Annotated in this window: 53 protein-coding genes and 1 tRNA gene (2 of these 54 only partly in view); 13 read left to right on the top strand and 41 right to left on the bottom strand. The window is 43.7% G+C overall.

Features of this window, described 5'->3' with window-relative positions:
- Together ACGTNI_RS05445 and ltaE are read right to left on the bottom strand one after the other, a co-directional pair.
- Positions 1 to 665, bottom strand: the 5' portion of a protein-coding gene (locus tag ACGTNI_RS05445) for a S8 family peptidase (protein WP_394460555.1). Its footprint begins 586 nt before the window's first position; the window shows 665 of its 1,251 coding nt (coding positions 1–665); the start codon lies at positions 663 to 665; its stop codon lies off the left edge, out of view.
- A gap of 243 nt (positions 666 to 908) precedes the next feature.
- The gene (gene ltaE, locus ACGTNI_RS05440; RefSeq protein WP_394460553.1) at positions 909 to 1,931 is read right to left on the bottom strand and encodes a low-specificity L-threonine aldolase; all 1,023 of its coding nucleotides are present in this window, start codon (positions 1,929 to 1,931) and stop codon (positions 909 to 911) included.
- 182 nt (positions 1,932 to 2,113) lie between these two features.
- Between ltaE and ACGTNI_RS05435 the strand changes: the two genes are divergently transcribed.
- Entirely contained in the window at positions 2,114 to 2,989 is an 876-nt protein-coding gene (locus ACGTNI_RS05435) for a DMT family transporter (protein ID WP_085506600.1), read from the top strand.
- A gap of 64 nt (positions 2,990 to 3,053) precedes the next feature.
- Here the strand turns inward: ACGTNI_RS05435 and ACGTNI_RS05430 are convergent, their stop codons facing one another.
- A complete protein-coding gene (locus ACGTNI_RS05430) occupies positions 3,054 to 4,814 on the bottom strand; it encodes a glycoside hydrolase family 3 protein (RefSeq protein WP_394460551.1) in 1,761 nt (586 codons plus the stop codon).
- Between the two features lie 406 nt (positions 4,815 to 5,220).
- Between ACGTNI_RS05430 and ACGTNI_RS05425 the strand changes: the two genes are divergently transcribed.
- Positions 5,221 to 5,418, top strand: a complete 198-nt coding sequence (locus ACGTNI_RS05425; RefSeq protein ID WP_062443511.1) for a cold-shock protein — start codon at positions 5,221 to 5,223, stop codon at positions 5,416 to 5,418.
- Between the two features lie 186 nt (positions 5,419 to 5,604).
- On the top strand, positions 5,605 to 7,023 hold the full coding sequence (locus ACGTNI_RS05420) for an alanine/glycine:cation symporter family protein (protein WP_394460548.1): 1,419 nt from the start codon (positions 5,605 to 5,607) through the stop codon (positions 7,021 to 7,023).
- Positions 7,024 to 7,098: 75 nt separating this feature from the next.
- Here the strand turns inward: ACGTNI_RS05420 and ACGTNI_RS05415 are convergent, their stop codons facing one another.
- The 15 genes from ACGTNI_RS05415 to ACGTNI_RS05345 form a co-directional block, all read right to left on the bottom strand.
- Positions 7,099 to 7,935, bottom strand: a complete 837-nt coding sequence (locus tag ACGTNI_RS05415; protein WP_394460546.1) for an MBL fold metallo-hydrolase — start codon at positions 7,933 to 7,935, stop codon at positions 7,099 to 7,101.
- 54 nt (positions 7,936 to 7,989) lie between these two features.
- Positions 7,990 to 8,301 carry an MGMT family protein gene (locus ACGTNI_RS05410; RefSeq protein WP_394460544.1) on the bottom strand — a complete coding sequence of 104 codons (312 nt, stop codon included), beginning with the start codon at positions 8,299 to 8,301 and terminating at the stop codon, positions 7,990 to 7,992.
- A gap of 354 nt (positions 8,302 to 8,655) precedes the next feature.
- Positions 8,656 to 9,882: a S1C family serine protease gene (locus ACGTNI_RS05405; protein WP_394460542.1), complete on the bottom strand. Its 1,227-nt coding sequence runs from the start codon at positions 9,880 to 9,882 to the stop codon at positions 8,656 to 8,658.
- Positions 9,883 to 9,951: 69 nt separating this feature from the next.
- On the bottom strand, positions 9,952 to 10,752 hold the full coding sequence (locus ACGTNI_RS05400) for an MBL fold metallo-hydrolase (protein WP_394460540.1): 801 nt from the start codon (positions 10,750 to 10,752) through the stop codon (positions 9,952 to 9,954).
- Between the two features lie 20 nt (positions 10,753 to 10,772).
- Positions 10,773 to 11,687: a two-component system regulatory protein YycI gene (locus ACGTNI_RS05395; protein ID WP_394460538.1), complete on the bottom strand. Its 915-nt coding sequence runs from the start codon at positions 11,685 to 11,687 to the stop codon at positions 10,773 to 10,775.
- Position 11,688: 1 nt separating this feature from the next.
- Positions 11,689 to 13,014, bottom strand: coding sequence for a YycH family regulatory protein (locus ACGTNI_RS05390; protein ID WP_394460536.1), 1,326 nt, complete (start codon positions 13,012 to 13,014; stop codon positions 11,689 to 11,691).
- Positions 13,011 to 14,831: a cell wall metabolism sensor histidine kinase WalK gene (gene walK, locus ACGTNI_RS05385; protein ID WP_085506608.1), complete on the bottom strand. Its 1,821-nt coding sequence runs from the start codon at positions 14,829 to 14,831 to the stop codon at positions 13,011 to 13,013. The genes ACGTNI_RS05390 and walK overlap by 4 nt, the downstream gene beginning before the upstream one ends.
- Positions 14,832 to 14,837: 6 nt before the next feature.
- On the bottom strand, positions 14,838 to 15,542 hold the full coding sequence (yycF, locus tag ACGTNI_RS05380) for a response regulator YycF (protein ID WP_062443543.1): 705 nt from the start codon (positions 15,540 to 15,542) through the stop codon (positions 14,838 to 14,840).
- A gap of 154 nt (positions 15,543 to 15,696) precedes the next feature.
- Positions 15,697 to 17,142 (bottom strand): peptidoglycan DD-metalloendopeptidase family protein, encoded by a 1,446-nt coding sequence (locus tag ACGTNI_RS05375; protein ID WP_394460534.1) that lies wholly within the window; start codon positions 17,140 to 17,142, stop codon positions 15,697 to 15,699.
- Positions 17,143 to 17,534: 392 nt separating this feature from the next.
- Positions 17,535 to 17,607 (bottom strand) — tRNA-Phe (locus tag ACGTNI_RS05370).
- A 318-nt stretch (positions 17,608 to 17,925) separates the two neighbouring features.
- On the bottom strand, positions 17,926 to 19,218 hold the full coding sequence (locus ACGTNI_RS05365) for an adenylosuccinate synthase (RefSeq protein ID WP_085506610.1): 1,293 nt from the start codon (positions 19,216 to 19,218) through the stop codon (positions 17,926 to 17,928).
- Positions 19,219 to 19,497: 279 nt separating this feature from the next.
- Positions 19,498 to 20,856: a replicative DNA helicase gene (gene dnaB, locus ACGTNI_RS05360; protein ID WP_062443552.1), complete on the bottom strand. Its 1,359-nt coding sequence runs from the start codon at positions 20,854 to 20,856 to the stop codon at positions 19,498 to 19,500.
- 37 nt (positions 20,857 to 20,893) lie between these two features.
- The gene (rplI, locus tag ACGTNI_RS05355) at positions 20,894 to 21,340 is read right to left on the bottom strand and encodes a 50S ribosomal protein L9 (RefSeq protein ID WP_085506611.1); all 447 of its coding nucleotides are present in this window, start codon (positions 21,338 to 21,340) and stop codon (positions 20,894 to 20,896) included.
- A complete protein-coding gene (locus ACGTNI_RS05350; RefSeq protein ID WP_394460531.1) occupies positions 21,337 to 23,313 on the bottom strand; it encodes a DHH family phosphoesterase in 1,977 nt (658 codons plus the stop codon). The genes rplI and ACGTNI_RS05350 overlap by 4 nt, the downstream gene beginning before the upstream one ends.
- A gap of 33 nt (positions 23,314 to 23,346) precedes the next feature.
- Positions 23,347 to 24,294 carry a YybS family protein gene (locus ACGTNI_RS05345; RefSeq protein ID WP_394460529.1) on the bottom strand — a complete coding sequence of 316 codons (948 nt, stop codon included), beginning with the start codon at positions 24,292 to 24,294 and terminating at the stop codon, positions 23,347 to 23,349.
- A 202-nt stretch (positions 24,295 to 24,496) separates the two neighbouring features.
- Here ACGTNI_RS05345 and ACGTNI_RS05340 point away from each other — a divergent pair, with 202 nt between their 5' ends.
- Positions 24,497 to 25,312, top strand: a complete 816-nt coding sequence (locus ACGTNI_RS05340; RefSeq protein ID WP_085506614.1) for a histidinol-phosphatase HisJ family protein — start codon at positions 24,497 to 24,499, stop codon at positions 25,310 to 25,312.
- A gap of 48 nt (positions 25,313 to 25,360) precedes the next feature.
- Here the strand turns inward: ACGTNI_RS05340 and serA are convergent, their stop codons facing one another.
- From serA to ACGTNI_RS05300, 8 genes are all read right to left on the bottom strand, one after another.
- Positions 25,361 to 26,947: a phosphoglycerate dehydrogenase gene (gene serA, locus ACGTNI_RS05335; protein WP_394460527.1), complete on the bottom strand. Its 1,587-nt coding sequence runs from the start codon at positions 26,945 to 26,947 to the stop codon at positions 25,361 to 25,363.
- A 986-nt stretch (positions 26,948 to 27,933) separates the two neighbouring features.
- Entirely contained in the window at positions 27,934 to 28,161 is a 228-nt protein-coding gene (gene rpsR, locus ACGTNI_RS05330; protein WP_062443568.1) for a 30S ribosomal protein S18, read from the bottom strand.
- Between the two features lie 24 nt (positions 28,162 to 28,185).
- Entirely contained in the window at positions 28,186 to 28,674 is a 489-nt protein-coding gene (gene ssb / locus ACGTNI_RS05325) for a single-stranded DNA-binding protein (protein ID WP_062443571.1), read from the bottom strand.
- Between the two features lie 12 nt (positions 28,675 to 28,686).
- Positions 28,687 to 28,977, bottom strand: a complete 291-nt coding sequence (rpsF, locus tag ACGTNI_RS05320; protein ID WP_085506616.1) for a 30S ribosomal protein S6 — start codon at positions 28,975 to 28,977, stop codon at positions 28,687 to 28,689.
- Between the two features lie 147 nt (positions 28,978 to 29,124).
- Positions 29,125 to 30,225, bottom strand: coding sequence for a redox-regulated ATPase YchF (gene ychF, locus ACGTNI_RS05315; RefSeq protein ID WP_085506617.1), 1,101 nt, complete (start codon positions 30,223 to 30,225; stop codon positions 29,125 to 29,127).
- A 189-nt stretch (positions 30,226 to 30,414) separates the two neighbouring features.
- A complete protein-coding gene (locus tag ACGTNI_RS05310; protein ID WP_394460524.1) occupies positions 30,415 to 30,615 on the bottom strand; it encodes a DUF951 domain-containing protein in 201 nt (66 codons plus the stop codon).
- A gap of 21 nt (positions 30,616 to 30,636) precedes the next feature.
- On the bottom strand, positions 30,637 to 31,518 hold the full coding sequence (locus ACGTNI_RS05305) for a mechanosensitive ion channel family protein (protein ID WP_444875585.1): 882 nt from the start codon (positions 31,516 to 31,518) through the stop codon (positions 30,637 to 30,639).
- Between the two features lie 42 nt (positions 31,519 to 31,560).
- A complete protein-coding gene (locus ACGTNI_RS05300; protein WP_062443583.1) occupies positions 31,561 to 32,583 on the bottom strand; it encodes a YkvI family membrane protein in 1,023 nt (340 codons plus the stop codon).
- Positions 32,584 to 32,676: 93 nt separating this feature from the next.
- Between ACGTNI_RS05300 and yyaC the strand changes: the two genes are divergently transcribed.
- Positions 32,677 to 33,276, top strand: a complete 600-nt coding sequence (gene yyaC / locus ACGTNI_RS05295; RefSeq protein WP_085506619.1) for a spore protease YyaC — start codon at positions 32,677 to 32,679, stop codon at positions 33,274 to 33,276.
- A 50-nt stretch (positions 33,277 to 33,326) separates the two neighbouring features.
- Here yyaC and ACGTNI_RS05290 read toward each other — a convergent pair whose 3' ends face one another.
- From ACGTNI_RS05290 to rpmH, 15 genes are all read right to left on the bottom strand, one after another.
- Positions 33,327 to 34,355 carry a phosphotransferase enzyme family protein gene (locus ACGTNI_RS05290; protein WP_394460521.1) on the bottom strand — a complete coding sequence of 343 codons (1,029 nt, stop codon included), beginning with the start codon at positions 34,353 to 34,355 and terminating at the stop codon, positions 33,327 to 33,329.
- An 86-nt stretch (positions 34,356 to 34,441) separates the two neighbouring features.
- Complete coding sequence (locus ACGTNI_RS05285) at positions 34,442 to 35,146, bottom strand: DUF554 domain-containing protein (protein ID WP_085506620.1); 705 nt, start codon at positions 35,144 to 35,146, stop codon at positions 34,442 to 34,444.
- Positions 35,147 to 35,150: 4 nt separating this feature from the next.
- Complete coding sequence (locus ACGTNI_RS05280) at positions 35,151 to 36,293, bottom strand: aminotransferase class V-fold PLP-dependent enzyme (protein ID WP_394460519.1); 1,143 nt, start codon at positions 36,291 to 36,293, stop codon at positions 35,151 to 35,153.
- A 103-nt stretch (positions 36,294 to 36,396) separates the two neighbouring features.
- On the bottom strand, positions 36,397 to 37,248 hold the full coding sequence (locus ACGTNI_RS05275; protein WP_085506622.1) for a ParB/RepB/Spo0J family partition protein: 852 nt from the start codon (positions 37,246 to 37,248) through the stop codon (positions 36,397 to 36,399).
- On the bottom strand, positions 37,229 to 38,002 hold the full coding sequence (locus ACGTNI_RS05270) for a ParA family protein (protein ID WP_085506623.1): 774 nt from the start codon (positions 38,000 to 38,002) through the stop codon (positions 37,229 to 37,231). Before ACGTNI_RS05270 ends, ACGTNI_RS05275 begins: the two co-directional genes overlap by 20 nt.
- A 233-nt stretch (positions 38,003 to 38,235) precedes the next feature.
- Positions 38,236 to 39,114 carry a nucleoid occlusion protein gene (gene noc / locus ACGTNI_RS05265; RefSeq protein WP_085506624.1) on the bottom strand — a complete coding sequence of 293 codons (879 nt, stop codon included), beginning with the start codon at positions 39,112 to 39,114 and terminating at the stop codon, positions 38,236 to 38,238.
- Positions 39,115 to 39,384: 270 nt separating this feature from the next.
- On the bottom strand, positions 39,385 to 40,074 hold the full coding sequence (locus ACGTNI_RS05260) for an LrgB family protein (RefSeq protein WP_394460516.1): 690 nt from the start codon (positions 40,072 to 40,074) through the stop codon (positions 39,385 to 39,387).
- Complete coding sequence (locus ACGTNI_RS05255) at positions 40,067 to 40,438, bottom strand: CidA/LrgA family protein (protein ID WP_085506626.1); 372 nt, start codon at positions 40,436 to 40,438, stop codon at positions 40,067 to 40,069. The genes ACGTNI_RS05260 and ACGTNI_RS05255 overlap by 8 nt, the downstream gene beginning before the upstream one ends.
- Positions 40,439 to 40,638: 200 nt before the next feature.
- On the bottom strand, positions 40,639 to 41,355 hold the full coding sequence (rsmG, locus tag ACGTNI_RS05250; RefSeq protein WP_394460513.1) for a 16S rRNA (guanine(527)-N(7))-methyltransferase RsmG: 717 nt from the start codon (positions 41,353 to 41,355) through the stop codon (positions 40,639 to 40,641).
- Positions 41,356 to 41,374: 19 nt separating this feature from the next.
- The gene (mnmG, locus tag ACGTNI_RS05245; protein WP_394460510.1) at positions 41,375 to 43,264 is read right to left on the bottom strand and encodes a tRNA uridine-5-carboxymethylaminomethyl(34) synthesis enzyme MnmG; all 1,890 of its coding nucleotides are present in this window, start codon (positions 43,262 to 43,264) and stop codon (positions 41,375 to 41,377) included.
- A gap of 25 nt (positions 43,265 to 43,289) precedes the next feature.
- On the bottom strand, positions 43,290 to 44,666 hold the full coding sequence (mnmE, locus tag ACGTNI_RS05240) for a tRNA uridine-5-carboxymethylaminomethyl(34) synthesis GTPase MnmE (protein WP_394460508.1): 1,377 nt from the start codon (positions 44,664 to 44,666) through the stop codon (positions 43,290 to 43,292).
- 295 nt (positions 44,667 to 44,961) lie between these two features.
- Positions 44,962 to 45,702: an RNA-binding cell elongation regulator Jag/EloR gene (gene jag, locus ACGTNI_RS05235; RefSeq protein WP_394460505.1), complete on the bottom strand. Its 741-nt coding sequence runs from the start codon at positions 45,700 to 45,702 to the stop codon at positions 44,962 to 44,964.
- Positions 45,699 to 46,463 (bottom strand): YidC family membrane integrase SpoIIIJ, encoded by a 765-nt coding sequence (gene spoIIIJ, locus ACGTNI_RS05230; protein ID WP_394460502.1) that lies wholly within the window; start codon positions 46,461 to 46,463, stop codon positions 45,699 to 45,701. Before spoIIIJ ends, jag begins: the two co-directional genes overlap by 4 nt.
- Positions 46,464 to 46,541: 78 nt before the next feature.
- Positions 46,542 to 46,901, bottom strand: a complete 360-nt coding sequence (gene rnpA / locus ACGTNI_RS05225; RefSeq protein ID WP_394460500.1) for a ribonuclease P protein component — start codon at positions 46,899 to 46,901, stop codon at positions 46,542 to 46,544.
- Positions 46,902 to 46,955: 54 nt separating this feature from the next.
- Positions 46,956 to 47,090 carry a 50S ribosomal protein L34 gene (gene rpmH / locus ACGTNI_RS05220; protein WP_019377820.1) on the bottom strand — a complete coding sequence of 45 codons (135 nt, stop codon included), beginning with the start codon at positions 47,088 to 47,090 and terminating at the stop codon, positions 46,956 to 46,958.
- A gap of 832 nt (positions 47,091 to 47,922) precedes the next feature.
- Here rpmH and dnaA point away from each other — a divergent pair.
- The 8 genes from dnaA to ACGTNI_RS05180 form a co-directional block, all read left to right on the top strand.
- The gene (gene dnaA, locus ACGTNI_RS05215) at positions 47,923 to 49,275 is read left to right on the top strand and encodes a chromosomal replication initiator protein DnaA (protein ID WP_394460497.1); all 1,353 of its coding nucleotides are present in this window, start codon (positions 47,923 to 47,925) and stop codon (positions 49,273 to 49,275) included.
- Positions 49,276 to 49,449: 174 nt separating this feature from the next.
- Positions 49,450 to 50,592, top strand: a complete 1,143-nt coding sequence (gene dnaN, locus ACGTNI_RS05210; RefSeq protein WP_394460495.1) for a DNA polymerase III subunit beta — start codon at positions 49,450 to 49,452, stop codon at positions 50,590 to 50,592.
- Positions 50,593 to 50,757: 165 nt separating this feature from the next.
- Positions 50,758 to 50,979: a S4 domain-containing protein YaaA gene (yaaA, locus tag ACGTNI_RS05205; RefSeq protein WP_085506635.1), complete on the top strand. Its 222-nt coding sequence runs from the start codon at positions 50,758 to 50,760 to the stop codon at positions 50,977 to 50,979.
- Between the two features lie 26 nt (positions 50,980 to 51,005).
- Positions 51,006 to 52,124 carry a DNA replication/repair protein RecF gene (gene recF / locus ACGTNI_RS05200; RefSeq protein ID WP_394460492.1) on the top strand — a complete coding sequence of 373 codons (1,119 nt, stop codon included), beginning with the start codon at positions 51,006 to 51,008 and terminating at the stop codon, positions 52,122 to 52,124.
- A gap of 9 nt (positions 52,125 to 52,133) precedes the next feature.
- On the top strand, positions 52,134 to 52,424 hold the full coding sequence (gene remB, locus ACGTNI_RS05195) for an extracellular matrix regulator RemB (RefSeq protein WP_085506637.1): 291 nt from the start codon (positions 52,134 to 52,136) through the stop codon (positions 52,422 to 52,424).
- Positions 52,425 to 52,524: 100 nt separating this feature from the next.
- Positions 52,525 to 54,435 (top strand): DNA topoisomerase (ATP-hydrolyzing) subunit B, encoded by a 1,911-nt coding sequence (gene gyrB, locus ACGTNI_RS05190; protein ID WP_394460668.1) that lies wholly within the window; start codon positions 52,525 to 52,527, stop codon positions 54,433 to 54,435.
- Between the two features lie 166 nt (positions 54,436 to 54,601).
- Complete coding sequence (gyrA, locus tag ACGTNI_RS05185) at positions 54,602 to 57,133, top strand: DNA gyrase subunit A (RefSeq protein ID WP_394460490.1); 2,532 nt, start codon at positions 54,602 to 54,604, stop codon at positions 57,131 to 57,133.
- A gap of 93 nt (positions 57,134 to 57,226) precedes the next feature.
- Positions 57,227 to 57,671, top strand: partial view of an HD-GYP domain-containing protein gene (locus ACGTNI_RS05180; RefSeq protein WP_394460488.1) — the 5' end (the start) only. 647 nt of this gene lie beyond the right edge of the window; only the first 445 of its 1,092 coding nucleotides appear in the window; the start codon lies at positions 57,227 to 57,229; its stop codon lies beyond the right edge, outside the window.

The raw sequence follows: 57,671 nt of genomic DNA, 5'->3' as shown, positions 1-57,671 counted from the left end.
ATATCATCGGAAAAGCCCATTCCTAAATCACCTAAAACTTTGTAAGCCCATAATTTCGCGTCAGGAGCGACACCATAGATACCCTCTCCGTCAGCTCCACCATCCGCTAGAACAGTACCAGCGACATGAGTCCCATGCCCATTGATATCATTACAGGAACCATCTACACGGGAAAAGAAGAGCCGGCTGAAATCTTTACATTGTTCCACGTTCCCTTCGAGGTCGACGTGGTCGGTTTTGGACCCAGTATCAAGGACAGCTACTCGGATATCGTCCCCGCCGTCCGTGGCAGTTATGGAGTCATCATTGTAAATGGCTTCCATGCCCCATGGGGTTTGATCAGAAGGGGTAGAGCTACGATCACCCGTAGCTTGCGGCTGATTCACTAAAGAAACTTTGTCCACTTTAGTAACGTTGAGGTTCTTATTCTTTTGCAATGCTTCATATTGTTGCTTCGTCACATTGGTCGAAAAGCCTTGCTTGCCGAAGTCGTGTCGGACATCATACTTTTCCTTGGCTTGATTTTTCGCCTGTTCACTCGTTGACTCGATCAATACACGCACCCAGTCATTTCCGCTTTCTTTCTCTGGAGATGCAAATGCACTGACGGCAAACAGCGTCATCATCAAGATGGTAGTCGTTAACGTAAAAAACACTTTTTTCATTAACGCATGCCTCCCATACATTTTTTGCAATAGATCGATCGTTTTTACGACAAACCTCCCCTTATTCAGAAAATTTGGTCTATTGCGTTGAATTTGATTGTAGCACAGGTTTTCAGGGGATTGATTGAGCAGGAGGAAGCAAATGAGTGGTACTATATAACTATTTTGTGGAAATTTTTCGACATTTTGTGCAAAAAAAAGAAACTGCCTGCTCCTTATGGAGAAAACAGTTTCCGTTACGAATCATTTCACCAGTTGATTAACTTTCGTCAGTACAGATTCGATGTCTTCTTTTGTAATATGATAGTTGGTAACAAAACGGACAGTATGCGTGCCAAATGGTACCGCTAAAATCCCCTCCGCTTTCAAGGCTTCCAAAAACTGTTCTGCCGTATAGCCCGCCTGCTTCGTATTGACCAGGATAATATTGGTTTCTACTTCATTTTCCACGGTCAAACCATCAAGCTCGGTGAGACCAGCAGCAAGCTTCTCCGCATGTTGATGATCTTCAACAAGCCGCTCCGTCATTTCATTCAAAGCGACTAAGCCCGGCGCTGCCACAATTCCGGACTGCCGGAGGCCGCCTCCAAGCCGCTTCCGCCACTTTCTAGCCCGCTTAATAAAATCAGCAGAACCTGCAATGATCGAACCTACAGGCGCTCCAAGCCCTTTAGACAAACAGAACTGCACGGTATCCGTTAAAGCGGCATAGCGATCAACCGAGATACCGGTCGCTGCTGCTGCGTTGAACAACCGCGCACCATCAAGATGAATCGGAACGTGGTGCTCACGTGCAATTTGGGCAATTGTTTTCATATTTTCTAAAGGCAGCACAGCGCCGCCCGCTTTGTTATGGGTGTTTTCCAGACAAATCAATCCGGTTTCCGGAAAATGAATGTCCTCACCGCGGATCGCGTCAGCCACATCGGCCGGGGACATCGCTCCCCGTTCTCCCTTGATCGTCCGCGGCTGCACACCTGCCAGGGCAGACATCGCCGCTCCTTCATAAACAAACAGATGGGCATCCTGTTCGAGAATCACTTCATCGCCTGGCTTGCAGTGCGTCAGGATGGCAATCTGATTACCCTGCGTGCCGCTTGTTACGAACAATGCCGCTTCTTTTCCCAGCATTTCCGCTGCCCGCTCCTCGAGCTTATTTACCGTCGGATCTTCTTCATATACATCATCGCCGACTTCCGCTTCATAGGCCGCTTGCCTCATCGCTTCTGTCGGTTTCGTTACTGTATCACTCCGCAAATCGATCATCGCCATTCCTCCAACTCGTTTCTTTTAGTAAAAGTGTACTAGATTACCAGATTCTTTACCAAAACGAAGCACTTTTCTGAATCATTCCTTTGGTAAGCAAGTAACTTTTCCAATGGTTAATTTTGTATTAGGATGGTTAGAGTGTGTAACAACTCTAACTATTCACCGATGGAGGAAACTTTATGAAAGATCGAAATAAAGGAATCCTGTTACTGCTTATTTCTGCGTTCGGATTTTCAGTCATGGCGGCGTTCGTCAAGCTGTCAGGCGATTTGCCGACTGTGCAGAAAACCTGGTTCAGAAACGTCATATCTGTTATGATTTCATTCGCTTTTGTCATGTATTATAGAGAAAGCTTGTTTGGGAAAAAGGAAAACCAGAAGTACCTGCTTCTGCGGTCTGCGATGGGTACACTTGGCATGGTGCTGTTTTTTTATTCAATCGATGAACTCGTGCTATCCGATGCGGACATGCTGAATAAATTAAGCCCGTTTTTGACGATTATTTTCTCTGCCATTTTCCTGAAAGAGCGGGTCCAACTGTTCCAAATGGTGGCAATCATCATTGCATTCGTCGGAACGCTATTTATCATCAAGCCGCAATTTTCGGTTGATATCGTGCCTTATTTAGGCGGGATACTTGGGGCCGTGTTTGCCGCCGGAGCGTATACGATGCTCAGACTGCTCGGTAATAGAGAAAAATTCTATACGGTTGTCTTCTATTTTTCCTTTTTCACTACGATGTCCCTGCTGCCCTTTGTGATCATTTTCTGGGAGCCAATGACCATGCAGCAGTTGATCTATCTGCTGTTAGCAGGCGTATTTGCGACGATGGGCCAATTCGGCATTACGGTTGCCTATAAGTTTGCACCAGCCAAGGAAATTTCGATATTCTTCTATTCTACCGTAGTCTTTTCCACGCTGATCAGTATCGTCGTCATCAAACAGGTGCCCGACTTCATGAGTATCATAGGCTACATCGTTATCTTTGGGGCATTGTTCTATATGTTCATCAAAAACAATCAGCTCGACAAGAAATATCAGGAGAAACAAAGCTAAAACGGCGGTCCTCAGGGAGGACACGCCGTTTTTTTATTAGAGGTACTACATTCCACTTGTTGAATTATTCATAAGATAAGCCCGATCCCATTGGGTATAATCCTTCAATATTCACCGGCAGCTTACCGCCAGGATTTTCGCCAAAGATGACATCTACAGCACCTGTCCAGGCTGTAGGGTTCGCTGTACCCCAGCGATCCAGTGCATAAGAAGCCAGATAGGCATCTACTTCCGGAAATTCTTTTATATCATAAGGGAGACCAAGTGAAACGACGGCCACTGGCTTACCAGTCTCACGCAGCTCTTTTACCAAATTCACTTGCCCTTCTGGCAGGACGCTTGCAGAATAAGTAGGAACGATGATCCGGTCGGCATCCTCTGCCAACTCTATAGCCTGTCCTATTTCTGTCTCGCCTGGATCAGCACTGGAGGCATTCCAAGTGGTAACGTCTCCTTCAGACTTCTCCCTGACCTTTTCTCCTATTTGATTAATATAGGTAGTTCCGGCAACCAAAGTTATCTCTTGGGATTGATTATCAAAAGGGAGCACGCCCTCATTTTTTAATAGTGTCATCGAGTTGATTGCTATGTCAGATGCTGCCTCTTTATGAGCAGGTGTCTGGGTTATTTCCAAAGCTTCTTCAGGGTCTACCGTACGTTCTTCAAACAGGTTGTATTTAAACTTCTTAGCCAAAATCCGCTCCAGCGATTCATGCACCCGCTTCTTTGTGATTTCACCTGTCTGATAAGCTCCATAAAGTGCTTCGAAGGTTTCCAGCTGGTCCTCCTGGTTTCCAGTCGCCATGATGATATCGGCTCCGGCATTGATGGCAAGAACAGCAGCGTTTCCTGCTCCCCAATTATCATCAATAGCTTTCATGCTCATCGCGTCTGTTACAATCAACCCGTCAAAGCCCATCTCGTCCCTTAAAAGATCTGTTAGGACTTTTTTGGATAGCGTAGCAGGAAGCTCTGGATCGATAGCATCAATAATGACATGGGCGGTCATAATGGAATCCGTCCCAGCATCTATCGCTGCCTGGAAAGGAGGCAAATGGACTTTATCCAAGGTATCACGATCATATGTGACTTGTGCTATCCCATAATGGGAATCGACACTGGTGTCCCCATGTCCCGGGAAATGCTTGGCAGAAGCCATGACCCCTTCTTTCTGGTTTCCAATCACTTGCGCAGCGGTCATATCCGCTACCAGGTCTGTATCTTCTCCAAAGGAACGCACGCCAATTACCGGATTCTCCGGATTGGTGTTTACATCAGCAACGGGGGAATAGTTCCAATTGAACCCCATCGCTCTTGCTTCTTTTCCCGTGATACTGGACACCAGCTCGGCATATTCCAGGCTGTCCGTCGCTCCAATTCCCATTTGTCTTGGAAATGTAGTGGCATCTTGAGGTACGCGTTGAGACGCACCATATTCCAGGTCAGCAGAAATGATCAAAGGAATCGCCTTTTCTGTTCCCGCGGCCCATTCCTGCAACTGATTGTTGTAGGCGGCCTGGTGTTCAGCTGTTCGTCCACCATACACGATGACGGAACCCGCTTTATACTCCTGAATTGCCTGTTTGGTAAACTCATTTGGCATACCTGATCCGTTGTCGAAAGTAGAAGGCATTACCAGCTGGCCGATTTTCTCCCGATCCGTCATTTGAGCGATCATCCGCTTAATCATTCCTTTTTGTGCCTTTTCTGATTGTGGATCTGGATGTTGGAATTGCTCTTTCTGACTTGTCTTAGCAGTAGCGGCAGGAAGCAAAAGTGAAAAAACAAGCATAAAACAACTGAGTGAAGCTAGTATTTTTTTCAATTTTAAGACCTCCATTCTATTAGTAAAGACAATTTTCCAGCGGTAATGCTCCCCTCCTTCATGAGTTATTAAGGCTAAGAATACCAACCCCGCAGCATAGACGTCTATACCAGCATGCGAAAAATGTTAAATTCATACAATCATCGCATTGCGAATTCCCTAACGACACTTGGAAAACTATGACTAATGGATGAATCAGGCTAATAACGCCTCGAAAAATGTCGGAATCGCACTTATACAAAAGTTTTTTGGCGGATTACTTGCTTTTCCTAAGCCCAGATGCTATGCTTAGAGCACTTATTATTGTTCGGATATGAGTGAAAGAAGAAAAATGTTTTCGTCTTGAATGAATATGAAGAGCAAGAAGAGTAATACAAAGTGGCATAGCCACACAGGAGGAATTACCATGGTAGAAGGTACAGTAAAATGGTTTAACGCAGAAAAAGGTTTCGGTTTCATCGAAGTAGAAGGACAAGACGATGTATTCGTTCACTTCTCTGCTATTCAAGGCGAAGGCTTCAAAACTCTAGAAGAAGGCCAAGCAGTAACTTTTGATATCGAAGAAGGTCAACGTGGACCTCAAGCTGCTAACGTTCAAAAATAATTGACGTTACAAAAAGGACTCCTATATGGGGTCCTTTTTTTGTGTCTTAATCCCTCTCCGTCCCGACTATCATCCTCTTCCTTCCAGGTCCACCCTCCTATATTACTGGTAAATTTGTTACGCTTTACCAATCAAGAAATCGGGTAAGCAAGTATTAATTACCGACAACCTGGAAGGAGCTTACCTATGGAAAACCTGATGTCCTTGATCGAAACAGGGGTAGCTGATATCTCTAACTTCCTCTGGACGTACGTATTAGCTATTATTCTCATTATCGGCGGTATCTTTTTAACCGTTCAGCTCAAGTTTTTCCAATTCCGTTTTTTCGGCCATGTACTCCAGCGTACAGTTGGCCAGATTTTCAAGAAAAATAAACACGAAGGCACCATCACGCCGTTTCAGGCATTCACCTCAGCCCTTGCTTCCACGGCAGGAGCGACCAATATCGTCGGGGTGCCTCTTGCCATTGCCATGGGCGGACCGGGTGCACTATTCTGGATGTGGATGGTCGCTTTGATCGGCATGGCTACCCGCTATTCTGAAATTCTCCTCGGCCTGAAATACCGCGAATTGAATAAAGAAGGGGTCTGGGTCGGCGGACCACAATATTACATCAAAAAGGGACTTGGCTGGAACAAAATCGCGGCCTTATTCGCCTTTTTCCTCATGATTGAAATTATCCCAAGTGTCATGGTCCAGTCCAATTCCATTACCACCCAAGTCGAAGGAGCTTTTGGCTGGCCCGCATGGATCACCGGAATAGCCATCACCATCCTGATTGGTATCATTGTTTTTGGCGGCATCAAACGAATCGGTAAAGTGACCGATAAACTCGTTCCATTCATGGTGATTTCCTATTTACTTATCTGTTTTATCGTCATTTTTGCCAATATCGAAACGATCCCAAGTGTTTTCGGATTGATTTTCGCCCATGCCTTTACTCCTATTTCCGCTGCCGGTGGTTTTGCCGGGGCTGGAATTGCTCAGGCGCTTCGCTGGGGGATTGCCCGTGGTCTTTACTCCAATGAAGCCGGGCTAGGAACGGGACCCGTTGCCCATGCTGCCGCCCAGACGGATCATCCGAGTAAACAGGCACTGTGGGGCATTTTCAGTGTTTTCGTCGATACCATCGTCATTTGCACTGTAACTGGCCTCACCGTGCTCACCTCTGGCGCCTGGAAAGAGATCGGTGCTGATAACTCCGCCAACATGGTCAACGTAGCCTTCGGGGATGTATTCGGCGAGCAGTTCGGCGGAGCTTTTGTCGCTCTTTTCCTATTGTTCTTTGTATTCACAACGGTAAGTGTCGTCATTTTCTTCGGAGAAAAACAGGCGGAGTACCTGTTTGGGCTGAAGTTTTCAAAAGGCATGCGGATCGTTTATGTGATCTCCATCTACCTCGGGGCAATCGGAGGCCTGCAGTTCGTATGGCAGTTCCTTGATTTACTGCTGGCTGCTGTCGTCGTTTTCAACATTATCCCTGTATTGTTCATGTATAAAGATATCAAGGCGATCACGGAGGATTATATCGAGCGAATCTACCGTGGCAAAGGCGGTAAGCCAACCATAAAATTATTCACTGATGAAGCCAAGGAGTCAGAATAACTTAAACTACGAATTTGATTTGCGCTTTTTAAAAAATCATTCTAATTATAAAAAGCCGGGGCGCTACGTCCCGGCTTATTTATCGTCATTATCCACAAACCTCCCATGGTCAGGGATGGCAATCGTATCAAATTCGCGATTCAGTTTTGCTAAATTCTCGGTCAATTCTTCCCCGGCCATTGGATAACCATGACCAGTGACTGCCAAATTCGGCTTCAAAGCTTCAAGTTTCCGAACCGACTCCCAGGCGGTATCCCAGTCTGTTGTCAGGTAACGCGGCGGCCCGCTGATTTCCTGTTCCTGGGTCAGCACTTTAAATAAATATTCCTGTTTCACGGTAATAAAAGCATCTCCGACAATCAGTGAACGGTCCGACTCCCGGAAGAAAGAGACATGCCCCTGTGTGTGGCCCGGGGTATGGACCCATTGCCAGCCCGGCATATGCGGGACACTGCCATCGGCAGGAAGTGGATGCACATGTGAGCCAAGGTCGATTCCCTCATTCGGAAACATGCGGGACATTTTAGCTACCATTCCGCCCTCGACACTTGTATCAGGCTCCGGGTAATCCATTTCACCAGTGAGATAAGGCATCTCCAGCTCATGAGCATATACTGGTACATCCCAATGCTCCACCAGCTCTTCTACCGCCCCCACGTGATCAAAGTGACCGTGCGTAAGAATAATTGCTTTCGGCTTGTTATTTTCACCATATAACTCCTGAGCCGTCGCTAATATGTCATCTGCCGATTTCGGCATGCCGGCATCTACAAGCACCCAATCGTGCGGATGAACAGGACTTCCCACAAAGCAAACGTTGACCACTTGGATAGGTAGACAATGTATATCCGGCGTTAAAGGCTGTTCAATACCACTGGAAATCGATGTAACAGGTATCAATCGATCCTTCATAAAATTACCTCCTTCACTCCTTATTAATTATTGTCTTCCTAAAAATTGTTTTTATTAAACTTCTGGATGGTGTTGGTACTGTTCTAAATTAACCCGACCCGCTTCTGTTACTGGCACGTCTTCACTCTCCAGAGAGAGGCGCTGGACTTCACTCCCGGCTTCATCACGAATGACGATTTTCCCTTGTGCATTGACAACACGATGCCAGGGCAGCTTGTACTTTCGACTCATGGAGTGAAGAATACGCGCGACTTGTCTCGCTCCGCGCGGGCTCCCTGCCAGCCTTGCGATTTGCCCATAAGTCATAACTTTCCCTGGGGGAATCGTCGAAACGATTTTCACGACATCTTGCGTAAAGGATTCCATGAAATTCTCCTTTTAATAAGTGGATATAGGAAAATGTTTAATACTATCCTACACAAATTCATATAAAAACTCATCCACAAGTGGAAAAATTTTAATTTTTCTGAGAGTTACTAACAATTATCCACAAACTTATTAACAATCCTTGTTAATTTTAACTTATTCACATAAAACCCCCAACACAAAACAGGTTATGCACAGAACTTATTCACATATTCACAGGTCATACCAGTTATTTAGTATAGGAATTCATGTTCGCTACTATATATATATCATTTATCCTCATGTTACTAACAAGTTGTGGATAATATCATAGAAAAAACTGCCTCTTTTTTAAAAGAGACAGTTTAACTTGCTTTAAAAATCTTCTTGTGAGACGAGTGTGACTGTCGTTTCCTGTTGCTCCCCATTCCGGTAGAACGCAACCGTCATTTCATCGCCTACTTTTTTGTCATGATACAGGTGCTGACGCAACTCGATGATATTCTGGATCGGTTCTCCATCCAGCTCCGTGATAACATCTAATTGCTCCAATCCCGCTTTAGAAGCTGGGGACATTGGTTCTACGGTACGGATATAAACGCCGCTGTCTACATCTTCCGGAAGGTTCAAGGTATCCGAGCGTTCTCCTCTTGGTACATCGGAAATTGAATATGCCTCTACTCCAAGGAATGGACGAGTCACTTGCCCTTCGTTTTCTAATTCATCAATGATCGGTTTCGCTTCATCAATCGGAATGGCAAAACCGATACCTTCCACAGCAGAACGGGCAATTTTCATGGAATTGATACCAATCAACTGGCCTTCAATATTGATCAGGGCCCCTCCACTATTACCAGGATTGATCGCTGCATCCGTCTGAATGACATCCGCCTGCCAATCCGCTTCCCCGTCACCATTAAAATCCTGTGGAATTGCGCGCTGCTTGCCACTGATAATCCCCTTTGTGACAGACCCGGAGAATTGCAAACCTAATGGACTTCCAATCGCGATTGCCGGCTCGCCGACCTTGATATTTTCCGACTTGCCGATTGGAATAGCTTTTTCCACTTCCCCAGAAGGCATCTTTAGAACCGCTAAGTCTGTAAATAAATCACTGCCGACGATTTCTGCTGTAATTCTGCTCTCATTAGCAAGAGCGACTTCGACTTTATCGGCTCCCTGGATTACATGGTGGTTTGTGACAACATAGGCTGTGTCACCATCCACTTTATAGATGACTCCGGAACCAGTGCCTGCTTCCCCTTCTTCCTGCTCCTGCCAAAAATTAGATCGTGATTGCAAATTGACCACCCCGACGACAGCTGGCGCGACGTCTTCTACAATTTCTGTGACTTGGGTAGTGACATCTACTTCAACACTTTGCGTGTTGCCCGAAATGTTCTGATCTTCATCGACAATTCGGTTTTCATCTTCTGCGCCTGACAAATCATAAGGAAGCAAATCTGACTGGATCAATGCCGGCATCGCTAATATCATTAAGACAGCGCCCAAGATGATTCCCACGACAGCTGGCATCGCCCAGTTTTTTTTCTTCTTTGGCTGATGACGCGTCTGTGAAGAATGGTCGTCATAATAACCCATCGGCTCACCCATTCCTTTCTATTTGTATTGGAATACCTTAGTAAAACCTGGCTTGTTTCCAGGAACTGCTTATGATCCCACTACATATAAAGGTGTCGGCTGATTTGGATCCGTGTCATGAAGTTCGATACGAGAATCCAGTTCAAATCCTCTTTCTGTCAGCAAATTGCTGACAGACATGCGAGCAAGATCTTTCATATTGTTATCTTGACTTAAATGGGCTAAATAAATACGCTTTGTTCGATCAGTTATGATATCGGTCAATGCAAGTGCACAATCTTCATTGGATACATGACCAGAATCGCCAAGGATTCTCCGTTTGACATTCCATGGATATCTTCCGATCCGAAGCATGTCTACATCATGATTCGCCTCAAAAATATAGGCATCAGAACCTTCAACGATTTTTTTGATTCGTTCTGACACATATCCTAAATCGGTCACAAGTGAAACTTTTTTTCCGTTGTGCCGGAACGTATAAAACATCGGATCTGCAGCATCATGGGAAACACCAAACGATTCTATGTCCAGATCCCCAAAAGACTTTACTTCTTCCATTCCAAAATGAAATTTTTGATCAAGCGTCAATTTACCAAGGGATCCTTCCATTGCATGCCACGTTTTTTCATTGGCGTAAATCGGCAGATTATACTTTCGTGCAATGATTCCCAATCCCTTGATATGATCACTATGTTCATGAGTAACCAGAATTTTGGTCAATTCTTTGGGATTGATTCCGACATCTGTCATCGCCTGGTCGATTTTTTTTCCGCTGAGGCCGGCATCAACTAAAATTTTCTCATGCTCTGTTTCTATATAAAAAGCGTTTCCTGTACTTCCAGAAGCAAGTACACTAAACTTCAAGGTCATAGATCGACCCTCCAACTATATTATTCATTCGTATCATCACTTTCGCTACTTTCACCCGGAGTTGGGTTTTCTTTTACTTCTTCCTCTTTCAAAGGAATGGAAGCTTCAACCGTTTCCATTGTATCTAAAATAAACTCGTCCTCTTCTATATCCAATACTTTTCCCTCGGTTGCATTGACAAAATATATCTCTTCATTGTTAACAGTGATTTTCCATGTCGGTGCAAATACTTGAATACCGGTCGGATCTTCCTTATTCGTCTTCGTCTTAGAATGATAACCGACAACCATATCCGTAATTTTGTCACCTGATACTATATCCCCATTATCATATAACTGATAGACAGCTGAAATCGGCTGCACAAGTTCCGTTTTTTCATTTTCCGATTCAATATTGCCAAGTATGGTTTGATAATAACCAGTTATACTTCCATCTTCAACCAAAAACATCAATAAGCCACTTTCGTTAAAATAAATCGTCCGGTTATTATTTTTCTGGAAAAATAGCAGAACATCATGTTCTTCGTTTTTCCCCCAATAAGCATACTGGTCCCCATAGATAATGTAGTCATCCACCTTATCCATGATCTCTTCACTACTATCATCATCTTCTATGGATATAGGGTCATTAAATTGAACATATAATAGATTATCATTATCAAAATCGGGGCGACTGATGCCTTCAATGCTGTCAATGGCAGCCATATCTTCTTCTGAAAATTCAGCACGGCTTCCGTTAATGAATGCGATATCTTCCTGCTCCTCAGGGATTTCGGAATAATCTATATTCTCTAAAGCAAGCTGTTCTTCTGCTGGCGTGCTTTCTTCAATTTGTTCTAAGTTTTCATCTTGCTTTCCTAAAAATTGCTGCAGTAAAAACAGGTCGAGAATTAGAAAGCTCAGGATGAACAGTGTTTTGATTTGCCCCCATTGCATTCTAATTCCCTCCTTTCAAGACCGAAAAATTCTCATCATCAGGGTCCACGTTATACCAATTGCCATTATATTTAATAAACCAGCTCGGCATCATTGTATAGACATCGTCATATTCATTGTCAGAAGGAACCATGCTATAGCCAATCCGGATGTCTTCAATCATGCGTGCGTTAAACTGTTTAGAACTCTCCAACTCGGCGAGAATATTTTCGCCCGAGGCCAGTGTAACATTACCGCCTTCCTCCTGGTTTGTATCATAGGTGACAGCAATATGGATCAACGGTCTTTGGTAGATATATAATTCTTCCTGACGATACTTAACCATGATTTCCGACAAATTACTTTTATCAAGGATCGGGTAACCATTGTAATTCATTTGATAGGATACCTGCTGGTCAGATATGTCACTTAAATGATAGTCACCTGTCCAGCCTTCATGAGCGTTAATAAAGGACAGGCTTTCGCTTATAACCTCATCTGTGTCCAAAGGAAGACCTTCTTTGGTCAATGCCTTTTCCAACTTCACGCTCTTTTCATCCGGGGCTATTCTCAGCTCACTATCAAAGTCTGAAAAGATCTCAGTCCCATCACTTTTGATACTGCTTTTTACCCGCGATACGTCATCGAACAGAGTGTTCAATAAAGGTTCTGTACCGACGGGACTGACAGAAATATCATGGCGTGCCAGCACGACCTCCTTCTTTGGAATATATAGACGGGTTTCTTCTCTCTGATAAGACAGCATCTCTACTTTATTATCAAGGGATTGATGTTCCTGAACCATCGTCTGATAGGCATCTGTAGACTGCACTTGTGCCCGGACTGTATGTTCACCATCAGCTGAAATAAACAAAACCTCGGTGATCGCTTCATTGCTTTCATCTAAAATAAATAAGATATGTTTAAAGTTACCGGTCGGTATACTAACCTTTTCGTCGTCACTGACTTTAAACAAATTCGGTATCATCTTTGTAGGGATTTCCGTAGGTAAGACGAATTCTGTCATATCATGGTTGTCCGGGAATCCGGTCTCACTTGTTTCAAAATTATACAGATTAAAATTTTGGGTTTGTCTGTATAATTGTTGTTTACTTGCAGGGCTTTTATAGCTGTAGTCACCTGAAAGGGTATGGAATATTATATTTTTCGGAACAATTACCTCACTGGTTGTCAGTGTCTGTCCATTCTCAATTTTTGTGTTCTCGATAATCGGATCATCATCCTGGGTTTCATGATTCGGCTGATAATTCCATAATGCGACAGTTAAAAACAAACTGAACATAATCAGTATAAACAAAATGATCGTCTTCAAGGTTTCAAAATTCATGCATTACCCCTCCGCTTCTTTTTTACAAGCGGCAATGTAAAGTGGATGGTCGTACCTTTATTTTCTTTGCTTTCCGCCCAGATCTGACCATGATGGGCTTCAATCATTTCCCGGGCAATAGCAAGTCCTAGACCGGTTCCTCCCAGTTTACGGGTACGGGCTTTATCAACACGATAGAATCTGTCAAAGATTTTATCGACCTTTTCAGCTGGAATGCCCATCCCTTCATCCGATACACTGACTTGAATTTTATTGTGAGCTGTTTTGGTATAAAAACGAATGGTTCCGCCTTCCGGTGAATACTTAATGGCGTTCGAGATAATATTATCCATGACCTGGGTTATTTTATCTTTGTCCATCCATACATAGACTTTTTCGTTCGGAAGGTTTCTTTCAAATTTAATCCCTTCCGGTTCATTCATTTCAAAGCGATCGATAATATGATGGTAGAAACCGTTAAATTCGACACGATCCTTGATTAATTCATGGCCTTGGTTGTCCATCTTCGACAATTGAAGCAGATCATTGACAAGGCGGATCATACGCTCGGTTTCATTTTGAGTAACGTCGAGAAACCTGGGTGCAATCTCTTTATCCTGCCATGCACCGTCGGTAAGTGCTTCCAAGTAACTTCTCATCGTAGTCAACGGAGTGCGCAATTCATGAGACACATTGGAAACGAATTCCCGGCGTTCCCGTTCTACTTTTTCCTGCTCGGTTACATCACTGATAACTGTAATAAACCCATTCATATTCTGACGTTCATCGAGCACATAAGAAAAATTGGCTTTAAGGACCATGTATTGCTCGTCCGTGCTCATGTCTATCAGCATCGAGCCAGCATCCTGCACTTCAGATATATCTGTAATCTGATCATTGATATCCAATACATCAATCAGGGACTGTCCCTGGACGTCTTCAAAGCTTCGACCGATCAACTGGGAAGCCGGTTTATTCATCAGCGTGATCGCTCCCAGCCTGTCTGTGGCGATGACACCATCCGACATATTAGCCAATACGGAACTAAGCTTCCTCCGTTCCCCCTCTGTGGTGGCTTGAGCAAGCTGAATTTTGTCATTCAAATCATTAAATGTTATAGCTAATTGACCGATCTCATCCGATCCATAGACATTTACTTTCTGAGAGAAATCACCGGCCGCCATTTTCTTAGCCTGCTTTCTCATTTCCGTAATCGGTTTGGTGATCGTCCGGGCTACTAATATTCCCAATAAAGCAGTGATGGTAAGGGAAATTAAGGTTCCGTTGGCAAAAATGCCATTGATCTCACGCATTTGTTTGTATATTTCATTCATTTCAGCTTCAAGATATATAGCGCCGACCGTTTCCCCATCTACCATAATAGGAAACGTTCGAACAAGTATCCGGTCATTTTCTTCACTAACAACGATCTTTTCTCTGGACTCCCCTAACAGCAACGTGCTTTGGATGTTAGAATCCCGTGTTTTCTTTCCGATATTATCCTGCTGTCCATATCCATAAGTGGCCAAAATCCGGCTGTTATTATCCACCACGTACAATTCGGAAATATCACTTACTTCGAAATCACCGATAATGGACTGCACATCTGTTTCCAGGGTGTCATCTTCCTCGGTCCGCTCTTCATCAAAAGACTGGGTAAGGCTGTAGGTCAGCCATTGGATCCGGTCGTTAATCGAACTTTTAAAGTTGTCTTCTAAGTTCTGCTCCAGGTTTTGTGCAAAATATGCTCCAATTACCTGAATCCCTAAGAGTAGAAGCAGAATGTAAACAAGTATGATCTTCAGGCGGACCGATTGGAAAAAGCCAACTTTATTCATAGAAAACTACTCCTGCTCTGGATTACGTAAATAATACCCTACGCCACGTCGTGTAACGATCCATGTCGGATTACTTGGGCTCTCCTCGATTTTTTCCCGCAGCCTTCTCACGGTAACGTCAACCGTACGTACATCCCCATAATAATCATAACCCCATACAGTCTCCAGCAAATGTTCCCGCGTCATTACCTGCCCAATATGTTTCGCCAGATAATGAAGCAATTCAAATTCACGGTGGGTCAACTCAATATAGTCCCCATCTCTTGTAACCGTATAAGCATCCGGGTGGATGACCAGACGGCCGATTTTAATATCCTTCGACTGGGTTGCCGGGTCTTCCGGTTCCTGGAAACGGCGGCGCAAGTTCGCTTTCACTCTGGCAATCAGTTCCCGATTATTAAATGGCTTCGTCACATAATCATCCGCTCCAAGCTCAAGTCCCAGCACCTTATCAATTTCTGAATCTTTTGCTGTCAGCATGATTATCGGCATATTGTGTTTTTTACGGACTTCCCGGCAGACTTCGTTTCCGTCTTTATTCGGAAGCATAATATCAAGCAGAATCAAATCCGGATTCTCTGCATCTGCGAGTTCGATCGCTTCATCGCCATCATGGGCACAGACTACCGTATACCCTTCTTTTTCCAAGTTGAATTTCAAGATATCTGCAATTGGTTTTTCATCATCTACTACTAATATTTTTTGACTCATTGAATTCACATCCCTTTTCCATCCAAGTTTAGTTGATGCGTCTAGTTTATTTTACCTCATTTTCATGCAATTGTCTTTTTAAGGCAAACACTTACTCATACAATAACATAGCCGCGCTGCAAATACTTGCGCGCGGCTATGATTTCCTCTTGGTTTATTTAGATACATATTTCAAAGGGTCTACAGGTGAGCCATTTTTATGCACTTCAAAGTGCAGGTGCTCACCCGTGGAATTCCCGGTATTTCCCATTACGCCTATTTTGTCACCGGCAGCTACCTTGTCACCGACACTTACGCTGATGGAGCTTAAGTGAGAGTATGTCGTCTTATACCCATTTTTATGATCGATTTCGACTTTATTCCCATACCCTCCACTATTGAACTGGGCATAGGTGACTTCGCCGCCATCAGCAGCTTTGATTGTCTTGTCGCTGACTCCGGCGATATCAATGCCGTTATGGGCTTTTCCCCAGCGTTGTCCCATCTTACTGGTGATGGTTCCCCCTACTGCCGGCCAGGTAAACTTGCCGTCTCCTGTAGCAGGTTTCTCTTTTGTACCTTTGAGGATGATCTCTTTCTTCGGTTCTTCTACTGTTTTTTCATCCAGTTTCTCTGTTTCGGTTGTTTCTCCATTCACCTTCGTAACGGCATAATGGATTTCTGTCGTACCATCAGAGCCCTTCTGCTCTACTTTTGTTTCGCCTTTATAAAGCTCATCTGTATTCTTAGTTTCTGTCTCATATGCGATTTTCGCTTCCTTGATTTCTTCTTCTTTCACGATAACGTCCACATAAGACTCCATTTCAGTTACGGTAACTTTGTCATCTTCTTTAAGATCATCGTTGTTTTCAATCTCATCGTTAAGCTTGAAAAATTCATCTTCCGTCATATCATATTTTTCAATGATTTCACTGATGGTTTCTCCGTCCTTCACCGTGTGGTCTTTTTCAACTTCTTTTCCAGACTTCAGTAGATCCACCGCTTCTTCTACCGTGGAAACTTCTTCAGGATCTATTGTATTCTTGTTAAAAGACACATCTTCTGATAACGATACATCTACTACAGCTGGACCATCGGATTGTTTTTCAATAATTTCTTCTTTTTCCATGTTTAACTCTGCTTTATCCAGGGAAGATTCATCTGTGTATTCCAATTTCAACTGATGGACGACATCTTCCGCAGCTTCCTTGTCGGGTAGGTTAGCGACTGTTTCACCGTCTATTTCTACCGTGTACACTTCTGCTTGTACATCAAGTTCATTCTCAATTTCGTCTGTCACTTGATCATTATCATTGGACGGTTCAAATAACTTTTCTTCCACAAAATTAATTTCATCCGATGTGGTAAGATTCATATTTTCATATTTTTCTTGCGCTTCATCGATACGATCATCGATGACTTGTTCAACCATTTCCTTATCATCAACAGCACCTATGTAGTCTTCTCCTACATACACATGATAAACAGTGGAGAGTTCACCTTCCGCCTGGACCGCAGGATGGACTAAAACCACCGTACTGAACAGGAAGGTAAGCATTAATTTTTTCCAAAAACCCGTATTTCCTGACGACTGTTTCCCTCTGAAAAGTGTTTCCCTCACTACGAAAATCCTCCCAAGTCATCTTTATCTCTATCTCTAATTTGCTTAATAATTTTGTCACTTCATCAATCTATCATAAGGTAGAAGGTTGTCGAAACAGGAAACCCGCATTTGTAATACACTTATAATATCCATGGCAGATACCGGTAACATTAGCAAAATACGCTTTATTTGACAGTTTTTTTAAATACAGTGATATCAAGGGTTGAGGAGCAATTGTCCGAATATTTTTTCAATATCATTACAACTTTATTTCAACACGTTAGAACTACTTGGCTTGTCGGAAATTTTGCGAAATCCTTAGTATTTCTTATACTTTAATCCTTTTTAATCAATTTCAATTTTTAAAGTGCAAAAAAGAGGCCTGAACGTTTCAGACCTCTTCTTCGCAGTGGCTTGGGACGGAATCGAACCGCCGACACACGGATTTTCAGTCCGTTGCTCTACCGACTGAGCTACCAAGCCATAATAGTAATTAAATTATTAGTTTCTCTTTGATCACATATCTGTGTTCTTCGTACAACTCGTTTGGATGGGGTTCTGGTCACGCTTATGGCGATGTTACGGCTTCATACCACGCAGTAATATGCAGTAGTGACTTATGAGTGACAAAACTCGCTTGCTTTCGACAACGTGGTTAATCGTATCATAATAATAGATAAAGTGGCAATAGTTTTTTTAGAAATTTGTTAAAAGAAAAAGAAGTGCTATAACCATAAAAAGAGAGAGTCGGGAAATCGAATGAAGTGACTTCCTGACTCTCTTCTCTATTTCCTAACACGATCAATCTGCGCTGTATACGCTGCGAACGACATTGGTCTGGGAACGATCTGGGCCTACGGAGAAAATCGACAATGGAATCCCGGTAAGCTGCGAGATACGTTCCACATAATGGCGGGCATTTGCCGGAAGCTCATGGAGACTTTTCACGCCTGTAATGTCCTCTGTCCATCCTGGCATTTCTTCATATACGGGTTCACATTCTGCAAGCACCTTCAAACTTGCCGGGAACTCTTCTATGATTTCGCCCTTGTATCGGTAAGCGGTACAAATTTTCAATGTCTCTATTCCAGTCAATACATCAATCGAATTCAAGGACAAATCGGTTAGTCCACTGACACGGCGGGCATGACGTACGACCACACTGTCAAACCAGCCGACACGGCGTGGACGACCGGTTGTTGTACCGTATTCACGGCCGACTTCCCGGATTTGTTCACCGATTTCATCGTCAAGCTCAGTCGGGAATGGACCATCACCGACACGAGTAGTATAGGCCTTAGATACGCCGACCACATGCTTGATTTTTGTAGGTCCAACGCCAGAACCAATGGTAACTCCGCCCGCAATCGGGTTGGATGAAGTAACAAATGGATAGGTACCCTGATCGATATCGAGCATGACTCCCTGTGCCCCTTCAAAAAGGACACGACGTCCCTCATCAAGATTGTCATTCAAGACAACAGATGTATCGCACACATATTTCTTGATTTGCTGACCATATTCGTAGTATTCCTCTAAGATATCTTCCACGTGCATCGCTTCTGTATCGTATAGTTTCTCAAAATGGCGATTTTTCTCTTCCAGGTTAAGCGCAAGCTTTTCATGAAAAGCATCCTTGTCCATCAAATCGGCGATACGGATACCGACACGTGCTGCTTTATCCATGTAGGCAGGGCCGATACCTTTTTTAGTTGTACCAATCTTGTTGGCGCCTTTTTCTTCTTCCTGCAATTCGTCAAGCTTTAAATGGTACGGTAGAATAACATGGGCACGGTTGCTGATACGCAGATTGGCTGTCGATACACCTTTATCATGTAAATATTCCAGTTCTTCTATGAGTGCCTTTGGATCGATTACCATTCCATTGCCAAGCACACATATTTTATCATCAAAGAATATCCCGGATGGGATCAAGTGTAACTTATAAGTGACACCATCAAATTTTATTGTATGTCCTGCATTGTTTCCGCCTTGATAACGGGCTACAACTTCGGCATTTTGGGATAGAAAGTCCGTGATTTTACCTTTTCCTTCATCTCCCCACTGGGTTCCTACTACAACTACTGAAGACATAAGGCACCTCCGCCATTGATTATAGTTCATGTGATAATTTTTTTAGACACTCGTAAGTGTACCAATAGAAAAAGCATCCGTCAATCCAATAACCGAACATTAAAATTGCATCGGATATATTCGTTCGTGATTTTCCCATTGATAAACCAGGCATTCGACACTAGTCCGACCACTGGATATTCTTACCTCTATTTTATTAGTCGTATCGTCTGTTTTCTTGACGAAAAAATTCTGGGCAATATGTAAAAAAGGTAAGCACTGGTTGTGCTCACCTTTTCATCAGGCTGGTGGTATATCGCTTTCCTGGTAACGGTGATCGAGGTCGACGAACTTGTTGTATTGTTTTACAAAGGCAAGTTCGACCGTTCCGACCGGGCCGTTACGCTGCTTGGCAAGGATGATTTCGATATTATTATTCTCGGATTCTTGTTCATAGTAATCTTCCCGATATAGGAAGCCGACGATATCGGCATCCTGCTCGATACTTCCAGATTCCCGGAGGTCAGACATCATCGGACGCTTGTCCTGACGGGATTCCACACCCCGGGATAGCTGGGATAATGCGATCAATGGTACATTCAATTCCCGGGCTAACCCTTTTAAGGAACGGGAGATCTCGGAAACTTCCTGCTGCCTGTTTTCTTTGGAGTTGGCACTTCCCTGAATCAGCTGCAAGTAGTCGATCAGAATCATACCGAGCCCATTCTCCTGCTTTAAACGTCGGCATTTGGAACGAATATCACTGACACGGATTCCGGGTGTATCGTCAATATAGATACCAGCGTTAGAGAGACTTCCCATCGCCATCGTCAGCTTTCCCCAGTCTTCCGCTTCAAGACTGCCTGTGCGGAGCCTCTGGGCGTCGATATTGCCTTCCGCGCATAGCATACGGGAGACAAGCTGATCAGCCCCCATCTCTAGGCTGAAAATAGCGACATTTTCATCGGTGTTAATCGCGACATTCTGAGCAATATTCAATGCGAATGCAGTCTTACCCATCGAAGGACGGGCGGCGACAATGATTAAATCATTACGCTGGAAGCCAGAGGTGATTTTATCCAAATCACGATATCCTGTCGGAATACCGGTAACACCTTCTGAATTGTTGTGAAGCTGTTCAATATTGTCATAAACGTCAATCAAAACGTCTTTAATGTTCTTGAAGGCTCCGGAGTTTTTCCGCTGGGAAACATCCAGGATATTCTTCTCGGCATCATTCAGGACGCTATCGACATCTTCTTCGTCAGAATAACCGGTAGTAACGATATCGGTGGCTGTCTTGATCAGCCGCCTTAAGATAGCTTTTTCATCGACAATACGGGCATAGTATTCGATATTAGCAGCTGTCGGAACGGAATTGGCCAGGTCACTTAGATAAGAGACGCCACCGACTTCCTCCAGTACCTTGGCATTGGATAATGCCGTAGTTACAGTAACAAGGTCAATCGGTTCTCCTCGGTCCGATAGTGTTAACATCACTTCAAAAACACGCTGATGGCTGGCCCGGTAAAAGTCATCAGGCAATAGTTTCTCTGCTGCGGTCGACATAGCTTCAGGCTCTAAAAAGATCGCACCGAGAACCGCCTGCTCGGCTTCAATATTATGAGGCGGGGTGCGATCATTCCAAAATTCACTCACTTGCTGTTCCTCCCCTTTAGAAGAAAAAAGGATGGCATTATTGCTCTTCCACATGCACCTTGATCGTTCCTGTTACTTCCGGATGAAGTTTTACAGGTACGTTCGTGTAGCCGAGGGTGCGAATTGGATTATCAAGCTCAATCTTACGTTTATCAATTTTGATTTTGTGGGTTTTTTTCAGTTCATCGGCAATTTGCTTGCTTGTGATTGAACCAAATAGACGGCCGCCATCACCGGATTTCGCTGTCAGTTTCACTTCAAGTCCGGCCAGTGTTTCTTTCAGCTTTTCAGCTTCTTCTAATTCTTGCTGTTCTAGTTGTTTTTCTTTATTTTTCTTAGCTTTGAGTTCTTTCATGTTACCTGGTGTCGCTTCTTTAGCCAGGTTATTTTTCAGCAGATAGTTACGCGCGTAACCATCGGATACATTTTTAACTTCGCCTTTTTTCCCTTTACCTTTGACATCTTCTAAGAAAATGACCTTCATTCTGATGTTCCTCCTTCAAAGTATTCATCAATGATATCTTGTAACAATGCCTTTGCATCGTTTATGGTTGTATCTTCTAATTGGGTGGCGGCGTTCGTCAAATGCCCACCCCCGCTCATACGTTCCATGACCACCTGAACATTGACATCCCCAAGTGAACGCGCACTGATTCCGATGCGTCCATCTTTTCGTTCAGATATTACGAAGGAAGCTACCACTCCACTCATCGTGAGCAGCGTGTCAGCGGCCTGGGCGATCAGTACAGGTCCGTAGGTCTCCCCTTCATTTCCTGTGGCTATAGCAACGCCATCCCGATAAATTTCGGCACGTTCAATCAATTGACTGCGCCGTACATAAACGTTCAAATCCTCTTTCATGAACTTTTGAACAAGGATGGTATCCGCCCCTTTGGAACGTAAATAAGAAGCAGCATCGAACGTTCTGGATCCTGTACGCAGGGTAAAGCTTTTCGTATCGACAATGATACCAGAAAGAAGTGCTGTCGCTTCCAGCATCGAAAGCTTCAGCTTCTTCGGCTGGTATTCTAATAATTCCGTGACCAATTCTGCCGTGGATGATGCATAAGGTTCCATATAGACTAGTGTCGGATCGGATATAAACTCTTCAGCACGACGGTGGTGATCGATCACTACGACGTGCTCTGTCTTGCTTAACAGCTTTTCTTCCACCACCATGGAGGGCTTATGCGTATCAACAACGACCAGCAGCGTTTCGGTATTGACCATATCCAAAGCATCTTCCCGTGAAATGAAATGAGACCATAGTTCGTCGTCTTCTCTCACTTCATCGATCATTTTATCAACGCCTGTATCGATTTCATCTTCATCCATGACGATAAAACCTTCTTTTTCATTAGCCTGGGCGATTTTCAGAATACCAATAGCGGCTCCGACAGCATCCATATCCGGAGCTTTATGACCCATAATTAAAACACGGTCGCTTTCCTTAACCAACTCTTTCAACGCATGAGAAATGACTCTTGCACGTACACGTGTGCGTTTTTCCATTGGATTCGTTTTTCCGCCATAGAAGCGGACTTTCCCGGTATCATCTTTAATGGCAACCTGATCGCCGCCCCTGCCGAGTGCAAGGTCAAGACTGGACTGTGCCAGCTCCCCAAGTTCCGGAAGGCTGACAGGTCCCACACCGATGCCATAACTCAAAGTTAATGGGACGTTCTGGTTGGATATCAGCTCACGGACTTCATCTAATATTTCAAATTTCGATTTCTCTAACTGATTGAGGATTTCCTGATTCATGACGGCCAGGAAGCGTTCCTGCGAAGTTCTTTTCAAATAAATCCCATATTCGTTTGACCATTTATTCAAAATGGACGTCACTTGGGAGTTGAGATGACTCTTGGCTGTATCATCCATGCCCTGGGTGATTTCCTCATAGTTATCCAGGAAAATAATCGACAGTACCGTCTGTTCATTGTGATATAAATGCTGGATTTCTGACTGTTTGGTCCGGTCAAACAGGTATAAAAGCCGTTCGTCTTTTTTGATGAAAGTCTGGAACTCGTAATCACCAATTTGGATCCAGGCTTCATTTTTATCCTCTTTGATACAAGTAACCAACTCCTCGGATAAATCCTGCAATGATTGACCCACCAATGTTTCTTCATCCCCGGAAAAATCATTCATATAGGGATTTGTCCACTCGACGCGGTAGTCTTCACTAAACAGCACAATCCCGATCGGCATCTCTAATAACGCTTCCTCTCCGACTTTTTTGACCCGGTAGGAAAGCGTAGTAATATATTCCTCGGTTTCGTGAAGCATCGTCTGTTCGGCACGCACTGTATAATAGATAGATGCCGTAAGCAGTAATGTCATCAACAGACCGAGCGTCCATTCGTAATACCAAATGAAAGCAAGCAGGACGATGGACAACAAATAAATGATCCAAAAGTGTCTGCTTATCTTTGGTTTTTTAGCAAATTTCGTCATGAATGTCAGCTCCTACAATCAATATCCACGCATTCATTTTTTGTTTTCTTTGAGACGGCTCCGTAACGAAAATCCTAAATCAATTATACCTAAGATTCTTACAAGATAAAGCAGAACTGTCGGTAAAAGGATCGTTAAAATGATAGACAATACAGGGACTGCTTTTGACAGCTTTTTCACATGGGTATAGTAAAAGATAAACGCAAATCCCTGAAGCGCAATCAGTAAACCGGTCACAATGAAAACGTTAATAGCAGCAAGGTAAATCGTGCTGTTTGGATCGGTATTGATCCAGGTAAAGATCATACCAAAAAAGTAATACCATAAAATGGACGTTGGCAGCTTAAAATCTCTGAATTTAGCGAACTTCAAATCAGCCCTGTCCAGCCTGTTGATGATTTTGTAGCTGAGCAGCTGACTGATGAAAGCCATCACAAGCCCCATGATAGCAAACAGACTCGGAATGATATCCGGGAATTGCTTGAATTGTTCCTGCAGCGCCTGAATTTGTTCCTCTGTAGCTTCATTGTCGCCAGTGATGGTCTCCATCATTCCCTCAGTCATGGCAAATGATTCATCCATCATCGTATTGATTTCATCAATCCAATTGACTCCGAATAATAACTGGGTTACCAAAAACACAGCAACGAGACCTAACAGAAAGCCGACCGAACCGATTGCCAGGGTTTCATAGGAAGTACGCCGTTTATACAGGGATATCCCGATAAACAGCCCCCCGACCCCCGCCAGCAAGGTTAGCGGCAAAGAATAAATCGTCGCAGTCAGCAACGAAAGTATAATAGCAGCGAGCAGCATGAAGATACCTGGTTTGCCGCCGTGCCGATAACTATATAGAATAAAAGGAACGGGCAGTGTAAAAAATACCACGATTCCAAGAAACGGGACAAAAACGTTTATCAATAACAATATCAGATAAACACCTGTCATTAAAGCCCCGTCTGTAATTTGTTTCGACCCCATCATTTCCCCTGACACTCCATTCTTTCTCTATAACAGATATATGCTTCGATTAATGCCTGTGTACCTCCTACCATTCTAACATGTTTCTTCTTGTTACAATAAGCAATTACATATATTGACTGCACGGATTCTCCGAATGGCTTTGCCGGGATGTTAATAGTTTGATAAGATAAGTCCTATACCAAATCCGAGGAGGCAAATGATGCGGACCGATTATCATGTACATATGCACGAAACAGGCGAATTTTCCACCGATTATTTAAAAGAGTACCTGACTAAGGCAAAAAAAGAGGGAATCGAAGAGCTGGGGATCTCAGAACATGCCTATTTCTTCAAGGAAACGAAGGACATCATTTCCAATCCATGGATCGATAACCGCCGCGGTCTTGATTTCAAAGATTATCAGGCTTTATTCGATGAAGCAGAAAAAGAAGGCTTACCTGTAAAAATGGGGATAGAAATGGATTATACGCCAGGGAAAGAAGCAGAGATGAAAGCCTTTATCGATGCACACCCGTTCGATTACGTCATTGGTTCTGTCCACTGGATCGGTGATTGGGGAATTGATCTGGCAACATTTCGTGATGAATATGAAAAACGAGATATCAAAGAAGCTTACCGGCAATATTTTGACCAGGTCGTTACCCTGGCCGAATCGAAACTGTTTGATTTTGTCGGCCATATCGACTTAATCAAAATCTTTTCTTATTGGCCGGATGATAAAGAATTTCTACATGAGCAATATGACCGTGCTGTAAAAGCACTTGCAGATTCCGGCACTTGTATTGAAATCAGCACTGCCGGTTTAAGAAAGCCGGTAGGAGAGATCTACCCGGACCCGGTGCTCTTGAAAAAGTGCTATGAAGCAGGCGTAGGAATCGTATTGTGTTCTGACGCCCATAAGCCCGACCATATCGGATATGCCTATGATCAGTCAGTGGAACTTGCGCGCTCCGTCGGTTATGATAAGGTGCACGTATTTTCCCACCGCTCTTCGAAAACTGTTCCATTAGATTAAAAAACAATCCCCACAGCTCGAGCATATTGCTCAGCTGTGGGGATATTTTTATAACTGTAAACTATGAACCTGACGGACTTCTTCCATCTGACTGATCTTTTCCGTGCAAGCTTCTTCTAATGGTTTATCGACCGTCAATACCATTACCGCATGTCCACCAAGGTCTGTACGTCCCACCTGCATAGTGGCGATGTTGATTTGATCTTCCGCTAGTAAGTTACCTACTTTCCCGATTGCCCCTGGCTTATCGTGGTGACGGATGACAACCAGGTTACCAGCTGGCAGGACATCGACAGAGTATTGGTCGAGCTTGACGATTCGTGGCCCAAGCCCGTTCAGCAATGTTCCGGATACCGAGCGTGTCTCCTCATTCGTTTGGATTTCTACTGTAATAAGATTCGTGAAACCTCGGGAATGGGTTGTTTTTTGTTCGTTAATGATGATTCCACGTTCATCAGCAGCCATAAAAGCATTAACTTCATTGATTCGAGAACCTAAATGCAGACGCAGGATTCCTTTGATAGTGTTACGGGTCAACGGGTTGGTTTCATGATCGACCAACTCACCTGCATAATAAATATTGACCTTTTCTAAAACTCCTTTGGTTAAACGAGAAATAAATTGGCCAAGTTTTTCTGATAGTGTGAAGTAAGGAGAAAGCTGCTCCATCACTTCTTCAGAAACAGACGCGATATTCACCGGATTACGAGCATTACCCTCACGAAGGATATGAACGATATCTTTACTGACATCAACTGCAACATTTTCCTGGGCCTCAATTGTGCTGGCACCTAAATGGGGAGTAGCAATGACTTCATCCAATTCCAGCAGTCTATGACCAATTGCAGGTTCTTCTTCAAATACGTCCAAAGCAGCACCGGCAATCTGTTTTTCAACAATTGCATCATAGAGAGCATCTTCATCAATAATTCCACCCCGGGAACAGTTGATAATTCTCGCTGAAGGCTTCATCAGCTGGAAGGCTTCCCGATTAATCATATGTCTTGTTTCTTCCATCAAAGGTGTATGCAGCGTAATAAAGTCAGCTTTTTTCAGCACATCTTCTACGCTGCCGTAATCGACACCCATTTTTTCAGCTTTCTCTTTTGTGAGAAATGGATCATAGGCAATGACATTCATCCGCTGGCCTTTCGCACGACGTGCTACTTCTGCTCCAATCCGGCCAAGACCGATGATACCAAGAGTCTTATCTTTCAATTCAACACCAATCATCGCTTTTCGTTCCCATTTATCTTTACGTAACAGGTTATAAGCCTGAGGGATATTCCGTGCCAATGACATGAGCATTGCTATCGTATGCTCTGCAGCAGAAATGGTATTGCCATCTGGGGCATTGACGACGATAACTCCATGTTCGGTCGCTGCATCCAAATCGATATTATCGACCCCGACGCCTGCACGTCCGATCACTTTCAAATTTGGTGCTGCTTCGACAATTTCCCGGGAAATACGCGTTTGACTGCGGACAATCAATGCCTCCACAGTACTCACTTTTTCCAGCAATTCCTCATGTTCCATACCAGGTGTGTTGATGACCTCAATATCTTCTGCATTTTTCAAGGGGGTGAGGCCCTCTTCGCTAAGGGGGTCACAAATCAAGACACGAAAACTCATTACCCTGTCTCCTTTCTACTCTATACCGGATTTCCTTCAGTAATTTCCATCACTAAAGTGAATAATATTTTCTATCCTAACAAACCCTCCCTATTTGTCAATCTATTCAAACAATTCCTCCTGCTTTCTAAGCGCTTTCATCGTTTCTGTTGCAACCTTTTACTTTTTTTAAGAGGCTTATTCAACAATAGGGCCGAATTGTGGAAGACTCAGTTTCAAAATAGTGAGGGTTCTTTACTATAATAGCGTCAGGGGTGGCTGGGAAACTACTCGCTTTCCAGCTTCATCGCCTAGACACTCGCGACATAAGCAATCCATCAACGGGAAGCAAGACCACTTCCCTTTTGCTGTTCTGCTTATGCGTGTCGTGTCTCCCAAGGCGATTACGCATTCATTTCTTTCCTGCGGGGGAACCGGCAAGCCTCCTCGGTCGTTTTCACTCCCTGTGGGGTCTCGCATGGCTCCTTCTCCCGTGGGAGTCTCGCAGTTTCCCAACCACCCCATTCGAAGAATGGGAGAAACGAACCCTCGCATAGCTGAAGCGATCTTCCATGATCACCGAATAATATGGCTCTAGGTTGAAGGTTACATCCCGCTTTTATAAGTAGCTCTCCCTATTATTGAAAGGCTGCATATCAATGTTTCCGTTTTTCCCATAAACGAAAGGAGGTCCGGGAAATTGCGAGACTCCTCGAAAATGCTACGCATTTCCTTCGTGCGGTGTCTATTCAAGAAGCTTATTCAAAGTCCAATGGGAAGATAGTACATGGTGAGATCCCGCAGGGCTTTAAGCCCGAGGAAGCTCACCGTACGCCCATGGAAAGCGAGTAATTTCCTGGACCTCCTAACCGTTACTATCGTAACAGAAACAATTTATCTCGAAACTGAGTCTTCAAGAAAAGGGAGCTTATATGTAAGATCAATAATGAGATTGAAAAAAACCTCTGACGGAAGGATGGATCCTTCGGTCAGAGGTTTTGTCAGGCTTACTCGGTTACGTATGGCAATAGAGCCATTGTACGAGCACGCTTGATTGCTTTAGTCAATTTACGTTGATACTTAGCAGAAGTTCCAGTTACACGGCGAGGAAGAATTTTTCCACGCTCGGAAACGAAACGTCTTAGCAAGTCAACATCTTTATAGTCAATGTGTGTAATTCCGTTCGCTGTAAAGAAACACACTTTTCTGCGCTTTGCGCGACCGCGACGTGCCATGTGATATTCCCTCCTTACTTGATTTTAGAATGGTAGATCATCGTCTGATATATCTATTGGTTCCCCACTGTCTGCAAATGGGTCTTCATTTCGATTGTTGTTATTGTTATTTTGGTTTGCACCAAAATCGTTTTGACGAGGATTCTGATTTTGCTGGAATCCACCTGAACCTTGTCCTCCCCCTTGGGAAGAACCTTTGCTTTCCAGGAACTGCACACTGTCTGCCACAACTTCTGTAACAAATACGCGCTTTCCTTCCTGGTTGTCAAAACTCCGGGATTGCAATCTTCCATCGACACCTACGAGGCTTCCTTTGTTCATGAAGTTCGCGAGGTTCTCGGCAGCGCGTCTCCAAACGACACAGTTGATGAAGTCAGCGTCCCGATCACCCTGCTGATTGGAAAAAGGACGATTGACCGCGATGGTGAAGTTGGCAACTGCCACCCCGTTTGGTGTATAGCGTAGGTCCGGATCCCTCGTTAATCTGCCGACTAATACGACACGATTTAACATCAGAATCACTCCTTATTGGTCATCTTCGCGTACAGCAATATGACGGATAATATCATCAGAGAACTTCGCCTGGCGATCGAACTCATTGATAGCGTCACGATCACCTTTGAAGTTGATCGTTACATAGATACCGTCACGGTAGTCGTTGATTTCATAAGCAAGACGACGCTTGCCTAGCTCTTCAACTTTTTCAACCTCCGCACCATTATCAGTAAGGATGCCGTTAAAACGCTCAACTAGTGAACTTTTAGCTTCCTCCTCGATGTTTGGGCGGATGATGTACATGATTTCATAATTTCTCATCCGTTTTCACCTCCTTGTGGACTTAGCGGCTCCTTTTCTATAAAAAGGAGCAAGGAGTAATTTATCGTTAATTACTCACAATGTTGTATTATACCAAACGATTATACAAAAAACAACAGTATTTAACGTGGGAAACGGAATCTACGCTTATACATTAAAACGGAAGTGGATGACATCGCCATCTTTCACGAGATAATCTTTTCCTTCGAGACGGACTTTTCCTTTGTCACGGGCAGCACCCATGGATCCTGCTTCAACCAGATCATCATACGATACGGTCTCTGCACGGATGAATCCCCGCTCAAAATCAGTATGAATGATTCCGGCAGCCTGCGGGGCTTTCATTCCTAATGTAAATGTCCACGCCCGTACCTCCTGCTCGCCAGCTGTGAAATAAGTTGCCAGGCCAAGCAGGTTGTAGGTGGCTTTGATCAACTGGTCCAAACCGGACTCAGCAATTCCTAGATCATCGAGGAATTCCTGTTTTTCTTCGCCATCAAGTTCAGCAATCTCGGATTCTATTTTGGCACACACCACAATGACTTCGGCATTTTCATTAGCGGCATATTCGCGGATTTTTTCTACTTGAGGGTTGTCCGCATCGGTACCGATTTCGTCTTCACTGACATTGGCGACATAAAGAATAGGCTTTATCGTCAGCAAATGAAGGCCCTTCACGATTTTTAGCTGCTCATCTGTAAACTCGACAGCACGTGCCGGCTGCTCTTCTTCAAAAGCATCTTTCAATTTTGATAGCACATCATATTCTGCTACCGCTTCTTTATCTTTTTGGCGAGCCATCTTGGCAACACGGTCCATGCGCTTTGTAACGGTTTCTAAATCTGCGAGGATCAGTTCCAGGTTGATTGTTTCAATATCACTGATCGGGTCGACCTGACCGGATACGTGGGTGATATTTTCATCTTGGAATGCTCGGACGACATGACAGATAGCGTCTACCTGGCGGATATGAGAAAGAAATTGGTTCCCCAGTCCTTCCCCCTTACTCGCCCCTTTGACAATACCTGCGATATCAGTGAATTCAAAAGCAGTCGGTATGGTTTTTTTCGGTTTGACAAGCTCTGTCAGTTTATCAAGACGAGCGTCAGGGACCTCCACGATACCGACATTCGGATCTATAGTACAAAACGGGTAGTTGGCAGACTCTGCGCCTGCTTGTGTAATTGCGTTAAACAAAGTCGATTTGCCTACGTTGGGCAAGCCGACGATTCCAGCTGTTAATGCCATAAAAGACTTTCACTCCTTAAGGATTTACATACATGTACGTTAGTCATACCAATTATAAGTTACTGATTCACTAAAACACAAGTGCCAGAAAAATAGAAAACAAGGGCATCCGGAGCCCCTGTTTTTGAAAAGTCATACGTAGAAAATGTAATTTTTCACGGCGATTCTATCGGCTTTTAATATTTTTGATCATTCGGTTTCCGCACGTTCCAATAAACGCTTCAGCTTCGTTTCAAAGCGTCGGCGAGGAATTAACACACTATGGTCACAGCCCATGCACTTAATGCGAATGTCCGCCCCCATACGGATGATTTTCCAGCGGTTCTCCCCGCATGGATGAGGTTTTTTCATTTCTACTACGTCATTCAATTGGAAATCTTTCTTAGCCATGAGCTTTCTTCCTCCATTCCATTAAACATTCTTCTGTGATTCTTGTTCATGCCTAGAATACATGACAAGTCGAGGGAAAGGAATCTCGATTCCTTTTTCATCCAGTCGGTTTTTAACTTCTTTTCTAATTGCACGACCAATCGCCCAATGTTCCATTGGATAGGTTTCAGCAATTATCCGTATCTGCACATCTGAGGCAGCTAAATTATGAACACCTAACAATTCTGGTACCGAAACCAACATCTCATATTTTTCCGGTAACTCTTCTAAAAGCTCAGCAATCACTTTTTCTGCTTGATCGATATCTTCCTCATAAGCAATGCTTACATCCACCACAGCAATACTATTATGGATGGAATAGTTAGTTACTTGTGTAATTGCTCCATTAGGAATGATATGAAGCTCACCTGTCCAGCTTTTTATCTTGGAAGTACGCAGCCCAATCTCTTCGACAAAGCCCTCAATACCGGAAATTCTAACGAAATCACCGACAGAAAATTGATCTTCAAAAATGATGAAGAAGCCGGTGATGATATCCCGTACCAGGTTTTGTGCACCGAAACCGATGGCAAGACCGGCAACCCCGGCACCTGCAAGTAATGCACCGATATTGAATCCGAATGTTTCCAGAATCATCATCAGGGCGTATAAATAAACAATATAGGTCAATGTATTTTCAACGAGTTTGACGAGGGTCGCTTCCCGCCTGCGCGGAATGCTGAAGGGCCCTCTTCTTTTTTCACTGAAATATTTAAGGACGACTTTTTTGGCAACTTTTATAATAGTTAAGGACACGACTACAATCATAATAATCCGCAGCAAACCTTTTGCCATTGCTATCCAGACATCTGGCTGCATGATATAGTCCTGTAGTGCATTCCATTGCTCAGTAAAGAATTCCACAACGACCCTCCTGCCTAGAGATACTTTTGTTATTTTACATAATCATGTATCCATTTTATAGCGATTCACGATTGGATACAACAAAAGTGATGACAGGACATATAAATTCAGAATTCCATACAAGGGATACAGATATTCTATCAAGGTTGAAAAGCCGAAAGAGGTGAATGGGAGCATGAATGCGACTGCCATCATCGCAAGCATCCATAACGGCACGTCCAATAGGCGCCGAAATCGTGTAATTAAACCGAAGACTCCCGAGGCAGCAGTTGTAAAAATAGCAATCCATAATAAAGCAGACATAAATAACAGCATTTCAAACGGATAGCCTTTTAAAATGGCAAACAACGGAATTTCGTATAGCAGGATTTCTTCCGATATTTGAATGAGACTATTATTATAAAGATAAGAAATCGAACCAAGTACAACACCGCTTCCGATACTGGCCACCCATATTTCATTTTTTTGTTCCATCTGATTGCCGATCGCTCCAAGTACAGCTATAAGCGGCAGAATATTCAATGCTGTGAACGGAAAGGCCGCCATCCAGTTACTCGTTTCATGAAGATGAGAGAACAAAGTCAATTCCTGGTCAAGCGTAAACAATAAGAGTACAAGAAACAACCCGATAATCAGTAGCGGGAGGATGATACTATTAATGGATACAATACCTTTGACATCCCAAATAAATATTAAAATAAGCGGAATGACGATGGCGAGTACCCCGAAACGGTAGGAATAGTGGAAGGCCTGCCAGGTAGCTCCACTTCCTGCCAGCATAACGACCGTCGTAGTAAATAAATAGAAAACGATCATCCAGTCATAGATTCCTGTCAGATGCTTGCCGACGATCACCCGGAGCACGGGTAAATAATGACTCGATTTCTTCTCATAACTGATGGATAAAATGACATAGCAGCAAATCGTAAATAAAACCGTGAACAGAATGATAGCCAGTCCACTTTCATGCCCGAAAAACTGCCACAGTTCCCGCCCCGAAGCATACCCTGCACCTATCATTGTTCCGATGATTAAGAACATCCACTTGCCGCCTGATTTCAACATAAAGTCGCTCCTCCACTTTTTCGTTTTTTGTGTATGTATAGAAAAGTTAAAAACTTTATATACTAATACCAATATGTATTTGGAGGAGAAGCTATGAATCTTCGGGACAGGTTTTTACATAAAGAAACGCGCTATCTCTACTCGGATCCTTTCGTTGTGCCGGAAATGAGTGAACGCCTCCTGGATTTGCTCCCCCAGGACAGGGAAATCGTCGTCGTATGTATCGGAACGGACCGTTCCACGGGCGATTCATTTGGTCCGGTTGCCGGTTCGATGATCAGGGATAATAACCCTAAACATTTTTCTGTCTATGGAACATTACCTGAACCTGTGCATGCGTTGAATTTAAAAGATACGCTTGATGCTATCCGTGCCAAATATACCAGGCCATTCATCATTGCTGTCGATGCCTGCCTCGGAAAAACTTCTTCCATTGGAATTCTTTCTGTCTCGAAAGGATCGCTGGCTCCAGGAGCTGCCATGAAAAAAGATCTTCCAAAAGTGGGGGATGTCTCCATCAGTGGGATTGTAAATGTCGGTGGCTTCATGGAATACTTCGTCCTGCAAAACACCAGACTTCATACCGTCATTGAAATGGCATCACAGGTCTCCCAGGTCTTCCACCGTGTCGATTTAGAATTACAGCTGCGCTCCTCTAAAAACTCTGTTTTTCGTAATACATCCACCAACTAAACGGCAAAAGCATTCGGATTATAAAAACCGGGTGCTTCTTTCCTATGTGCTCAGTCAGTTTCAAGCGGAAGCTGCTCCACAATGGCTTTATACGGGAGGACAGCTATTTCTTCACCTCGAATAAGCCGGTCCCTTATCTGTGCCACTAATTGCTTTTGATCAGGGGATACAGTAGACATATCCCATTTTTTATGCAGCACCGTATACAATTCCAAATCACGCAACCGTAAAAACATTGGGATTCTCTCTATCCATTCAGGATCAATCGCGCTCTCTTTTTGATATCCCTTCAAAAAATGGTAAAAGAACTCCTCCCCAAATTTGGAACGGACCTCTAAGCTTTCGTTCCTATGTTTCCACCAGACTGAATAATAAAGAGGAATTGCAATATCACTTACATAAAAATGGTACGTACTATCATCAAAATCAAAGACATGGATCTCGCCCTCATGATAGAAAAAGTTCCCGGGATGGACGTCCGAATGAATGAGTCCAAAGGAATCGTAGGATTGTGGCAATCTTTTTATTTGATCGACCAGCATTTCACCCTGACTAATGATTTCCCCATCCTTTTTCTCGTCTAAATAGCTAGGGAAATCAAATAAATCGTCTTCTTCCCACTTACTTCTTCTGCCTTTCTGGAGATTGAAATCCCTGGTAACACGATGCATGTTCCCAATTGTTTCTCCCCAGACGGCGAACAACTCCGGTCCAAACAAATCCTCATCTACCTTTACCAGTCTTCCTGGAGCCTTATCAAATAAGCAGGCAAAAAAAGAAGTCTCCCCAGCCTTTATTTTTTCTACCAGTTTCCCGGAATTCGATTTGTGGGCGAGGGAAACGTTCACATTGTGGCGCTGCAGATAGTTGACCCACTGCAACTCTCCTTCTAATTCATATTGATCTCTATGGGAAGAGTGGGTTAATCGTAAAATATAGGGGGTTTCCCCCTTGTAGACTTCAAAGACATAGTTTTCAAATCCACCAAGATCTTTATAAGCTGCAGAATCTATGTCATATCTATTAAATGCTTCCTGCAATATGTCATCGGAAAATAACTCATCCACCCATTGCTCCATCTTTCCACCTCTTCTATTCTTCTTTGCCCAGTTATTATTTATATTCGTATTACGCTTTCCAATACCTTTTTCAGGAAAAGAAAAATTTAAAAGAGTTTAGAAATATACAGGATGAAGCCGACGGTAAGTAAGGCCGGGAGCAGGTTTGCCACACGTATTTTCGTCAAATTCAATAGATTTAAACCGATAGCCACAATCATCAGCCCTCCGGTCGCGGTCATTTCAACAATGAACGCATCCAGCATGCTTTGCGGGATCCAGTGCGTAATCTGAGTAGCGGATAGGGCGATTCCACCCTGGTATAATAGGACAGGGATAACGGAAAATACCACTCCAAATCCGAGTGTGGTCGTCAAGACTAAGGCAACGAAGCCATCAATAATCGCTTTTGTGATCAATACTTCATGATCCCCCCTGAGTCCGCCGTCCAACGCGCCGATTACCGACATCGCACCGATCACGAAAATTAAGGAAGCTGTGATGAATCCCTGGGCTACCGTAGATTTTGAGTCTGGTTTAGCGACCTTGCTTTCGATCCACTTGCCGACATTTTCTAACTTTGTTTCCAGGTGTGTGCCTTCGCCGATGATTGCTCCTGTCAGCAGGCTTAATAGCACCACCACTATATTCTCCGTCTGGAAACCCATTTGCAGGCCTATCAGAATGACGGCCAGCCCAATTCCATGCATGATTGTTTCTTTATATCGCTCCGGGATTTTCGTGAAAAATAATCCAAGTACTGTACCCGCTATGATACAAACGCCATTTATTATTGTACCGTATAAAACCATATTGCTACATCTCCATATATCCGTTTCTTATTTCATCAATTGCCTGGATAAACCGATCAATTTCTTCTTCTGTGTTATAAGGGCCGATGCTTGCCCGGACAGCTCCCTGGTCGGAAGTGGCATAAAAATCGTGGGAAGTCGGACTGCAGTGCAACCCTGCACGTACGGCAATCTGATAGTGGGAATCTAGAATCATAGCAATTTCCTGGGAAAATATATCCCCGATATTGAAGGCTACCACCGGCATGCGCTTAACGTCAGGTCCTGGTCCATAGACGATGACATCCTCTATTGCCGCCAACCCTTCCATCAGCCTTATAGTCAAGTATGTTTCACGTGAAACACGGTTAATCTCATCCAGTTCCTGTAATGCCGCCTTCCATCCGGCGATTCCAGGTGTATTCAATGTTCCACTCTCATATTTTTCCGGCCAGCGATCCGGCTGGGTAGGGAGATCGGAAAAGCTTCCTGTTCCCCCATAGACCAGCGGTTCTAATTTTATTTCACCTTCGACAAGCAAAGCCCCAGTCCCCTGGGGACCAAGCAGCCGCTTATGGCCAGGGAACGCCAACATGTCGATACCAAGCTCTTTCATATGTATCGGAAAATGTCCCGCCGTCTGGGAAGCATCCACCAGCACTTTGCTATCTGTCTCGTTTATGATTTCCATCATCGACTTTAAGGGTGCAATTTCGCCTGTGATATTGGACGCATGGGAAATGACGACCAACTTCGTTTCCGGACGGATAACAGCCTTCAAATCCTCAGCCAATTCTTCTCCATTCCCTTGAAGGTAGGTAACTTCAATCTTCTTCTTCTCTATCAAATACTCTAACGGACGGCGGACAGAATTATGTTCAAACCGCGTCGTGATGACGTGATCTCCTTTAGAAAATGGAAAGCCCGCTATCGCCTGGTTCAAAGCCCCTGTCGCATTGGAGAAAAATAACACTTTTTTCGGATTGCTTGCCCCGAATCGCTCGGCCAGCAGTTTCCGTGTGGTTTGGATGACTTTGGCAGCACGGTCCGCTAACGCATGGTTACCGCGCCCCGGATTCGCACCATAGTCGTTTACAGCTTCCACCATTGCCTCCGCTACGTTTGTGGGCTTTGGGAAGGAAGACGCTGCCTGATCCAGATAAATCATTTGTCTACCTCCTGTTTGTAAAACTAGCTTGTTGCTAAGTCTTTATATTCTTTAACTGCTAAAAAGACCTGGTTTCGTGAGGCGTCCACCAGGTCTTCCCCCTTTATTCTGTTTCCAGCATCCCCAATATCCTGTTCAAATCATCATCAGAGAAAAATTCTATTTCAATTTTACCTTTTCGTTTCCCTCGATGAATCGTCACGCCTGTTCCAAAATGATTTCTTAAAGCTTCTTCCTGTTCTTGCAGGAAGACATCTTTCTTTTGGTTACTGCGATTTACTTCTTTCTTCTTTTGTGTTTGGTCATTCAATTGGGTGATCAGCAGTTCTACTTGTCTGACGTTCATGTATTCCTTCTGAATCTTCTCTGCAACGGGAAGCAATTTATCTTTATCCTTCAAACCTAGTAAGGCTCTGCCATGCCCCATCGACAATTTTCCTTCATTGATCCAGTTGATAATCGGCTCCGGCAATGTCAAAAGCCTCACCAAATTGGCAATATGGGAGCGGCTTTTACCCAGCCGTTTGGCCAGGGTTTCCTGAGTAATCCCCAGTTCATGAATCAGTTGCTTATAAGCCTGTGCTTCTTCAACCGGTGATAAATCTTCTCGTTGTAGATTCTCCAATAATGCCAGCTCCATCATCTGTTCATCTGTTAACTCTCTCACTACAGCAGGTACCGCTTCCAATCCAGCTGCATCCGCAGCCCGATACCGCCTTTCACCTACAACGATTTCATAGCCTTTGATGCTCTTACGAACAATTAAAGGCTGGAGGATCCCATGTGCTTCGATTGATTCCTTCAGTTCCTGAATTGCTTTAGGATGAAAGGATTTACGAGGCTGATACGGATTGGGGCGGCACTGTTTTACTGGTATCTGTTTGACGCTTTCCTCTTTCGTGTTTTCAAAATCAGTAAAAATGGCGTTGAGACCCTTACCTAACCCTTTCGCCATTAGCAATCACTTCCTTTGCCAATTCTAAATATACTTCAGCACCGCGTGATTTCGGATCATAAAGAATGATAGGCTGGCCATGACTTGGCGCTTCACTTAAACGTACGTTTCTAGGAATGACCGAACGATACACCTTTTCCTGGAAGTACTTTTTGACTTCTTCGATCACCTGAATGCCAAGATTAGTGCGCGCATCAAGCATGGTCAGTAAAACTCCATCAATCATCAAGTCTTTATTCAAGTGCTTTTGAACTAATCGGATCGTATTCAATAATTGGCTCAGTCCTTCCAACGCGTAATATTCGCATTGGACCGGGATGATGACAGCATCCGAGGCAGTCAATGAATTTATCGTCAACAGCCCCAGGGAAGGAGGGCAGTCGATTATGATGTAATCATAATCCTCTTTCACTTCCTCTAATGCCTGCTTCAGCCTTACCTCCCGCGATATAGTCGGCACCAGTTCAATTTCTGCACCGGCCAGCTGGATGGTCGCAGGAATGATATCAAGGTTTTCGACTAATGTAGAAGTGCGAATTTGTTTAGCTCCTTGATCTTCAATCAATATATTATAAATGCACTGGTCGACATCCCCTTTATTGACCCCTACACCGCTTGTCGCGTTGCCTTGGGGATCGATATCGACGAGCAGTACCTTATGGTTCAAATATGCCAGGCATGCACTAAGATTGACTGCTGTAGTAGTCTTGCCTACCCCGCCCTTTTGATTGGCGATGGCGATTGTTCTCCCCATGATGTCACCTACCTACTTCTCCATAAAATATATCAAACAGTCGAGGCTCGATTCCAACATCGCGCCCGTTTGTGAGCGTTCATAAAGTGTACACTACTATTCTATCACTTTTTTCTATATTCTGACTTTTATTTTTAAAAAAGGCGGGAAGCGATCATTTTCCTTACTGTTTCAAATGGCGCCAGGGGCCTATTAAAAATTCCCACCTTCTTACGAAGATGGGAATGAAGGAGTTATTTTTGATTTTTCTTAGGTATTTTTATGGTGATCTGGTAATAATCATCGTGATCCTGCTCATCTGTTTCGAGATTGATTCCGGTATCATTCACCATATTGAGTGATTGCCGAATCGTGTTCATGGCAATACGAATGTCTTTATTGACACCTTTCATCCGTGGTTTTTTCTTTGGCTTTTTATCTTCTGTTTCTTTTTTGATCCGTTCTTCTGTTTGTTTGACATTGAGCTGCTTTTCGATGATTTCATGAAGTATCTTTTCCTGAAGCTCAGGATCTTTCACTGCAATCAATGCGCGGGCATGCCGTTCTGTAATTTCTTTATCCATGATTGCCTGCTGTACAGCCTCCGGGAGCTTAAGCAGACGCATTTTATTAGCAATCGTCGATTGGCTTTTTCCAAGGCGCTGTGCCAGGGCCTCTTGTGTCAGCTCATGGATTTCAATCAGACGAGCATAGGCAGCCGCTTCTTCAATGACGGATAACTCTTCCCGCTGAAGATTTTCTATCAAAGCCACAGATGCCGTTTCTGCATCATTCATTTCTCTAAGAATAGCCGGTACTTCTTCCCAGCCAAGAGACTGCACGGCTCTCCAACGTCTTTCCCCGGCAATCAATTCGTAATCTTCTTCGTCAAGACGACGAACGACAATCGGCTGGATCATGCCATGTGTATGGATGGTCTGTGCCAGTTCCGCTATTTTTTCCGCATTAAAAACAGCCCGTGGCTGATAGCGGTTCGGCTGGACACGGTTGACGGGAATATGGATAACTTCATCCTTATTGTAATCTTTTTCGTCTAAAGCCTCTGCTTCGGATTCCTCGTCAGAATCCGGTTTGTCTCCCAGGCCAAATAAGCGACTGAAAGGATGTAACATGTTCAGACACCACCTTTTTTTGCGAGAAGCACACTCTATATTTGGTTCGTTCCACGTGAAACAATGACTGAGTATAGAAAAAAGCGCTGCAGAATCGGAAGACTGCTGCGCACGAGTATGCCTTGTACTTTCTTTCCCTATTTTATCATAAATATCTATTTAAAAGTATCACCGCGAATGATAATTTACAAATTTTATAGTTTGATAGAAATCAATCTAAACATAAAAAGCTTGCGTTCTACTTGTTCTTCCATTTCCCTCCACTGCTTATCAAAGCAGCAATACGGTAAGGCCCGGGGCGATAATAGAAACGAACACAGCGCTCAGCACCATGGCAATAGTACTGATAGAACCTTCCAAGTCGTCGCGTTCCATGGATGTCGCCGTACCGATGGCATGGGAAGCGCTGCCCATACCCACTCCTCGCCCAATATAATGGTTAAGACGGAAATAGCGCCAAACGAACGGATGGATCAATACGCCTCCGATGCCTGCAATCATGACAAATACTGCGGCCAAAGGCATGGCTCCGCCGCTCGTGTCTGCGATGGCCATGGCGACTGGAGTGGTAACGGATTTTGGAACGATCGAGTTGATAATAAGTTCACTGAACCCCGCCCACTTGCTGAGGAAGAGTCCAGAAGTGATTCCTACGACAGCACCGATGAACGTTCCAGTCACTACCGGAAGCAGCATTTTTTTTAACATATCCCGGTACTGATAGAGCGGGTATGCTAACCCCACTACCGCAGGACCGAGCAGGTGGTCGATCCACTGCCCGCCAATCATGTAGGTTTCATAGGGTATTTGAAAGATGAGCAGAATCACGATCGTCACTACCGTGGACAAAATGATCGGTGCGGTGTAGATATGACGACACTTTTTATAAAAGGTGACGGATCCCCAATAGATGAGTATTGTCGAAACGATGACGGTGAGACCAATAATAAAATCATTCATAGAACCTCTCCATTCTTCGGGTCATTTTTTGAGCGACCGCTCCAGAAAGCCCCATAACGAGCGCCGTGCTGAACATGCCGATGCCAATCAAAAGTATGCCTTTCCCTTTGAAGATGTATGCATAGCTGATGATGCCGACAGTTGCCGGAATGAAGAAGAATGGAAGATGGGTGATCATGAACCCCGCCCCTTTTTGTACCCATTGTTCCGATACTAATTTTAAGGACAGGAGTGCGAACAGGAGGACGAGCCCTATGACACTGCCCGGGATAAACAGGTGTAGCACCTTCTGGATTGCTGTCCCCACCCAGTAAAGGAAATATAGACCGATGAGTTGTACGATGATAGTAACTGCTTTATTCATGATAAACCCTTCTTTTTTATATTTATTCGCTCAGTATATCATCAGGTGGATGTATCCACTATTCCAGACGCTTTTCTTGATATATCTTCCGGTTAAACCTTTTCAACAATTACGTTTAATAGAAAAAACCGCACCTTAATAGGTACGGTAGCCATAAACCCTATTTGATTTGGAAAAGCAGGTTCTTCTGCTTAAACCTGTTATTGAATCGGCGTTTTGTTAGGCACGCCAGCTTTTCTCGGATATTTTTTAGGAGTTTTACGACGTTTTTCTATTAAAGCAATATTCCGCTCACTATTTTCTTCCGGAAGTTCAAAGGTATGAACCTCGGCTACTTCGCCACCGACAGTCCGGATTGCAAGTTGAGCATCTTCGAGTTCCTCTGACAAATTCGGACCTTTCATCGCCATGAACAGTCCGCCTTTTTGGGTCAGGGGCAGGCATAATTCACTCAATACGGACATTCTTGCAACGGCGCGGGCCATGACCAGATCGTAACTTTCCCGGAATTTACTGTTCTTCCCGAAATTTTCGGCCCGATCATGATAAAAAGCGACATCACTTAATTCTAATTCATGGGCTAAGTGATTCAAAAAGGTGATTCGTTTCTGTAAGGAATCTACAATCGTCACTTTCAATTGCGGAAAAACGATTTTCAGAGGAAGGCTGGGGAAACCGGCCCCAGCTCCCACATCACAAATGTTCAACGGCTTCGTGAAGTCATGATAAAAGGCGGCAGTAATGGAATCATAAAAATGTTTCAAGTAGACGCCTTCTTCATCGGTAATCGCCGTCAGGTTCATTTTTTCATTCCATTCGACGAGAATTTCAAAATACTTACGGAATTGCTCCTGCTGCCGTTCCGATAGTTCAATTCCTTGTTCCTTCAGCTTGCTTAGAAAGGTATGCTTATCCATTGGTCCATCCTTTCTTCATTTATTCATTGGATACGCGTGCTATTTTTCCTTGTTCGATATAGACGAGCAAAATCGAAACATCGGATGGGTTGACACCGGAAATCCGGGAAGCCTGTCCGACGGAAAGTGGACGAACCTCTTTCAACTTTTCACGTGCTTCGGTCGCCAGGCCATTAATGGCATCGTAATCAATGTTATCTGGTATTTTCTTATCATCCATTTTCTTCATGCGTTCGATTTGCTGCAATGCTTTCGCTATATAGCCAGAATACTTCGTCTGTATTTCGACCTGCTCCTTAACATCAGCAGGCAATTCTTTATCTGGAGCTGTCAATGTTTCAATCATCTCATAGTTCATTTCCGGACGGCGCAGCAGATCAGAAGCACGGACCGCTTCTTTTAACGGTGTACCTCCAGCTTGTTCAATAATTCGCTGAACTTGCTCATCGGGTTTGATGATGACACCGTCTAAACGTTTGCGCTCTTCCTGGATCAGTCGCTTCTTTTCCTGGAACTTCGCATAACGTTCTTCCGTAATCATACCCAGTTCATAACCAGTATCGGTTAGACGAAGATCCGCGTTATCATGGCGAAGCATGAGACGGAATTCGGCACGGGAAGTTAATAGCCGGTATGGTTCGTTGGTTCCTTTTGTTACCAAATCATCTATCAGGACTCCAATATATGCCTGGGAACGGTCAAGAATCAATGGATCAATATCCAGCGCTTTCGCTGCTGCATTGATACCTGCCATAATTCCCTGTCCGGCAGCTTCTTCATACCCGGAAGTACCATTGATCTGACCAGCCGTGAACAAACCTTTGATTTTTTTCGTCTCAAGGGTCGGCCATAGCTGTGTCGGTACGACAGAATCATATTCAATCGCATATCCTGCACGCATGATTTCCGCTTTTTCAAGACCTGGCACCGTTTCAATCATTTTCTTCTGGATAAACTCCGGAAGTGAAGTCGATAACCCCTGGACATACACCTCTTCGGTATTCCTTCCCTCAGGCTCAAGGAAAATCTGATGACGCGGTTTGTCATGGAAACGGACGACTTTGTCTTCAATGGAAGGACAATAACGCGGCCCTGTCCCTTTGATCATCCCGGAATACATCGGGGAAAGAGTAAGGTTTTCATCAATGATCTGATGGGTGTATTCATTGGTATACGTGAGCCAGCATGGAATTTGATCCATGATGTATTCGGTCGTTTCATAAGAAAAGGCCCGTGGTTCTTCATCGCCAGGCTGGATTTCCGTCTTGGAATAATCAATCGTATGGCTATTGACACGCATAGGCGTCCCTGTTTTGAAACGAACCATTTCAATTCCCAGCTCTTCCAGATGTTCTGATAGAGAAACAGTTGGGCGCTGGTTATTCGGACCACTTTCGTATTCCAAGTCTCCAATGATTACTTTCCCGCGCATAAATGTTCCAGTCGTGACAACGACTGTATCTGCAGAATAAGCTGCTTTCGTTTCTGTAACGACACCCTTGATTTCTCCATCCTCGACTACGAGACGCTCTACCATCCCCTGGCGCAACGTCAGGTTTTCCTGATTCTCTAAAATTTGTTTCATTTCCTGTATATATAATGGTTTGTCCGCTTGTGCACGCAAAGCACGGACAGCGGGACCTTTTCTTGTGTTCAGCATCCGCATTTGAATATGCGTTTTATCGATTACTTTACCCATAACACCGCCGAGCGCGTCAATTTCGCGGACGACGACACCTTTAGCCGGTCCGCCAATCGACGGGTTACACGGCATAAAAGCAACCAAATCCAGGTTCAAGGTAAGCATCAGCGTCTTTGCTCCTCGTTTTGCAGAAGCTAGTGCCGCTTCACACCCGGCATGACCTGCACCAATAACGATCACATCATAATGTCCAGCATCGTAAGTCATTGGTTGTTGTCTCTCCTTTAAATAATTATTTTCCTAAACAGAATTGGGAAAACAGCTGATCGATCAAGCTTTCATGGACCGTATCCCCAACGATTTCTCCGAGAATTTCCCACGTCCGCGTCACATCTATTTGTACGACATCAATCGGCATACCCATTTCCATGCCATTCAACGCATCTTCAAGCGCCTGTCTCGCCTGTTTCAAGAGTTGCACATGGCGGACATTCGACACGTATGTCATATCTCCTGTATCCAATTCACCTTCAAAGAACACTTGTGAAATCGCCTGTTCCAATTCATCGATCCCTTTTTCATGCAGGAGAGCGGTCGTGATGACCGGATGCTCCTGTGCCAGCTGCTGGACTTTGTCCATGTCCAGACGCTGTTCGAGATCGGTTTTATTAACGATGACGATCACATCTAAATCCCTGACCGCTTCAAAAAGTTTCTCATCTTCTTCTGTCAGTTCATCCCCATAGTTTAACACAAGCAGGATCAGGTCCGCTTCTTTCAAAACCTGACGGGACTTTTCGACACCAATCCGTTCGACAATATCTTCCGTCTCACGAATACCAGCCGTATCGACAAGACGAAGCGGTACACCACGTACATTGACATATTCCTCAATCACATCACGAGTGGTCCCTGGTATCTCCGTGACAATTGCTTTATTTTCATGGACGAGCGCATTCATCAGCGACGATTTCCCGACATTCGGCCGGCCGATGATTGCGGTCGCCAGTCCTTCGCGAAGAATTTTCCCTTGCTGAGCGGTCTGAAGCAGCTTTTTCACTTCTAAGAGGACCTCTTGCGTTTTTTCTTCCATGAGGTTATGTGACATCTCTTCGACATCATCATATTCCGGATAATCAATATTCACTTCCACATGGGCAAGTGTTTCTAATAATTGCTGGCGCAGACTTTGGATCAGCTTCGACAGCCGGCCGTCCATCTGCTTCAAGGCGACATTCAGTGCCCGGTCTGTTTTGGCACGGATCAGATCCATAACCGCTTCTGCCTGGGAAAGGTCAATACGACCATTTAAAAATGCACGCTTTGTGAATTCACCTGGCTCGGCAAGACGCGCTCCTTTGGTTAGTACTATTTCAAGAACACGATTAACAGAAACCAGTCCGCCGTGACAGTTAATTTCTACGACATCTTCTCTAGTAAAAGTCTTCGGCGCCCGCATGATCGAAACCATTACCTCTTCAGCGACCTCACCGGTTTCCGGGTCGATGATTTTCCCGTAGTGCATCGTATGGGATTCAACCTTGGTCAAATCCTTCCCCTGAAATAAATCATTAGAAATTGAAAGGGCATCAGGTCCGCTCAACCGGACGATGGCAATCGCTCCTTCACCCATCGGCGTCGAAATCGCCGTAATCGTATCTGTTTCCAATCCGCCCACCTCCTTCTTTCTCTGTTAACATCTATATTAAAAGCTGTATAAATCAGTTATCCACAGAACATAAAATTTCTATTGTCACTAACTTATTAGATTACCATATCTCCCTATGTTTTGAAAAGATATCAACAACTCTATAATAAAAGAAACACTACTCCGATTATCCACATGTGCATAACTATAGTTTCGGTAACACCTCTATTCCTTATACTGACCGCACTGGAAAACCAGACTGCTTTCCCAAAACAAAAAAATATCCGCCAGCAATGCTGACGGAAAACTTTTATCTTTATTTTGAAGGTCGAATCACAACATACCGCTTCGGTTCATTCCCGGCAGAATAGGTTTCAACTTTTCGATTATTCTGCAGGGCGGTATGGATGATTTTCCGTTCATAAGAGGGCATCGGTTCCAGCTTGACATCCTGATTGGAGTTCAACGCTTTTTCGGACAATCTGCTCGCTAGTGTTTCCAGCGTAGCTTTCCGGCGATCCCGATAGCCTTCTGCATCCAGTACTGCTGTATAGTACTGATTCGTATAACGATTGATCGTCAAATGCAGCAGGTACTGCAACGCGTTCAATGTCTGACCGCGCTTGCCGATCAATAATGCAATCTTATCGCCAATCAGCTCAAAATGAACTTCACGGCCATTAACGGTAGTTTTCACTTCCACGGGAGCACCCATATCTGAAGCAATCGCTTTGATGTATCGTTCTGCTTCTTCAATAGGGTCATGGGCGGACAGTTCAGGTTCAGATGTTTCTGGTTCTGCTTGTCCATTAATGTTTATTTCTGGTGCTGTTTTCTGTTCTTTTTGTTCTATATTTACTTCTGGTTCAGGAGTCTCTTCTTTTACATCCACCTTTGATACTTTTACAATCGAAGGCTTGCTGCCAAAACCAAGAAATCCTTTTTTACCTTCATCAATAATTTCGACTTCGACAAGGTCCCTTGATGTTTGTAACTGCTCTAACGCTGATTGGACCGCTTCCTCAACTGTTTGTCCAGTAGCAGTTATTTGCTTCACTTAGTTTTTCCTCCCGTTTCTTGTTCTTTCATCATCGGTTTACGGATGAAAAGCGTCTGTGCGATCATAAACAAGTTACCGACTACCCAGTACAGGGCCAGTGCTGATGGGAAAAAGAATGCAAATGTACCAATCATGATCGGCATCAGGTAAAGCATCATCGTCATTTGTGGATTTTGCATGGCAGTTGAACCAGACATCATCAGCTTTTGCTGAAGGAATGTGGTCCCCGCTGTTACAAGCGCCAAAATATAACTTGGTTCGCCAAGCTGCATCCACAAAAAGCTATGGGTCGCTACCTCAGATGTACGCATGATTGCGTGGTAAAAACCAATCAAAATCGGCATTTGGACAATCAATGGTAAACACCCGGCTAACGGATTAACACCATGTTTTTGGAAAAGCTGCATTGTTTCCTGCTGCAGTTTTTGCTGTGTCTGTGCGTCTTTTGAGCTGTATTTCTCACGCAATTCCTGTAATTCCGGCTGGATATCCTGCATCGCTTTTGAACTCTTCAATTGCTTGACGTTAAGCGGCAGCAAAACCAGACGGATAATAATGGTGATAATGATGATCGACAGACCATAACTCTCACCAGTAATATCGGCAAAAAACTCAATCGATTGTGATAGCGGCCAAACTACATATTCATTCCAGAAACCTTCACTCTCAGCTGTGATGTTCTGATTGACCTCAGTACACCCAGAGAGGATGGTAAGTATTCCAGTCATGGCTAACAGCCACAAGACCTTTTTACGCAACGTCCCTTCCTCCTTACTCCCTGACTCATTTACTTTTCTATTTAACATTTTAGCATTTTCATATCAGACAATTCTATATTATATCTTAGACTTCTTTTCTTTCGATAATAACCTCGATTTCGACAAAACATGGGTAAGACTCTTTTTCATCTGGTGAAAATCCATATCTTTCGTCGGTTTACGGGCGATGATAACCAAATCATATCTGGGATCAATCGTATCTTCAAGCTCATGGAAGGCTTGTCTTAAGTATCGCTTGATCTGGTTCCTGAGAACCGCAACGCCAATACGTTTGCTCACAGACAAGCCGATCCGAAAGTGTTCCTGTTTTTCTTTTTTCAAGTAATAGAGAACCAATTGCCGATTGGCAAACGATTTTCCATTTTTGAAAACCTGCTGGAATTCTTCATTTTTTTTGATTCGGTATTCTTTCTTCATGAGCTTATTCCTCCATAATAACGAGAAAAAAGACCACTGACTTCATTCAGTGGCCTATGCAGATAGAACTTTTCTTCCTTTACGACGACGACGAGCTAGAACTTTACGTCCGTTTTTCGTGCTCATGCGCGTGCGGAAACCATGTACCTTTTTACGCTTACGGTTATTTGGTTGAAATGTACGTTTCATTATATAGACACCTCCTGGTGAAAATTAAAAATTAAAATTTCGAAATGCTAAAAGGCAGTCTAAACAATTATAAATAAACCATAACAAAAATGTCAACTCTATATTTATTTTCTTTCCAAGATTAAATGGATCGAACTTTCCTCCGCTGCTAAAATCTTTTCTCAGCATTCAGCATCCAGGCGTTATATAACAGGCTGTATCATAACAACTCACCAACTCTATTTTACAAGGTATTTCAAATGCTATACAATCTACTTTTGTAATTAATCCACAGGCAATGTTAATATAATTTTCGACGCATTCTGACTATCCACAGCAAATATTGACAAGCTAATCACAAAATATAGTGTTGTGGATATTTTCTGTCTACAAGCTGTTGTGATTGTGGATAAACATTCAAAAACCGTTGCAACACAAGGATTTATCTGGTATCATATTTGTGTTTTAACCTTGGGAAAAAGTTCTCTGGATAAAATGTTCTCCACAGACTGTGGATAAACTGTGGATAGCTGTACACATGCTTGTTTTTAAAGTTATTCACAGACTTGTGGAAAATGAAAATAAGCTGTCGGAAATTGGAGCGTGAACTGTTTTTTTCATCCACACCAACTAAATATACTTTTCCTGAATAGGATTGTACAAACATTATACACCACTGCCTTTCGAGCTCTTTCTTTCGTTCGAAAAAGAGAACGGAAGGTTTTTTGCACTTTTTAGAACGTCCATCTTAGTTATTGGAAGTGTATAAGAAAAGCGAGCTTTCATAGGGCATCTGACGAAAAGCTAAGTTTTTCTAATTTCATGTGTTACTGGAGGAAAGGGGTGAGACGATTTGGAAAATATTCATGAACTCTGGGACAGCACCTTAGAGAAAATGAAGGAGAAAATCAGCAAGCCAAGCTTTGAGACCTGGTTAAAGGCTACAAAAGCAGATTCATTACAGGAAAACACCTTAACCATAGTAGCTCCCAATGAATTTGCACGCGACTGGCTTGAGAACCAATATTCCAAATTGATCAGTGAAACAGTTTTTGAAGTTACCGGGGCGGAATTGAATACAAGATTCATCATTCCTGAGAATAAAGAACAGTCGATAGAGGATGTTAAACTGGCTGCAAAAAAAATACCGGACGTGAAACAAAACGGGGAAGAATCTCCGCAAAGTATGCTCAATTCTAAATATACGTTCGATACATTTGTAATCGGATCTGGTAATCGTTTTGCACACGCGGCTTCGTTGGCAGTGGCGGAAGCACCGGCCAAAGCCTATAACCCATTGTTTATTTATGGAGGAGTAGGTCTCGGTAAGACTCACTTGATGCACGCAATCGGTCATTATGTATTGGATCATAATCCAAACGCAAAAGTAGTCTATCTATCTTCTGAAAAGTTCACCAACGAATTCATTAATTCGATTCGTGATAATAAAGCCGTCAATTTTCGAAATAAATATCGAAGTGTCGACGTGCTTTTAATCGATGATATTCAATTCCTGGCGGGGAAAGAACAGACCCAGGAGGAATTTTTCCATACATTCAATACCTTACATGAAGAGAGTAAACAGATTGTCATTAGCAGTGACCGTCCTCCAAAGGAGATCCCGACTCTGGAAGACAGACTTCGGTCCCGATTCGAATGGGGTCTGATTACGGATATTACTCCACCGGATTTGGAAACACGGATTGCTATTCTCCGCAAAAAAGCTAAAGCAGAAGGGCTCGATATCCCGAATGAAGTAATGCTTTATATCGCCAATCAAATTGATACCAATATTCGCGAACTTGAAGGTGCTCTTATACGTGTTGTTGCTTATTCTTCCTTAATTAATCGCGATATCAATGCCTCATTGGCAGCAGAAGCATTGAAAGATATTATTCCGAGCTCCCAGCCGAAAGTGATTACCATTGAAGCTATTCAGGAAATGGTAGGAGAAAAATACAATGTCCGTTTAGAAGATTTTGCTGCAAAGAAACGTACCAAACAAGTAGCTTTTCCTCGTCAGATTGCTATGTTCTTATCCCGCGAACTTACTGATTTTTCTTTACCAAAGATTGGAGAGGAATTTGGGGGAAGAGACCATACCACAGTCATCCATGCGCATGAAAAAATTTCAAAGATGCTGGCTGAAGATCAGAATTTGCAGCGTGAACTCGATGAATTGAAAGAACGACTGAAATCTCACTGACGTTAATATGTGTATAACTTGTTCAAGATCATCAACAGTCTATCCACATGTGGGTAGACTTTGTTTCCTTCAGTTTTACCCGGGTTATCCACATATACACAGCGCCTATTACTACTGCTACGATTTTTTTATTAAAAATAAATATATATAATGACTCATTAGGAGGATTTTTAAATGAAATTCATCATCCAACGCGAACAATTGATGGAAAGCGTTCAAAATGTCATGAAGGCAATTTCTTCCCGGACAACGATTCCGATTCTTACAGGAATGAAATTAGAAGCAAGTGACCAAGGTGTAAAGCTGACTGGCAGTGATTCTGATATTTCGATTGAATCATTTATTCCTGCTGAAGAAGATGGAATTGTCTATGTAGAACAAATTGAACCAGGAAGCATTGTATTACAGGCCAAATACTTTCCGGATATTGTTAGAAAGCTTCCCCAAAACACAGTGGAAATCGAAACTGATGATCACCGAAATGTAACAATCCGGTCTGGAAGTGCTGAATTTCACTTGAATGGTCAAGATGCCGAAGAATATCCACAGCTACCGCAACTGCATACAGAGGACAGCTTCGAACTACCGATCGATCTATTGAAAAATTTGATTCGTCAGACTGTATTTGCTGTCTCCACTTCTGAAACACGTCCCATACTCACTGGTGTCAATGTCAAAATAGAAGATGGAATATTACATTTTACAGCTACTGACAGCCACCGTCTGGCTTCAAGAAAACTTCCGCTTGAAAATCAGGAAACGGAAATTTCTTTCAACAATGTCGTTATTCCTGGAAAAAGTTTGACAGAATTGAATAAGATTCTGGCAGATTCTGATCAGACGATTGAAATCAGTGTGACAGATAACCAAATTCTGTTCCGTACGAAACATCTTTATTTCTTATCCCGCTTGCTGGATGGAAATTATCCAGAGACATCCCGTCTAATTCCAGATGAAAGTAAGACCGTAGTGACGATTGATGCCAAAGAATTGCTGCAGTCGATTGACCGTGCTTCATTATTGGCAAGAGAAAATCGGAACAATGTCGTAAGACTAATTACCAAAGGCGGAGAACAAATCGAAATCAACGGCAACTCACCGGAAGTAGGGAATGTTGTCGAAGAAGTTGCTGCCGAATCAATTGAAGGAGAAGAATTGAAGATTTCTTTCAGTGCTAAGTATATGATGGATGCTTTGAAAGCAGTCGGAAGTGACCAGGTAAAAGTGGAATTTACTGGTGCGATGCGCCCATTCCTGATCCGGGCTATCGACAACGACCAAGTACTACAGCTGATCCTGCCTGTCCGTACTTATTAATTTATCTCAAAAGAGCCGACGTCCCACCAACGTCTGGCTCTTTTTTAGCTACGGATAACATTGAAATGGGAGAGCACGTTTTTATAAGTAGGCTCATCCTTTTCTTTACTGCTTTTTTTTAGTAAAATAGAAAGATAGGCAAACTACTTGGTTAGGGTGAGAATAATGGACGATAAAATAGAAATTTCCACTGATTATATCCAGCTGGGACAATTTCTCAAATTGGCAGATATTGTCGAATCTGGCGGGATGGTCAAAGTCTTTCTTTCGGAATATGAGGTATATGTCAACAATGAACTAGAAAATCGCCGCGGCAAAAAATTATACGCAGGTGACGTAGTGGAAATTCCCGGAGTGGGGAGCTTCGAAGTCGTACGTGAAAGTTGAACCGGTCCGGTTGAAAGGAAATTCAGATGTATATTAAAGATATCAAGCTGAGATCATTCCGTAACTATGATCGTATCCAACTGGAATTCGACGATAAGGTCAACGTCATTATCGGAGAGAATGCCCAGGGAAAAACGAATCTTATGGAAGCCATCTACCTGCTAGCATTTACCAAGTCCCATCGTACGCCAAGAGATAAGGAACTTATCCAATGGGACGAAGAGTATGCTAAAATAGAAGGTAGTATATATAAACGTAACCGCCGATTTCCATTAGAAATCATCCTTTCGAAAAAAGGGAAAAAAGCAAAGCTGAATCATTTGGAACAGAAACGCCTCAGCGACTATATCGGGGCGTTGAATGTCGTTATGTTTGCACCTGAGGACCTGAACCTTGTCAAAGGGAGTCCTCAGGTGCGTCGTAGGTTTATTGACATGGAAATAGGCCAGATCCAGCCTGCTTACATTTACCATTTAGGTCAGTATCAGAAGGTGTTAAAGCAGCGCAATCACCTGTTAAAAGACTTGCAGCGTCATCGCCAGACCGACAAAACGATGTTGTATGTTCTGACTGATCAGTTGATTGAGCATGCAAGCACCTTGCTCGAACGGCGTTTCAGATTTTTGAAACTGCTTAGAAACTGGGCTGGTCCGATCCATGAAAGTATCAGCAGACAGCTGGAAAAGCTGGAAGTTCTTTATGATGCCAGTGTAGAAGTATCAGAAGCTATGGATTTGGAAACAATTAGTAATAGATATCAAGAAAAGTTTTCCAATATTGAAGATAAGGAAATAGACCGCGGGACTACACTGGCCGGCCCTCATCGTGATGACCTTATTTTTCATGTGAATGGAAAAGACGTACAAACCTATGGTTCTCAGGGGCAGCAGCGGACAACTGCTTTATCTTTGAAACTGGCAGAAATCGAACTGATTCATAGTGAAGTAGGAGAATATCCGATATTGCTTCTCGATGATGTCCTTAGTGAACTGGACGACTTCCGGCAGTCCCATTTGCTCCATACGATTCAAGGGAAGGTCCAGACATTTGTATCGACGACCAGTATCGATGGGATCGAGCATCACGTCTTGAAAGAGGCAGAAATTTTTCGAGTCAAAAACGGTACAATCGAAATCCAGAAATGAGGTGGAACGTTGTTCATTCATATCGGTGACGATCAAGTAATTCGTTCGAAAGATGTGGTGGCAATCATTGATCACAACTTGATTTCTTCCTCATCCATCATTGAAGAAATGATTTACAACCAGAGGAAAGAAAAAAATGTCGAAGAAATGCAGACACAGGAAGCCAAGGCGATCGTTATCACCGAGGACCGGATCTATTTCAGTCCCTTGTCTGTTATGACATTGAAAAAACGTGCCAATATGATGGCCACTTTAAATAAATTAGAAGATTTCTCTGAAATCATCGAAGAAGAAGTATAGTAGGATGATTGAAGGCGCAGCATTTAGAGAGATATTTTTCCAGGATGGTAACGAAAACTTCTGGAGGGAATGTAGGTGAAAAACCGTGAGTGAAGAAGCAATGAAAAATCGCGAATCTTATGATGAGAATCAGATACAGGTATTAGAAGGTTTAGAAGCAGTCCGTAAACGTCCGGGTATGTATATCGGTTCAACCAATGAAAAAGGACTTCATCACCTGGTATGGGAAATCGTCGATAACAGTATCGATGAAGCAATGGCCGGTTATTGTGATAAAATCCAGGTCATTATCGAAGAAGACAACAGCATTACGGTTACAGACAATGGCCGTGGAATTCCTGTCGGTATGCACGAGAAAGCGGGACGTCCGGCCGTAGAAGTCATCATGACGGTCCTTCATGCGGGCGGTAAGTTCGGGGGCGGCGGATATAAAGTATCCGGCGGGCTCCATGGTGTAGGTGCCTCTGTCGTCAACGCCCTTTCCACTTACTTGGAAGTGTTCGTCCACCGGGATAGCAAGGTTCATTACCAAAAGTTTGAGCGCGGTGTTCCAGTCGGAGACTTGAAAGTGATTGATGACACAGAGATTACAGGGACACGAATCCATTTCAAGCCGGATCCGGAAATCTTCTCAGAAACGGAAGAGTACAATTATGATACGCTGGCCTATCGTATACGTGAGCTTGCCTACCTGAATAAAGGGTTGACCATTTCTATCCAGGACAAGCGTGTCGAAGAACCAGAAGAGAAAGATTTTCATTATGAGGGCGGAATCGTCTCATATGTTGAGCATATGAACCGGACGCGCGAAGTCGTTCATGAGCCGTTCTATGCAGAAGCAGAGCAGGATGAAATTGCAGTGGAAATAGCACTTCAATACAATGATGGCTTTGCCAGCAATATTTACTCTTTTACTAACAACATTCATACCTATGAAGGCGGGACACACGAATCCGGGTTTAAGACGGGATTGACGCGTGTCATCAATGATTATGCCCGCAAAAACAATATGTTCAAAGAGAATGATCCTAATCTGACTGGTGAAGATGTGCGGGAAGGATTGACGGCGATCGTTTCAATCAAGCACCCTGATCCGCAGTTTGAAGGTCAGACAAAGACGAAACTTGGAAACAGTGAAGCTCGTACGGTGACCGATCACTTATTCTCTGAAACTTTTTCTAAGTTCCTTTATGAAAACCCGGCAATGGCCAAAGTGATCGTAGAAAAAGGTCTGATGGCTTCACGGGCCCGGATGGCAGCTAAAAAAGCCAGAGAACTGACACGTCGTAAAAATGCTTTGGAAGTATCTAACCTTCCAGGTAAGCTGGCTGACTGTTCCTCCCGTGACCCGAATATCAGTGAACTATATATCGTTGAGGGTGACTCGGCCGGCGGTTCAGCAAAACAAGGGCGAGACCGTCACTTTCAGGCGATTCTGCCATTACGAGGAAAAATTATCAATGTCGAAAAAGCTCGATTGGATAAGATTTTGTCTAACAATGAAGTACGTGCCATGATTACAGCCCTTGGTACAGGAATCGGGGAAGAATTTGACCTAGCAAAAGCACGTTACCATAAGGTTGTCATCATGACGGATGCCGATGTCGATGGTGCACATATCCGTACGCTATTGCTGACGTTCTTCTATCGATATATGCGTCCATTGATTGAAAGCGGGTATGTTTATATCGCTCAGCCGCCGTTATATAAAGTTACACAAGGAAAAGCTATCTATTACACTTATACAGACAAGCAGCTGGATGAATTGCTCGGTCAACTTTCTAATTCTCCTAAACCTAGCTATCAACGTTACAAGGGTCTTGGCGAAATGAATCCAGAACAGCTCTGGGAGACGACCATGGACCCGGAAACAAGGACGTTGAAGCAAGTGAATATGGAAGACGCCATCGAAGCGGATGAAACGTTTGATATCCTGATGGGAGACAAAGTAGAACCACGTCGTAATTTTATTCAAGATAATGCTCAATACGTCAAAAACCTCGATGTTTAATCAATCGAGACTTTGAAATAGGAAATATTTTTGATAAATCATTCACAAGGAACATTCCCTTTTCAGATAACAGTAAAGTTTGTAATCTGATAGATAGAAATGCATGAAGACTGCAGTTTTATAGCTGTGGTCTTCCTTCCTCACATGTGATAGGAGGTAATTATTCATGGTGGATCAACCCAATCGTCCACGAGTCCAAGAAGTCAATATCAGTCAGGAGATGCGGACTTCGTTTCTAGACTATGCCATGAGTGTCATCGTAGCCAGGGCGTTGCCGGACGTAAGAGATGGATTGAAGCCTGTTCATCGAAGGATATTATATGCAATGCATGACCTTGGTATGCATTCCGATAAGGCTTATAAAAAATCCGCCCGTATCGTCGGTGAGGTCATCGGTAAGTATCACCCCCATGGCGACTCAGCTGTTTACGACACGATGGTACGGATGGCGCAGGATTTTAACTATCGTTATATGCTAGTCGACGGGCATGGAAACTTCGGTTCTGTCGATGGTGATGCGGCGGCTGCGATGCGTTATACAGAAGCACGTATGTCGAAAATATCCATGGAAATATTACGTGATATCAACAAAGATACCATCGATTATACCGATAACTACGACGGCGCAGAAAAAGAGCCAGTTGTACTGCCAGCTCGTTTCCCGAACCTGCTGGTAAACGGCACATCAGGGATTGCAGTTGGTATGGCCACAAATATACCGCCGCATCAGCTTGGTGAAGTTATTGATGGCGTCTTGGCGTTAAGTGAGGATCCAGACATCACCATCCAGGAACTGATGGAGAACCATATCTATGGACCGGATCTTCCTACTGCCGGCCAAATCCTCGGTCTAAGTGGTATTCGTAAAGCTTATGAAACCGGTAAAGGCTCGATTACTATCCGGGCAAAAGTTGAAATTGAAGAGCAGTCAAACGGGAAAGCCCGCTTGATTGTGACCGAATTGCCATATCAAGTGAACAAAGCCCGCCTCGTAGAAAAAATTGCTGAGCTTGCCAGAGATAAGAAAATTGATGGAATCACGGACCTTCGTGACGAATCCGATCGAAACGGCATGCGGGTAGTGATTGAACTTCGTAAAGATGTCAATCCGAATGTAATGCTTAATAACCTCTATAAACAAACGGCTTTACAGACTTCTTTCGGTATCAATATGCTGGCTTTAGTTGACGGTCATCCGAAAGTATTGAACTTGAAGCAAGTACTGGAGCATTACCTGGAGCATCAAAAAGTAGTCATTAGACGCCGTACGGCCTATGAACTTAGAAAAGCAGAAGCACGGGCACATATTTTGGAAGGTTTGCGCGTGGCCCTTGATCACCTTGATGAAGTTATCACGTTGATTCGTGAATCGAAGACAACAGAGATAGCCCGTGAAGGCCTGATGACCCGGTTTGAATTGTCAGAGAAGCAGGCTCAGGCTATCTTAGATATGCGTCTCCAGCGTTTGACTGGTTTAGAGCGTGAAAAAATTGAGGATGAATATCAGGAGCTCGTAAAATTGATTGCCGAGCTTCGCGCGATTCTGGCAGACGAAGAAAAGGTATTGGAAATTATCCGCGAAGAATTGATCGAAGTTAAAGAACGTTTCAATGATTCTCGCCGGACAGAAATCGTTATTGGCGGAACAGACTTCATTGAAGATGAAGATTTGATCCCGGAAGAAACGATCATCGTGACATTGACTCACCAGGGTTATATCAAACGCCTTCCAGCTTCTACTTATCGCACCCAGCGCAGGGGCGGACGAGGCGTGCAGGGTATGGGCACACACGAAGACGATTTTGTCGAACATCTGCTGTCCACATCCACCCATAACACCTTGTTGTTCTTCTCGAATAAAGGCAAGGTTTATAAGGCAAAAGGCTATGAAGTCCCTGAATTTGGACGGACTGCCAAAGGGATTCCGATCATCAATATGCTCGAAGTCGAGCGGGATGAATGGATCAATGCGGTCATTGCCGTCGAGGAATTTGTCGATGACTGGTATTTCTTCTTTACGACACGGAAAGGGATTTCCAAACGGACCTCCATTTCCCAATTTGCCAATATCCGTAAAGGTGGGCTGATTGCCCTTAACCTTCGGGAAGAAGATGAATTGATATCTGTGCGCCTTACCAATGGTAAGAAAGATATTATGATCGGTACACGGGATGGTATGCTGATCCGCTTTGAAGAAGATCAGGTGCGTACAATGGGACGAACAGCAGCCGGAGTCAAGGGGATTTCGTTACGCGATGGTGATGAGGTCGTGTCGATGGAAATCCTGGAAAATGACCTGCAAGTGTTGACCGTCACCGACAAAGGTTTCGGAAAACGCACGCCTGCCGGCGATTACCGGATTACTAATCGGGGTGGTAAAGGAATTTTGACATGCAACTTGACAGAACGTAATGGCAAAGTAGTTGCCGTCAAAGCGGTCACTGGCGAAGAAGATGTCATGATCATTACTGCAACGGGAGTATTGATCCGCATGCCGATGGAGGGAATTTCCGAAACCGGCCGTAACACCCAGGGAGTACGATTGATCCGTCTGCAGGAAGACGAATCAGTTGCTACCGTAGCTGTGCTTGAACCGGAAGAAGAGGAAGAGGTACAGGAGGAAGCGCAGGAAGCTGCAGAAACAGTGCTAGAAAACGAAGAAACAACTGAAGAAAGCCCATCAGACAACGAAGAATAATTATAAACTTCATAAAGTGTAGGTAAAGCCGTCCGATATTGTATATAGGGCGGCTTTATTTTTATTTAAGATATGGAAGTGAGGTATCAGAGCGTGCAGGTTCATCCGTCACAATTAATCCACGGCTGCATCATTACAAAAGATGTCTTCGGAAAAACAAATCGACCATTGATCTCTAAAAATACCGTGATCAAAGCTATACATAAACAGGTACTGGATCGCTTTCTCATCAAAGAAGTGGAAGTAGCGCCAAAATTGGCTTCTGGCGAAGTATTCCATCCGGAACCTTTAGATGAACTCAAAGAAGGTCAGCCCACCCTCGATGAATCATCACTTCCGGTAACGTTTAAAGAGCAGTATCTTCATGCAGTTCAAATATATAAGCAATGGTTTGCTGAATGGCAGGCAGGGGCGTCTCTCGATATTGGAGCGATTCGGGAATTATTTGTGCCTTTACTTAAGCAACTAATTAATCAATCAAGAAAAGATATTCTCTTGCTTCCTCAATATTCTTCGAAACAGGATTACTTTTACCATC

This window comes from Thalassobacillus sp. B23F22_16, assembly GCF_043496955.1.
GTDB classification, from domain to species: domain Bacteria; phylum Bacillota; class Bacilli; order Bacillales; family Halobacillaceae; genus Thalassobacillus; species Thalassobacillus devorans_A.
The sequence above is the reverse complement of the archived record's forward strand: the minus strand, read 5'-3'. Positions and strand labels throughout refer to the sequence as shown.

What these genes read in the sequence shown, in the direction of transcription:
- ltaE (WP_394460553.1), bottom strand. Translation starts at nt 1,931, where the DNA reads ATGATCGATTTGCGGAGTGATACAGTAACGAAACCGACAGAAGCGATG.
- ACGTNI_RS05435 (WP_085506600.1), top strand. Translation starts at nt 2,114, where the DNA reads ATGAAAGATCGAAATAAAGGAATCCTGTTACTGCTTATTTCTGCGTTC.
- ACGTNI_RS05425 (WP_062443511.1), top strand. Translation starts at nt 5,221, where the DNA reads ATGGTAGAAGGTACAGTAAAATGGTTTAACGCAGAAAAAGGTTTCGGT.
- ACGTNI_RS05420 (WP_394460548.1), top strand. Translation starts at nt 5,605, where the DNA reads ATGGAAAACCTGATGTCCTTGATCGAAACAGGGGTAGCTGATATCTCT.
- ACGTNI_RS05415 (WP_394460546.1), bottom strand. Translation starts at nt 7,935, where the DNA reads ATGAAGGATCGATTGATACCTGTTACATCGATTTCCAGTGGTATTGAA.
- ACGTNI_RS05410 (WP_394460544.1), bottom strand. Translation starts at nt 8,301, where the DNA reads ATGGAATCCTTTACGCAAGATGTCGTGAAAATCGTTTCGACGATTCCC.
- ACGTNI_RS05405 (WP_394460542.1), bottom strand. Translation starts at nt 9,882, where the DNA reads ATGGGTTATTATGACGACCATTCTTCACAGACGCGTCATCAGCCAAAG.
- ACGTNI_RS05400 (WP_394460540.1), bottom strand. Translation starts at nt 10,752, where the DNA reads ATGACCTTGAAGTTTAGTGTACTTGCTTCTGGAAGTACAGGAAACGCT.
- ACGTNI_RS05395 (WP_394460538.1), bottom strand. Translation starts at nt 11,687, where the DNA reads ATGCAATGGGGGCAAATCAAAACACTGTTCATCCTGAGCTTTCTAATT.
- ACGTNI_RS05390 (WP_394460536.1), bottom strand. Translation starts at nt 13,014, where the DNA reads ATGAATTTTGAAACCTTGAAGACGATCATTTTGTTTATACTGATTATG.
- walK (WP_085506608.1), bottom strand. Translation starts at nt 14,831, where the DNA reads ATGAATAAAGTTGGCTTTTTCCAATCGGTCCGCCTGAAGATCATACTT.
- yycF (WP_062443543.1), bottom strand. Translation starts at nt 15,542, where the DNA reads ATGAGTCAAAAAATATTAGTAGTAGATGATGAAAAACCAATTGCAGAT.
- ACGTNI_RS05365 (WP_085506610.1), bottom strand. Translation starts at nt 19,218, where the DNA reads ATGTCTTCAGTAGTTGTAGTAGGAACCCAGTGGGGAGATGAAGGAAAA.
- rplI (WP_085506611.1), bottom strand. Translation starts at nt 21,340, where the DNA reads ATGAAGGTCATTTTCTTAGAAGATGTCAAAGGTAAAGGGAAAAAAGGC.
- ACGTNI_RS05350 (WP_394460531.1), bottom strand. Translation starts at nt 23,313, where the DNA reads ATGACGAAATTTGCTAAAAAACCAAAGATAAGCAGACACTTTTGGATC.
- ACGTNI_RS05345 (WP_394460529.1), bottom strand. Translation starts at nt 24,294, where the DNA reads ATGGGGTCGAAACAAATTACAGACGGGGCTTTAATGACAGGTGTTTAT.
- ACGTNI_RS05340 (WP_085506614.1), top strand. Translation starts at nt 24,497, where the DNA reads ATGCGGACCGATTATCATGTACATATGCACGAAACAGGCGAATTTTCC.
- serA (WP_394460527.1), bottom strand. Translation starts at nt 26,947, where the DNA reads ATGAGTTTTCGTGTCTTGATTTGTGACCCCCTTAGCGAAGAGGGCCTC.
- rpsR (WP_062443568.1), bottom strand. Translation starts at nt 28,161, where the DNA reads ATGGCACGTCGCGGTCGCGCAAAGCGCAGAAAAGTGTGTTTCTTTACA.
- ssb (WP_062443571.1), bottom strand. Translation starts at nt 28,674, where the DNA reads ATGTTAAATCGTGTCGTATTAGTCGGCAGATTAACGAGGGATCCGGAC.
- rpsF (WP_085506616.1), bottom strand. Translation starts at nt 28,977, where the DNA reads ATGAGAAATTATGAAATCATGTACATCATCCGCCCAAACATCGAGGAG.
- ychF (WP_085506617.1), bottom strand. Translation starts at nt 30,225, where the DNA reads ATGGCATTAACAGCTGGAATCGTCGGCTTGCCCAACGTAGGCAAATCG.
- ACGTNI_RS05310 (WP_394460524.1), bottom strand. Translation starts at nt 30,615, where the DNA reads ATGGCTAAGAAAGATTTCCAATTGAATGACGTAGTAGAAATGAAAAAA.
- ACGTNI_RS05300 (WP_062443583.1), bottom strand. Translation starts at nt 32,583, where the DNA reads ATGTTGAAATCAGGCGGCAAGTGGATGTTCTTAATCATCGGAACAATG.
- yyaC (WP_085506619.1), top strand. Translation starts at nt 32,677, where the DNA reads ATGAATCTTCGGGACAGGTTTTTACATAAAGAAACGCGCTATCTCTAC.
- ACGTNI_RS05290 (WP_394460521.1), bottom strand. Translation starts at nt 34,355, where the DNA reads ATGGAGCAATGGGTGGATGAGTTATTTTCCGATGACATATTGCAGGAA.
- ACGTNI_RS05285 (WP_085506620.1), bottom strand. Translation starts at nt 35,146, where the DNA reads ATGGTTTTATACGGTACAATAATAAATGGCGTTTGTATCATAGCGGGT.
- ACGTNI_RS05280 (WP_394460519.1), bottom strand. Translation starts at nt 36,293, where the DNA reads ATGATTTATCTGGATCAGGCAGCGTCTTCCTTCCCAAAGCCCACAAAC.
- ACGTNI_RS05275 (WP_085506622.1), bottom strand. Translation starts at nt 37,248, where the DNA reads ATGGCGAAAGGGTTAGGTAAGGGTCTCAACGCCATTTTTACTGATTTT.
- ACGTNI_RS05270 (WP_085506623.1), bottom strand. Translation starts at nt 38,002, where the DNA reads ATGGGGAGAACAATCGCCATCGCCAATCAAAAGGGCGGGGTAGGCAAG.
- noc (WP_085506624.1), bottom strand. Translation starts at nt 39,114, where the DNA reads ATGTTACATCCTTTCAGTCGCTTATTTGGCCTGGGAGACAAACCGGAT.
- ACGTNI_RS05260 (WP_394460516.1), bottom strand. Translation starts at nt 40,074, where the DNA reads ATGAATGATTTTATTATTGGTCTCACCGTCATCGTTTCGACAATACTC.
- ACGTNI_RS05255 (WP_085506626.1), bottom strand. Translation starts at nt 40,438, where the DNA reads ATGAATAAAGCAGTTACTATCATCGTACAACTCATCGGTCTATATTTC.
- rsmG (WP_394460513.1), bottom strand. Translation starts at nt 41,355, where the DNA reads ATGGATAAGCATACCTTTCTAAGCAAGCTGAAGGAACAAGGAATTGAA.
- mnmG (WP_394460510.1), bottom strand. Translation starts at nt 43,264, where the DNA reads ATGACTTACGATGCTGGACATTATGATGTGATCGTTATTGGTGCAGGT.
- rnpA (WP_394460500.1), bottom strand. Translation starts at nt 46,901, where the DNA reads ATGAAGAAAGAATACCGAATCAAAAAAAATGAAGAATTCCAGCAGGTT.
- rpmH (WP_019377820.1), bottom strand. Translation starts at nt 47,090, where the DNA reads ATGAAACGTACATTTCAACCAAATAACCGTAAGCGTAAAAAGGTACAT.
- dnaN (WP_394460495.1), top strand. Translation starts at nt 49,450, where the DNA reads ATGAAATTCATCATCCAACGCGAACAATTGATGGAAAGCGTTCAAAAT.
- yaaA (WP_085506635.1), top strand. Translation starts at nt 50,758, where the DNA reads ATGGACGATAAAATAGAAATTTCCACTGATTATATCCAGCTGGGACAA.
- recF (WP_394460492.1), top strand. Translation starts at nt 51,006, where the DNA reads ATGTATATTAAAGATATCAAGCTGAGATCATTCCGTAACTATGATCGT.
- gyrB (WP_394460668.1), top strand. Translation starts at nt 52,525, where the DNA reads ATGAAAAATCGCGAATCTTATGATGAGAATCAGATACAGGTATTAGAA.
- gyrA (WP_394460490.1), top strand. Translation starts at nt 54,602, where the DNA reads ATGGTGGATCAACCCAATCGTCCACGAGTCCAAGAAGTCAATATCAGT.